This window comes from Marinobacter xestospongiae (assembly GCF_023156385.1).
Taxonomy (GTDB): Bacteria; Pseudomonadota; Gammaproteobacteria; order Pseudomonadales; family Oleiphilaceae; genus Marinobacter; species Marinobacter xestospongiae.
The window spans coordinates 173,015-229,571 of record NZ_JAKZAK010000005.1; the positions used below are offsets into that span (position 1 = coordinate 173,015).

General features: G+C 59.8%; 53 protein-coding genes (1 of these 53 only partly in view). 25 read left to right on the forward strand and 28 right to left on the reverse strand.

Going from position 1 to position 56,557, the window contains the following annotated elements:
* Positions 1 to 38, forward strand: the final stretch of a protein-coding gene (gorA, locus tag MLD24_RS05190; RefSeq protein WP_248164829.1) for a glutathione-disulfide reductase. Its footprint begins 1,327 nt before the window's first position; the window shows 38 of its 1,365 coding nt (coding positions 1,328–1,365); its start codon lies off the left edge, out of view; its stop codon occupies positions 36 to 38.
* Between the two features lie 7 nt (positions 39 to 45).
* Here gorA and MLD24_RS05195 read toward each other — a convergent pair whose 3' ends face one another.
* The 3 genes from MLD24_RS05195 to MLD24_RS05205 form a co-directional block, all read right to left on the reverse strand.
* Positions 46 to 1,995, reverse strand: coding sequence for an ATP-binding protein (locus MLD24_RS05195; RefSeq protein WP_248164832.1), 1,950 nt, complete (start codon positions 1,993 to 1,995; stop codon positions 46 to 48).
* Positions 1,992 to 2,945, reverse strand: a complete 954-nt coding sequence (locus MLD24_RS05200; protein ID WP_248164835.1) for an ABC transporter substrate-binding protein — start codon at positions 2,943 to 2,945, stop codon at positions 1,992 to 1,994. The genes MLD24_RS05195 and MLD24_RS05200 overlap by 4 nt, the downstream gene beginning before the upstream one ends.
* A gap of 95 nt (positions 2,946 to 3,040) precedes the next feature.
* A complete protein-coding gene (locus MLD24_RS05205) occupies positions 3,041 to 5,149 on the reverse strand; it encodes a TonB-dependent receptor plug domain-containing protein (protein ID WP_248164837.1) in 2,109 nt (702 codons plus the stop codon).
* 262 nt (positions 5,150 to 5,411) lie between these two features.
* Here MLD24_RS05205 and MLD24_RS05210 point away from each other — a divergent pair, with 262 nt between their 5' ends.
* Positions 5,412 to 6,116 carry a J domain-containing protein gene (locus MLD24_RS05210; protein ID WP_248164840.1) on the forward strand — a complete coding sequence of 235 codons (705 nt, stop codon included), beginning with the start codon at positions 5,412 to 5,414 and terminating at the stop codon, positions 6,114 to 6,116.
* A gap of 18 nt (positions 6,117 to 6,134) precedes the next feature.
* On the opposite strand, the gene MLD24_RS05215 is transcribed toward MLD24_RS05210, so the two are convergent.
* From MLD24_RS05215 to MLD24_RS05225, 3 genes are all read right to left on the reverse strand, one after another.
* Positions 6,135 to 7,157 (reverse strand): bile acid:sodium symporter family protein, encoded by a 1,023-nt coding sequence (locus MLD24_RS05215; RefSeq protein WP_248164842.1) that lies wholly within the window; start codon positions 7,155 to 7,157, stop codon positions 6,135 to 6,137.
* Entirely contained in the window at positions 7,154 to 7,849 is a 696-nt protein-coding gene (locus tag MLD24_RS05220; protein ID WP_248164845.1) for a FadR/GntR family transcriptional regulator, read from the reverse strand. The genes MLD24_RS05215 and MLD24_RS05220 overlap by 4 nt, the downstream gene beginning before the upstream one ends.
* 100 nt (positions 7,850 to 7,949) lie before the next feature.
* Entirely contained in the window at positions 7,950 to 8,864 is a 915-nt protein-coding gene (locus tag MLD24_RS05225) for a pirin family protein (protein ID WP_248164848.1), read from the reverse strand.
* A gap of 176 nt (positions 8,865 to 9,040) precedes the next feature.
* On the opposite strand from MLD24_RS05225, the gene MLD24_RS05230 reads away from it, so the two are divergent.
* Complete coding sequence (locus MLD24_RS05230; protein ID WP_248164849.1) at positions 9,041 to 9,946, forward strand: pyridoxal-phosphate dependent enzyme; 906 nt, start codon at positions 9,041 to 9,043, stop codon at positions 9,944 to 9,946.
* Between the two features lie 84 nt (positions 9,947 to 10,030).
* Here MLD24_RS05230 and MLD24_RS05235 read toward each other — a convergent pair whose 3' ends face one another.
* From MLD24_RS05235 to MLD24_RS05245, 3 genes are all read right to left on the reverse strand, one after another.
* Positions 10,031 to 11,086, reverse strand: coding sequence for an NAD(P)-dependent alcohol dehydrogenase (locus MLD24_RS05235; protein ID WP_248164852.1), 1,056 nt, complete (start codon positions 11,084 to 11,086; stop codon positions 10,031 to 10,033).
* A 166-nt stretch (positions 11,087 to 11,252) separates the two neighbouring features.
* Complete coding sequence (locus tag MLD24_RS05240; RefSeq protein ID WP_227175747.1) at positions 11,253 to 12,221, reverse strand: beta-ketoacyl-ACP synthase III; 969 nt, start codon at positions 12,219 to 12,221, stop codon at positions 11,253 to 11,255.
* Between the two features lie 141 nt (positions 12,222 to 12,362).
* Entirely contained in the window at positions 12,363 to 12,839 is a 477-nt protein-coding gene (locus tag MLD24_RS05245) for a CZB domain-containing protein (RefSeq protein ID WP_248164855.1), read from the reverse strand.
* Between the two features lie 370 nt (positions 12,840 to 13,209).
* Here MLD24_RS05245 and trpS point away from each other — a divergent pair, with 370 nt between their 5' ends.
* Together trpS and MLD24_RS05255 are read left to right on the forward strand one after the other, a co-directional pair.
* Positions 13,210 to 14,250 carry a tryptophan--tRNA ligase gene (gene trpS / locus MLD24_RS05250; RefSeq protein WP_248164858.1) on the forward strand — a complete coding sequence of 347 codons (1,041 nt, stop codon included), beginning with the start codon at positions 13,210 to 13,212 and terminating at the stop codon, positions 14,248 to 14,250.
* A 144-nt stretch (positions 14,251 to 14,394) separates the two neighbouring features.
* The gene (locus tag MLD24_RS05255) at positions 14,395 to 15,090 is read left to right on the forward strand and encodes a crotonase/enoyl-CoA hydratase family protein (protein WP_248164861.1); all 696 of its coding nucleotides are present in this window, start codon (positions 14,395 to 14,397) and stop codon (positions 15,088 to 15,090) included.
* Between the two features lie 41 nt (positions 15,091 to 15,131).
* Here MLD24_RS05255 and MLD24_RS05260 read toward each other — a convergent pair whose 3' ends face one another.
* From MLD24_RS05260 to MLD24_RS05270, 3 genes are read right to left on the reverse strand one after another with little or no spacing between them, the layout of a single operon-like run.
* Positions 15,132 to 15,368, reverse strand: a complete 237-nt coding sequence (locus MLD24_RS05260; RefSeq protein ID WP_248164864.1) for a cytoplasmic protein — start codon at positions 15,366 to 15,368, stop codon at positions 15,132 to 15,134.
* 10 nt (positions 15,369 to 15,378) lie between these two features.
* Entirely contained in the window at positions 15,379 to 16,122 is a 744-nt protein-coding gene (locus tag MLD24_RS05265; RefSeq protein WP_248164866.1) for a glutamine amidotransferase, read from the reverse strand.
* Positions 16,122 to 16,994, reverse strand: coding sequence for a YggS family pyridoxal phosphate-dependent enzyme (locus MLD24_RS05270; RefSeq protein WP_248164869.1), 873 nt, complete (start codon positions 16,992 to 16,994; stop codon positions 16,122 to 16,124). The genes MLD24_RS05265 and MLD24_RS05270 overlap by 1 nt, the downstream gene beginning before the upstream one ends.
* Before the next feature lie 182 nt (positions 16,995 to 17,176).
* Between MLD24_RS05270 and pdxR the strand changes: the two genes are divergently transcribed.
* Positions 17,177 to 18,625 carry a MocR-like pyridoxine biosynthesis transcription factor PdxR gene (gene pdxR / locus MLD24_RS05275; RefSeq protein WP_248164872.1) on the forward strand — a complete coding sequence of 483 codons (1,449 nt, stop codon included), beginning with the start codon at positions 17,177 to 17,179 and terminating at the stop codon, positions 18,623 to 18,625.
* Positions 18,626 to 18,646: 21 nt separating this feature from the next.
* Here the strand turns inward: pdxR and MLD24_RS05280 are convergent, their stop codons facing one another.
* Positions 18,647 to 20,416, reverse strand: coding sequence for a monovalent cation:proton antiporter-2 (CPA2) family protein (locus MLD24_RS05280; protein WP_248164884.1), 1,770 nt, complete (start codon positions 20,414 to 20,416; stop codon positions 18,647 to 18,649).
* A 213-nt stretch (positions 20,417 to 20,629) separates the two neighbouring features.
* Here MLD24_RS05280 and MLD24_RS05285 point away from each other — a divergent pair, with 213 nt between their 5' ends.
* Both MLD24_RS05285 and MLD24_RS05290 read left to right on the forward strand, forming a co-directional pair.
* Positions 20,630 to 20,905, forward strand: a complete 276-nt coding sequence (locus MLD24_RS05285; RefSeq protein WP_248164887.1) for a hypothetical protein — start codon at positions 20,630 to 20,632, stop codon at positions 20,903 to 20,905.
* A gap of 99 nt (positions 20,906 to 21,004) precedes the next feature.
* Entirely contained in the window at positions 21,005 to 21,472 is a 468-nt protein-coding gene (locus tag MLD24_RS05290) for an SMI1/KNR4 family protein (RefSeq protein WP_248164889.1), read from the forward strand.
* A gap of 604 nt (positions 21,473 to 22,076) precedes the next feature.
* Here MLD24_RS05290 and MLD24_RS05295 read toward each other — a convergent pair.
* The gene (locus tag MLD24_RS05295; protein ID WP_248164892.1) at positions 22,077 to 23,057 is read right to left on the reverse strand and encodes a carbon-nitrogen hydrolase family protein; all 981 of its coding nucleotides are present in this window, start codon (positions 23,055 to 23,057) and stop codon (positions 22,077 to 22,079) included.
* A gap of 610 nt (positions 23,058 to 23,667) precedes the next feature.
* Between MLD24_RS05295 and MLD24_RS05300 the strand changes: the two genes are divergently transcribed.
* Positions 23,668 to 24,672, forward strand: a complete 1,005-nt coding sequence (locus MLD24_RS05300; protein WP_248164895.1) for a hypothetical protein — start codon at positions 23,668 to 23,670, stop codon at positions 24,670 to 24,672.
* A gap of 130 nt (positions 24,673 to 24,802) precedes the next feature.
* On the opposite strand, the gene MLD24_RS05305 is transcribed toward MLD24_RS05300, so the two are convergent.
* Both MLD24_RS05305 and MLD24_RS05310 read right to left on the reverse strand, forming a co-directional pair.
* On the reverse strand, positions 24,803 to 25,330 hold the full coding sequence (locus MLD24_RS05305) for a hypothetical protein (RefSeq protein ID WP_248164897.1): 528 nt from the start codon (positions 25,328 to 25,330) through the stop codon (positions 24,803 to 24,805).
* Positions 25,327 to 25,833 (reverse strand): GNAT family N-acetyltransferase, encoded by a 507-nt coding sequence (locus tag MLD24_RS05310; protein WP_227175763.1) that lies wholly within the window; start codon positions 25,831 to 25,833, stop codon positions 25,327 to 25,329. The genes MLD24_RS05305 and MLD24_RS05310 overlap by 4 nt, the downstream gene beginning before the upstream one ends.
* 194 nt (positions 25,834 to 26,027) lie before the next feature.
* On the opposite strand from MLD24_RS05310, the gene MLD24_RS05315 reads away from it, so the two are divergent.
* The 5 genes from MLD24_RS05315 to MLD24_RS05335 all read left to right on the forward strand — a co-directional run bounded on the left by MLD24_RS05315 (position 26,028) and on the right by MLD24_RS05335 (position 31,350).
* On the forward strand, positions 26,028 to 27,425 hold the full coding sequence (locus tag MLD24_RS05315; protein ID WP_248164901.1) for a sodium/proline symporter: 1,398 nt from the start codon (positions 26,028 to 26,030) through the stop codon (positions 27,423 to 27,425).
* Positions 27,426 to 27,431: 6 nt separating this feature from the next.
* Entirely contained in the window at positions 27,432 to 27,890 is a 459-nt protein-coding gene (locus MLD24_RS05320) for a universal stress protein (RefSeq protein WP_227175765.1), read from the forward strand.
* 89 nt (positions 27,891 to 27,979) lie between these two features.
* Positions 27,980 to 30,169: an OsmC domain/YcaO domain-containing protein gene (locus tag MLD24_RS05325; protein ID WP_248164904.1), complete on the forward strand. Its 2,190-nt coding sequence runs from the start codon at positions 27,980 to 27,982 to the stop codon at positions 30,167 to 30,169.
* Between the two features lie 118 nt (positions 30,170 to 30,287).
* Positions 30,288 to 30,701, forward strand: a complete 414-nt coding sequence (locus MLD24_RS05330) for a hypothetical protein (protein WP_227175767.1) — start codon at positions 30,288 to 30,290, stop codon at positions 30,699 to 30,701.
* A 31-nt stretch (positions 30,702 to 30,732) separates the two neighbouring features.
* A complete protein-coding gene (locus MLD24_RS05335) occupies positions 30,733 to 31,350 on the forward strand; it encodes a class I SAM-dependent methyltransferase (protein WP_248164907.1) in 618 nt (205 codons plus the stop codon).
* Here MLD24_RS05335 and MLD24_RS05340 read toward each other — a convergent pair.
* Both MLD24_RS05340 and MLD24_RS05345 read right to left on the reverse strand, forming a co-directional pair.
* A complete protein-coding gene (locus MLD24_RS05340) occupies positions 31,296 to 32,117 on the reverse strand; it encodes an alpha/beta fold hydrolase (protein ID WP_227175769.1) in 822 nt (273 codons plus the stop codon). The genes MLD24_RS05335 and MLD24_RS05340 overlap by 55 nt on opposite strands.
* A gap of 97 nt (positions 32,118 to 32,214) precedes the next feature.
* Complete coding sequence (locus MLD24_RS05345; RefSeq protein ID WP_227175775.1) at positions 32,215 to 32,388, reverse strand: hypothetical protein; 174 nt, start codon at positions 32,386 to 32,388, stop codon at positions 32,215 to 32,217.
* A gap of 275 nt (positions 32,389 to 32,663) precedes the next feature.
* On the opposite strand from MLD24_RS05345, the gene MLD24_RS05350 reads away from it, so the two are divergent.
* The 4 genes from MLD24_RS05350 to MLD24_RS05365 all read left to right on the forward strand — a co-directional run bounded on the left by MLD24_RS05350 (position 32,664) and on the right by MLD24_RS05365 (position 37,414).
* A complete protein-coding gene (locus MLD24_RS05350; protein ID WP_248164909.1) occupies positions 32,664 to 33,674 on the forward strand; it encodes a lipid A deacylase LpxR family protein in 1,011 nt (336 codons plus the stop codon).
* Positions 33,675 to 33,833: 159 nt separating this feature from the next.
* On the forward strand, positions 33,834 to 34,157 hold the full coding sequence (trxA, locus tag MLD24_RS05355; protein WP_248164912.1) for a thioredoxin: 324 nt from the start codon (positions 33,834 to 33,836) through the stop codon (positions 34,155 to 34,157).
* Positions 34,158 to 34,244: 87 nt separating this feature from the next.
* Complete coding sequence (locus tag MLD24_RS05360; RefSeq protein WP_248164914.1) at positions 34,245 to 35,180, forward strand: LysR family transcriptional regulator; 936 nt, start codon at positions 34,245 to 34,247, stop codon at positions 35,178 to 35,180.
* 113 nt (positions 35,181 to 35,293) lie between these two features.
* Entirely contained in the window at positions 35,294 to 37,414 is a 2,121-nt protein-coding gene (locus MLD24_RS05365; protein ID WP_248164916.1) for a TonB-dependent receptor, read from the forward strand.
* Positions 37,415 to 37,483: 69 nt separating this feature from the next.
* Here MLD24_RS05365 and MLD24_RS05370 read toward each other — a convergent pair whose 3' ends face one another.
* Positions 37,484 to 38,866: an L-serine ammonia-lyase gene (locus MLD24_RS05370; RefSeq protein WP_248164930.1), complete on the reverse strand. Its 1,383-nt coding sequence runs from the start codon at positions 38,864 to 38,866 to the stop codon at positions 37,484 to 37,486.
* 260 nt (positions 38,867 to 39,126) lie between these two features.
* Between MLD24_RS05370 and MLD24_RS05375 the strand changes: the two genes are divergently transcribed.
* Complete coding sequence (locus tag MLD24_RS05375) at positions 39,127 to 41,082, forward strand: methyl-accepting chemotaxis protein (RefSeq protein ID WP_248164933.1); 1,956 nt, start codon at positions 39,127 to 39,129, stop codon at positions 41,080 to 41,082.
* On the opposite strand, the gene MLD24_RS05380 is transcribed toward MLD24_RS05375, so the two are convergent.
* From MLD24_RS05380 to MLD24_RS05390, 3 genes are all read right to left on the reverse strand, one after another.
* Positions 41,066 to 42,262, reverse strand: a complete 1,197-nt coding sequence (locus MLD24_RS05380) for a benzoate/H(+) symporter BenE family transporter (protein ID WP_248164935.1) — start codon at positions 42,260 to 42,262, stop codon at positions 41,066 to 41,068. The two genes, MLD24_RS05375 and MLD24_RS05380, sit on opposite strands and share 17 nt — an antisense overlap.
* A 64-nt stretch (positions 42,263 to 42,326) precedes the next feature.
* Entirely contained in the window at positions 42,327 to 42,524 is a 198-nt protein-coding gene (locus tag MLD24_RS05385) for a tautomerase family protein (protein ID WP_227175783.1), read from the reverse strand.
* Positions 42,525 to 42,536: 12 nt separating this feature from the next.
* Complete coding sequence (locus MLD24_RS05390) at positions 42,537 to 43,145, reverse strand: glutathione S-transferase family protein (protein ID WP_227175784.1); 609 nt, start codon at positions 43,143 to 43,145, stop codon at positions 42,537 to 42,539.
* Positions 43,146 to 43,354: 209 nt separating this feature from the next.
* Between MLD24_RS05390 and MLD24_RS05395 the strand changes: the two genes are divergently transcribed.
* On the forward strand, positions 43,355 to 43,708 hold the full coding sequence (locus MLD24_RS05395; RefSeq protein ID WP_227175785.1) for a winged helix-turn-helix transcriptional regulator: 354 nt from the start codon (positions 43,355 to 43,357) through the stop codon (positions 43,706 to 43,708).
* Between the two features lie 63 nt (positions 43,709 to 43,771).
* On the opposite strand, the gene MLD24_RS05400 is transcribed toward MLD24_RS05395, so the two are convergent.
* Both MLD24_RS05400 and MLD24_RS05405 read right to left on the reverse strand, forming a co-directional pair.
* Positions 43,772 to 45,103 (reverse strand): sensor histidine kinase, encoded by a 1,332-nt coding sequence (locus MLD24_RS05400; protein ID WP_248164937.1) that lies wholly within the window; start codon positions 45,101 to 45,103, stop codon positions 43,772 to 43,774.
* The gene (locus MLD24_RS05405) at positions 45,090 to 45,755 is read right to left on the reverse strand and encodes a response regulator transcription factor (RefSeq protein WP_248164938.1); all 666 of its coding nucleotides are present in this window, start codon (positions 45,753 to 45,755) and stop codon (positions 45,090 to 45,092) included. Before MLD24_RS05405 ends, MLD24_RS05400 begins: the two co-directional genes overlap by 14 nt.
* Positions 45,756 to 45,916: 161 nt before the next feature.
* Here MLD24_RS05405 and MLD24_RS05410 point away from each other — a divergent pair, with 161 nt between their 5' ends.
* The 3 genes from MLD24_RS05410 to MLD24_RS05420 are packed head-to-tail and all read left to right on the forward strand — an operon-like array spanning position 45,917 to position 48,915.
* The gene (locus MLD24_RS05410; RefSeq protein WP_248164940.1) at positions 45,917 to 46,444 is read left to right on the forward strand and encodes a cupredoxin domain-containing protein; all 528 of its coding nucleotides are present in this window, start codon (positions 45,917 to 45,919) and stop codon (positions 46,442 to 46,444) included.
* A 3-nt stretch (positions 46,445 to 46,447) separates the two neighbouring features.
* Entirely contained in the window at positions 46,448 to 48,178 is a 1,731-nt protein-coding gene (locus tag MLD24_RS05415; protein ID WP_248164942.1) for a copper resistance system multicopper oxidase, read from the forward strand.
* Positions 48,175 to 48,915 carry a copper resistance protein B gene (locus tag MLD24_RS05420; protein ID WP_248164944.1) on the forward strand — a complete coding sequence of 247 codons (741 nt, stop codon included), beginning with the start codon at positions 48,175 to 48,177 and terminating at the stop codon, positions 48,913 to 48,915. The genes MLD24_RS05415 and MLD24_RS05420 overlap by 4 nt, the downstream gene beginning before the upstream one ends.
* Before the next feature lie 53 nt (positions 48,916 to 48,968).
* On the opposite strand, the gene MLD24_RS05425 is transcribed toward MLD24_RS05420, so the two are convergent.
* The gene (locus tag MLD24_RS05425; RefSeq protein WP_248164946.1) at positions 48,969 to 49,736 is read right to left on the reverse strand and encodes an SDR family oxidoreductase; all 768 of its coding nucleotides are present in this window, start codon (positions 49,734 to 49,736) and stop codon (positions 48,969 to 48,971) included.
* A gap of 133 nt (positions 49,737 to 49,869) precedes the next feature.
* On the opposite strand from MLD24_RS05425, the gene MLD24_RS05430 reads away from it, so the two are divergent.
* A complete protein-coding gene (locus MLD24_RS05430; RefSeq protein WP_248164948.1) occupies positions 49,870 to 50,781 on the forward strand; it encodes a LysR family transcriptional regulator in 912 nt (303 codons plus the stop codon).
* A gap of 114 nt (positions 50,782 to 50,895) precedes the next feature.
* Entirely contained in the window at positions 50,896 to 52,041 is a 1,146-nt protein-coding gene (locus MLD24_RS05435; protein WP_248164950.1) for an alcohol dehydrogenase catalytic domain-containing protein, read from the forward strand.
* Positions 52,042 to 52,113: 72 nt separating this feature from the next.
* Here MLD24_RS05435 and MLD24_RS05440 read toward each other — a convergent pair whose 3' ends face one another.
* The 3 genes from MLD24_RS05440 to MLD24_RS05450 form a co-directional block, all read right to left on the reverse strand.
* The gene (locus tag MLD24_RS05440) at positions 52,114 to 53,481 is read right to left on the reverse strand and encodes a hypothetical protein (protein ID WP_227175794.1); all 1,368 of its coding nucleotides are present in this window, start codon (positions 53,479 to 53,481) and stop codon (positions 52,114 to 52,116) included.
* 82 nt (positions 53,482 to 53,563) lie between these two features.
* Positions 53,564 to 54,718, reverse strand: coding sequence for an iron-containing alcohol dehydrogenase (locus tag MLD24_RS05445; protein ID WP_248165030.1), 1,155 nt, complete (start codon positions 54,716 to 54,718; stop codon positions 53,564 to 53,566).
* 59 nt (positions 54,719 to 54,777) lie between these two features.
* The gene (locus MLD24_RS05450; protein ID WP_425562295.1) at positions 54,778 to 56,220 is read right to left on the reverse strand and encodes an NAD-dependent succinate-semialdehyde dehydrogenase; all 1,443 of its coding nucleotides are present in this window, start codon (positions 56,218 to 56,220) and stop codon (positions 54,778 to 54,780) included.
* Between the last annotated feature and the right edge of the window lie 337 nt (positions 56,221 to 56,557).

The following is a 56,557-nucleotide window of genomic DNA, read 5'->3' on the forward strand; positions in this document are numbered from 1 at the left end:
AAGAGTTCGTCACCATGCGCGAGCCAGTCGCTTCCTAGCAAATCCCTAGAACCGAATCCACCGGCTCAGTACTGTCCGCAGTTTGTCCTTGCGAACTGGTTTGGACAGGTAATCGTTCATTCCGGCCTCGCGGCAGGCGCTCTCGGTTCCTGGCAGGGCGTCTGCGGTCAGCGCAATGATTGGAATGGCGAGCTGACCGCTGTCCCTCTCCCAGTCACGAATGGTGCGGGTGGCTTCAAAGCCATCCATCACCGGCATGTGGCAATCCATCAGGATCACTTCGTAGTCGAACTGGGAGGAGCGTACCCGGTCCAGAGCATCCTTGCCGTTGCTGACGGCGTCAGTCTCAAAGCCCAGACGGGTCAACAGCGCCGTGGCAACCCGCTGGTTGACCGGGTTGTCTTCCACCACCAGGGCACGGGTACTGCGATTGGGTGAGCCAGGGTCCGCGGGCTTGGGTTCTGGCCGCCTGTCCTGATCGTCGGTGATCTCTTCGCGGAGTTCAAACGGCACCTCGAAGGAAAATGACGAGCCGGTGCCCAGGTCAGTTTCTACCTTGACGTGCCCACCCATCAGTTCCACCAGCTTCTGCACCAGGGCCAGACCGATGCCGGTACCGCCGTGTGTGCGGCTGTGGGAATTGTCCAGCTGCTCAAAGGTCTTGAAGATCTCTTTCATGCGGTCGGTGGGGATGCCGGAACCGGAATCCCGAACGGTGCATTGCAGCACCATGCACTGTTCCTCGAGATAGTGCCATTCCGCAATGACGGTAATGGAGCCCTGGTCGGTGAACTTGATGGCGTTGTCCAGCAAGCCGGCCAGTACCTGCCGAAGGCGGGGGGCGTCACCCTTGACCTGGGACCGCCCGGGCCAGTTACCGGTCAGTTGCAGGGACAGCTGCAGGCCTTGCTGCTCCGAGGCGTGGCGGTAGGTGGCCACGCAGTTTTCGATCACCTGGCGGAGGTCAAAATCGTGATAGTCCAGGGCCAGTTTGCCCCGGTCCATTCGCGAGATGTCGAGGATGTCACTGATGATGGTCAGCAGGTCTTCGGTGGCATGGCGAGCGGTGCCAAGATAGTCCTGTTGCCGTGGGTTGAGTTCGTCCTCGGCAATCAGTTCAATCATCCCCAGTACGCCATTGAGTGGCGTCCGCAGCTCGTGGCTCATGGTGGCCAGGAACTCGGACTTGGCCCGGTTGGCGCTTTCGGCCCGTTCCCGTGCCGTTTCCGAGACTTCCAGGGTCTGGTCCCGGGAAGCCTTGAGTGATGCCATATGGCGGGCCAGGGCGTTGAGGTTCTGCTCCAGTTCCAGCACATCGCTGGTCTGGTTGGCGCGATCCACCGGGGCTTCCCGGTAGTCTCCGGTCATCAGTGTGTTGATGCGTTCGGCCATCAGGTGAATCGGGTGTACCAGGCTGTGCAGGGTGCGTCTGACCAGCAACAGCGTAAAGGCGAGCAGTGACAGGCCGACAATCACCGAGGACCACACGATGTCCTTCTGGCGGGCGACCAGAGCCTGCTCGGAGACGCCGACCTCCACGGTGCCCAGGCGGATCACTCCGGAGGTGAAGCCGTAGACGGGTTCAAACCAGTCGGCGTCGTCGTCTTCCTCCATGTCGAGGGGGCGCTGGAGAATGTCGGCGGTGAACACGTCGCTGGTGGCGTCGACCCCCTCCGCCGGCGAGTCACCAACCTCGCCGACCACCCGGTCGGTTACGTCGGTCACCCGAATCCATTTGACGTGGCTGCGTTTGAACGTCTGGGTGAGGATCTGCTCCAGCAGCTGGGTGTTGCCGGACACCACCGCGTACTCTACTGCCGGCGCCAGATTGTCCGCGAGGATTTGGCTGCTGTTGTAAAGCTCCTTGCGGGCATCATCCAGCCGTGCCGACGTGAAAAACACCAACAGTACCAGGAACATCACCAGGGCCGGCATGACGCCAAGCACCATCAGCCGGTGGGTCAGGGATTTTGGGGTGCCTTTGCGGAAATTCATGGATTGTCGCTCCCTGCGTCGTTCTGCAACAGAGCGTTGATTCCCTGCGCCAGTTCATCGGTGTCCGGTACCGGTATGTTCAAAGAGCGGGCCACTTGGCGGTTGACGTCGATCTCGAACCGTTCGGGGTGCCCCGGTGGTGCCAGGGAACCGTCGTCCAGAAACTGCCGCACCCGCTCTGCGGCGATCGCGGTGACGGTCTCCAGTGAGGTGTAGCTGGACGCCAGAACCCCGGCACGGACAAAGGCCCGTCCTGGGCCGATGACGATCCGGTTGCGACGGTACGCCGTCAACAGGATGTGTTTGATGGTGCGGGCGTTATAGATTGCCGAGTCTGGCACCGCCAGCAGAAAATCACCGAACGACAGCGCACGGGCGAGAGTGGCGATCAGGGCGTCTTCGCCCTGCACCGGGAACACCCGGGCTTCCAGCTCGAAACGCGCCAGTTCTTCCAGCAACGGATCGTAGCGTGCCTCTTCGCCGGCCTGAACCAGCAGGGCCACCTGGTTGCCCTGGGGCAGGATCAGCTTGCCTAGCAGTGCCTGGCGGATCAGGGGCGGGTTGTGATAGATCGCCGACAGGGTGGTGCGTTCACGCCCCAGATAAGCCGCGACTTGGTTCTCATCCACCATCAGGGCCAGAGTGGCAGGCCGTGGCGACTGTTGCTGGACCTGGGACAGGGCATTGCTGCCCAGAGCAACCACCAGCAGATCGGGGTGGGACAGGCTGAACGCTTCGGTGTAGGTGCGCACCTTGACCCGGCTGCCCAACTGGTTCTGCAGCAGGTCCATGAACCGGAGGTTGAAGGCGGTGTTGTCGGAACCTGCGACCAGAACCGTACGGAAGAACTGCGCTGACGGCTCTGGCGCCTGGGCCCGTGCGGCTGACGACAACCCCAGCACGCTGGCCACCAGCAGAAGACAGAACAGCGTAACCAGCCTGCCTGTCACGGCAGAAAACCATCCCGGTATTTGGTTGTTGCTATTACTCATCACCTACCCTGGTAAACTGCCTGCCCCAATCCGGCTGCCGGCATGAATACAACCTAGAATCGCACTCCGGCTTCCACAAACACCTGATGATCGTTACTCAGAATGTTGTTTCGGCTCAGTGGGGGAATGCCGTGCAGATAGTGCTGAAAAATCACGGCTACATCGTAGTTGATTCTAGGGGTATATACGTTTTTTACCAGACGCAGATCGACGCGCTGGAAGTCGCCCCGGCGTAACTGGTCCGCCATGTAGAACGCCAGCGCCGAGGAGATGTCGAAACCATAACGCTGGACCCAGACAAAACTGCCGGAGTGTTCGGCAGTCAGTCGGCTTTCCAGATCAATGAAACGCTGGGCATCACTGGCGACAACCGGCCCGCCGGTGTACTCACCGTCTTGATCCATGTAGGCGTACGTCAGGCGGAACTGGGTGTCCGGGTACTCCAGCGAGGCTTCCAGCTCAACCCCCTGCTGATCCAGCGCCACGTTGTTGGCGAGGTTCCAGTCATCCACGCTGATGTCGCCGCTGATGATGTCCCGAAGGTGGTCGTAGAAGTACTTGATCTCGGTGGACAGCAGCCCGCCGCCAGCACGGAACTGGCCAAAGTAGCTGATCTCCCGGGAAATAATTCGCTCTTCCCGTAAGGTGCCGGAAGCCTGCAGCTGAGGGCCAACCCGGGTCCCCTCGAGGGCCGAGGCAGCATCGGGGGTGACGTGGCTGACCCGGTAGCCCCAGTCGGCATCCTGTTCGAACGCATCGGGTGAACGCACCGCCTTGGAGAAGACGAACCGCAGGGTCTGGTCGTCTGCCAGCTGGAAGTTGGCGGCAATCCGGGGGGAGAACACGTCATCTTCCAGGGTGGTGGAATCTTCCCAGTTGCCCCCGACGTTGAAGGTCAGCCAGTTGACCGGGGTGTATTCAATGTTGGCGAACACCCGCGACTGGTAGTTGGCACCTTCGCCGTTGAAGTAGGTATCGGAGTCGAAACTGTCCTTGCGGTAGCCCAGGCCGGAGACCATGCGCAGGTCCGGCGACAGCATCAGGGTATCCTGCAGTTCGAACTCCTGGCGCGATTCAAAGATGTCCTGATTGACGTCTGCGCAGAAACCGGCGCCAGGGGGACAGGCGCGCCAGCGCTGCCGGCGGTTGTAGTCCTGGTAGCTGGCCTGGATATGAAGGAAATGACGATCCGACTGAATATAGTTCCAGCGCGCCTGCAGGTAATAGTCGCGGACATCGATGTCCGGGTGCTGTTGGGCGCCGAATTCATCGCCGATGCGGCGGATGTCTTCCTCATCCTCGCCGTCGGTGGCTCCGGCACGCAGCTCCAGAGAGTGGCGGGCGCTCAACGAGGCGTGGGCGTCGTAGTTGAAGAAGTCCAGATTGTAGCCATCATGGAACGGCACGACCCGCAGGCTGTCATTGTCGATCTGGCTATCGTAGCCATCCTCTTCCGCTCGCTGATAGGACAGGCGCCAATTGTAGCGGTCGCTGCTATGGCCTACCGAGCCGAAGACCTTGCGGTGGCCGCGACTGCCGTAGCTGGTGCGGATATTGACGCCCTGGGTGTCTTCCGGAGAGCGGGTAATGATGTTGATGGTGCCCAGGAAGGCGTTGATGCCGTACGCGGCGGCATTGGGGCCGCGGCTGATCTCGATCCGTTCAATGTTCTCCAATGCCACCGGCATGGTGTTCCAGTCGACCCCGGCCAGGTTGGGCTGGTAGGCGGTCCGGCCATCGATCTGTACCTGCAGGCGGCGCTGATCGTAAGCGACGGTCCCGTGGTAACTGGCAACCGGGCTGTTGCTGCCGACATGGCCCATGGTCATGCCGGGCACCAGCCGGAATACTTCCACCAGATTGAGGATGCCCAGATCGCGAATCAGCTCTCCCTGAATGATGGTGGTGGTGCCCGGAACCCGTGACTTGGGCTGGCGCAGTTTGGTGGTGGTAAGCACCTGGGGCACGGGTTCTTCCAGCAGAAAACCATAGTCGGGCTGGAAGGTATCGGAGACGTCCAGTGCGGCGACTATTCGTTCCGGTGGCAGGGCGCTGTCCTGGGCTCTCTCGTCCACCGCATGGGCGGGGTAGGGGAGGGCGGTGATGACCAGGCCAGCGATCAGGCATGGTTGTTTTCGGGCGGTGCTTGTAAGGGATATCATAGGCGTTCTTTTTTTAACCGCAGTTTTACAGGGCATCTGAGGGACAGTCTGAACCGGGCAGCGAATGTCCGACGGATGAATCGGGAGCTTACTGGGTGTTATTCTGTGACGCTGTTATAACTGGTTGATGAACAATGCCTGGAACCGGCACGTCATGCTCTGATCGTTTCGGTTATAAAGGTTACGTGATTGTTAGGTGCGATGATAAGCCACCGTACCTTGGCTTGTCTTCCTTTGCTCATATTTTCAGGAGTGGTCGTTGATGAATTGTTGGGACGTGCTTGGTATTGAACCGACCCGGGACCCCGGCCAGATTCAGGCAGCCTATAGCCAGCAGGCCAAGTTTGCCTCCCGTCAGGATATGGAGAGTCTGGAGCAGGCCCGTCGCGACGCCCTGGCTCAGGCCGGTGTGGCGCCAGACACGATGCAGGCATCGGAACAATCTGACCAGTCCGCACCGGGTGCGGCGACAGACAATACGCGGCCGGTCCCGGAAACAACGCCATCCGGAATGAGCGAGGGACTGTCGGCGTCTGATCACCAGGTGGTTCGGGAAGTGGTTATCCAGATCAAGGCGCTGCTCAACGACAGTGGCCGTAGCCAGGATGCGGCTATCTGGAAAGCGGTATTGGCGGAACCTCCAGCCGATCGCCAGGCCCTGCGGGATGAGATCGCCCGTCAACTGGAATCGCAACTGCGGCCCATGGCTGGTCAGGGCGGGCTGGCATTGCCGGTGGCGGAATTCCTTGGTCACTGGTTCGGGTGGTCGGAACTTGAGGAGCTGCGGAACCCGGCGGAGCCGGAACCCGGAATGGCGGACAGCCCGGTGTACGCCCGGCCGGAGGACGCCGAGGCCGGCGAGTCCCCCGGGGGGCAGCCCACCACCAGTTTCTGGCCGGCGGTGATTGGCTGGGTCGTGGGGCTGGTGGTGCTGACCAGCCTGTTCAGTCAACTGACCGGCTCCTGAATCGGCTCGACTGAACACTCAGACACGGGAGCCGTCGACGGGACGGCTGTCTGGACAGGGTGACTCCGCTGCCTGAGCCGCCTCGATCCGGCGTCGGTAACGTTCGGCCAGAATAGCGCCGACAATGACCTGGATCTGGTTGTAACACATGATCGGCAGCACGATCATGCCAAAACCGGGATGGCCGGAGAACAGCACCTTGGCCATTGGCAGTCCCGACGCGAGGCTCTTTTTGGACCCGCAGAACACCACCGCCGCTTCGTCTTCCAGGCTCAGTCCGCACAGCTTTACCACTCGTCTTGCCACCACGATCAGCAGCCCAAGCAGACCCAGGCAGAAACCGATGGTGAGCAGGATGGCGGTCAGCGGAAGTTGTTGCCAGAGTCCGCTGACCACAGAATGGGAGAACGCCGAGTAGACGATCAGCCAGATCACGCACTGATCATAGCGAGCCGTCAGGTGCTCATGGCGGGCCAGCAGGCCGCCCAGCCAGGGGCGCAGGGCATGACCGATGGCGAACGGCGCCAGCAGTTGCAGCACAATGTCCTGCAGCGCCTGCCAGACCGAAAATCCGCCGGCACTGGTGGTGCTAACCAACACGATCAGCAGGAACGGTGTCAGCATCATGCCGAAGACGTTGGAGGCCGCGGCGCTGCATATGGCGGCCGGGACATTGCCACGAGCCATGGCGGTGTAGGCAATGGACGACGACACCGCTGACGGCAGCACCCCCAGGTACAGGAAGCCCAGGCCCAGGTCCGCCGGAATCCAGGTGGGGGCCAGAGCATTGATGGGCAGCACCGCCAGCGGAAAGAACACGAACGTCAGGCTGGTGATCAGCAGGTGCAGTCGCCAGTGACTGGCACCGGCAATAACCTGCTCCCTAGACAGCGCGGCGCCGTGCAGGAAGAACAGCAACGCCACCGCGAGGGTGCCTGTGGTGGCCAGTACGCTGGCGGCGTCGCCGCGAACCGGTACCACCGTGGCCAGCACAATGGCGCCCAGCAACAGCAGGGTGAAGCGGTCAATGGGCAGTTTCATGGCATGTTCTCCCCGTTGGTGCTGGCCAGGGCATCCAGGCTGGGCTGCAGCAGGGCTCTGGCCCGTGCTGCGGCTTGTTCAGGGTCCTGACGTCGAACCGCTGCGAGTAGCAGTTCGTGGGCTTCCTGGGAGGGTTCGGGCAGGGTCTTGTCCAGTTCGGTCTCTTGGATTGTGTGGCTGATGGCGTGGGCAAAGTAGCCGTACAGTTCTGTCAGGGCGGAGTTATGGGATGCCTCGGCAAGCGCATGATGAAACCGCTCGTCGTGATGGATTCGCGCGTCCAGGTTGTCGCCGGCGGCGGCCCGCTGATCCAAGGTTTCGGAAAGCAGTTTCAGTTCGTCGCCGGTACGGCGCAGGGCGGCCAGACGGGCAGCCTCGGTTTCCAGCATCAGACGAACTTCCAGTTGGTCCCTGAGCTGAGCGCGGTCTATGCGTCGGAGGGTTTCTCCGGCATCGCGATTCGCCCGCACGTAGGTGCCGTCGCCCTGGCGGGTTTCCAGCATGCCTACATGAACCAGAACCCGCACCGCCTCCCGCACAGTGTTGCGGCTGATGCCCAGGGACTCGGACAGTTCCGATTCCACCGGCAGCCGGTCTCCGACCTGCCACTCACCCTGTTCAATGGCGCCACGCAGGGTTTCAATGGCGTGGTCCACCAGGGACCCGCGCCGGATTCTGGTGAGGTTGGTCATGATTGGTCATCCTTTAATCGGGTGATCCAATCATCCTATGAATTTTCGGTGGTCGCAACCCTGCGCCGACTGCGGTCGTCCAGCGTGGGTTACGAGGGTCTCAATCTGGCAGGGGAATACTCTCCTTGTCATCGCCAGGGACTTTGGGGAAGCGCCCCTCGCGCCAGTCTTCGCGGGCCTGTTGAATGCGTTCAGGGCGGCTGGAGACAAAGTTCCAGTCGATGTAGCGCCGCTCAAAGCGCTCCCCGCCAATGATGGCGATGCGGGTGTCCGTTGTTGCTTCAACTTCCAGTCCGGCCCGGCTATCAAAACAGGCCATGGCAAACTCGGGGATCACGGTTTCCCGTGCTTTCAGGCCGCCTCGGGCGACGTACACTGCGCGTTCCTCGGCATCTGGCAACGCCAGCACCTGGCCCTTGAGCAGGTGAGCTTCAACGTAGAGTGTTTCGGCGAAGGTCTTGACTGGCGAAGTGGCGCCATAGGCGGTTCCCATCATCACTCGCACCGGAACCCCATTGACCGTCAGCGCGGGTACTTCGTCGTCGGTGTAGTGATAGAAAGCCGGTGCCATTTCCTCCAGATGCTCGGGCAGTGCCAGCCACAGTTGCAGGCCATGGAGACGATGTGCGGACGCGGTGATCTGCGGACGCTCCCGCTCGGAATGGACAATCCCGTGGCCGGCGACCATCAGGTTGATATCGCCCGGGCGGATGGCCTGCAGGCTGCCCAGGGAATCCCGGTGCAGGATCTCGCCAGAGAACAGGTAGGTCACGGTGGCAATGCCGATGTGAGGGTGAGGGCGGACATTGAGGCCTTCGCCCGCCGGAAAGCTGGCCGGCCCCATGTGGTCAAAGAATACCCAGGGCCCAACCATCTTGCGTTTGGCGCTGGGGAGTACCCGTCGTACCGAAAAGCCTCCAAGGTCCCGTTCGCGGGGCTCGATCATCAGTTCCACCGCGTCACAGGCCTCAACAAAATCGCATTCGTGCTCGCACTGACTGCTCAGGTTGCTCATGGATTGTCCTCGACTGGATGGTTGTCCCGCTGCTACAACAATCGATCAACCGCAGGAAATGGCTTGTATCAAGAGCTTGAGGGTATGATTGGCAGTTTCCTAAAAGCTTAGTCCATTCTGAAAAGAACAAAGAATCTGCGTGCCCGTCCGGCGCCCCAGGGAAAGGAGTAAAAAACATGTACACCGATCCAGCTCACCCGATTGCATTACGTACCCCGTTGGTTCCCAGTTTCCCCATGTCCTCGCCGCAGGGGCCCCGAATCTGGCTGAAGCTCGAAGCATTGCAGCCGTCGGGCTCGTTCAAGCTGCGGGGAATGGCACGCAAGGCGGTTCGGACCAAGGCCCAGGGCGCGACCCTGTTTGTCAGTTCCTCCGGCGGCAATGCCGGCCTGGCGGTGGCCTTTGCCGGCCAGCAGCTCGGGGTGGCGGTCTCGGTGTTCGTGCCTGAGACGACGCCGGCGGCAACGGTGGCGCGGTTGCGTGGCTACGGTGCCGACGTCACGGTAACGGGGCAGTTCTGGCATGACGCTCACGCCAAGGCCCAGGTTGCCGCCGATCAACCGGGGGCGGTAATGTTTCACCCGTTCGATGACCCGGAGATCTGGCCCGGCTACGGCGATATCCTTGCAGAGACTCTGGCCGACGGTGTTACTCCGGATCTGGTGATCTGCAGCGTGGGCGGCGGTGGGCTGATGTCCGGACTGCTGGAAGGGCTGGAGCGGACCGGATTGCAGGATGTGCCGCTGCTGGCGGTGGAGACCGTCGGTGCTGATGCCCTGCACCAGTCAAGATTGGCGGGTGAACAGGTCACCCTGCCCAGTATTACCTCGCGGGCCAAGTCACTGGCTGCACCGCGAGTGTGTGATCGGGCCTATCAAGCCCTGTCGGAACGCCCGGTGTTTACTGCCACGGTGACGGATGAACAGGCGGAAAACGCCTGCCAGCGCTTTCTCGATGAGCATCGACTGAAAGTCGAGATGGCCTGCGGTGCGGCCCTGGCGGCGGTTTACGATCAGGCCCATGAGCAGATTGCTGCCAGCAACGACATTCTGGTGGTGGTGTGCGGTGGCGTGAATGATTGATGATCGTTGAGGGCGTCGCGGTAACTGATGTGGTAGTCGAACAGGGGCCCGTGACGGCGCCCCTGTTGTCTCAGACGGCTCTATTCAAGCGTCGTTGAGTGACTTCATGTCGATCACAAAACGGTACTTCACGTCGCCTCGTTTCATCCGCTCATAGGCTTCGTGGATGTTCGCCATGTCCAGCATCTCAATATCGCAGCGGATGTCGTGCTCGGCACAGAAATCCAGCACTTCCTGGGTTTCCGGCATGCCACCGATCAGCGATCCGGCCAGGACCCGGCGTTTGCCCACCAAGTGGGCGGCGTGGATGGCGTGGTCGATCGGTTCCAGCAAGCCCACGATGATGTGAGTGCCGTCGAACTTGAGGCACTGCAGGTAGGGGTTGAAGTCGTGTTGCACGGGGATGGTGTCGAGCATGAAATCGAACTGCTCCCGGGCGGCTTTCATCTGCTCCGGATCGGTGGAGATGATGACATGATCAGCGCCCTGTTTCCGGGCTTCCTCCACCTTGCCGGCGGAGCGTGTAAACAGGGTCACTTCAGCGCCCAGGGCCTTGGCAAATTTGACCCCCATGTGGCCCAGACCGCCCATGCCGATAACACCCACCCGATCGCCAGCTTTGACGCCGTAATGCCGCAAGGGGGAATAGGTGGTGATACCGGCGCAGAGAATCGGTGCGGCGTTCGCCGGGTCCAGGGTATCGGGGATTCTCACCACGAAGCGCTCACTGGCCACTACCCGGTTCGAATAGCCACCGAAGGTGACGGTGCCGTCGTGACGGTCGATGCCGTTGTAGGTGCCGGTGGAACCCTCAAGGCAATACTGTTCCAGGCCTGATTCGCAGGCCTCGCATTGGCGGCAGGAATCCACCAGGCAACCAACTCCCACGATGTCGCCGGGTTGATACTGTCGGACGTCCGCGCCGACGGCGGTGACCCGGCCAACAATCTCATGGCCCGGAACGACCGGGTAGCGGGTGATGCCCCAGTCGTTCTCAACGAAGTGGATGTCGCTGTGGCAGACACCGCAATAGTCGATCTCAATGGCGACGTCGTCAGGGCGCAGTTCGCGGCGCTCGAAATCGATGGGAGACAGCCCGGAGGTGGGGCTATGGGCGGCGTAACCTCGTGCTTGTGCCATGGAAAGACTTCCTCGTATCAGAAACGATGAATGGTGGACTCGGCACACAGTGTGCGACGAATTGGCCGTTGGAACCATTCATTTTACGAACCATCGGGATCAATGGTGCAGTCCGGAAGCACGCTGACGTTTGGTTCGGGGAAGTCTGTTCCGGGTGCAGTCTCTGCTACAGCCGTAGCAGCGCTGCTCCCCAGGTAAAGCCACCGCCGAAGGCTTCCAGCAGCACCACGTCGTTGCGCTGGATTCGGCCATCGCGCACAGCGGCATCCAGGGCCAGGGGGATGGATGCCGCAGAGGTATTGCCATGCTGGTCAACCGTGACAACGACCCGGTCCATCGTCATGTTGAGCTTGCGGGCGGTGGCGGAGATGATGCGGAGGTTGGCCTGGTGCGGGACCAGCCAGTCGATCTCCGATTTGTCCATGTTGTTGGCTGCCAGGGTCTCATCGACAATCTGGCCGAGGGTGTTGACGGCGATCTTGAAGACCTCGTTGCCCTTCATTTCCACGTAGCCATGACCGGCCTTGAACTGGTCTGTGCCATCGGCAATGCCACAGGGAACGTGCAGCAGTTCTTCGTACTGGCCATCGGCGTGCAGGTGGGTGGAGAGAATGCCGGTCTCTTCACTGGCTTCCAGCACCACGGCACCGGCACCATCGCCAAACAGCACGCAGGTGCCCCGGTCTTCCCAGTTGATGATCCGCGAGAACACCTCGGAGCCGACCACCAGTGCACGTTTGCTGGTACCGGTGGCGACGAACTTCTCGGCGGTGGCCAGGGCATAGACGAAACCGCTGCATACCGCCTGGATGTCAAAGGCGGGACAGCCGTGAATGTCCAGCCGACGCTGGAGGATGCAGGCACTGCTGGGGAAAATCTTGTCTGGCGTTGAGGTGGCGAACACGATCAGATCAATATCGTCTGGTGTCAGACCGGCTGCCTCAATGGCGCGCCGGGCGGCGTGTTCCGCCAGGTCCACCGTGGTCTGGCCGGGCAGGGCAATGTGGCGCTGTTCGATGCCGGTGCGCTCGCGAATCCACTGGTCGGTGGTGTCGACGGTGCGTTCCAGGTCCTTGTTGGTTACCACATTGTCCGGCAGGTAGGACCCCGTGCCGGTAATACGTGCGTAGGTCATGCAAGCGTGATCCGGGATGGCAATGAATGGGTGTTGCGGGACGCATTGCGTGGTGCTGGTTAGCGTCCCTATGTATTTCCCCATCCTATACCGGCGGCTTGCTGGACCGTTATTAGCTCTTTGTTGTAAGCGGGCGGCTCCTTAGGCCTCGGCGGTGTAGAACAGGCGCTCGATTTCGGCATCCGACAGCGCCAGCACATCCGACTCGAGCTGCTCCAGATGCTTGAGGATCACCTGGGAGACTGCCTCGAGATCGGCAAAGCGGGCGCGGGCCTTTTCGGTGCGGGCGTTCTTCTGGGTTGAGCTGCGCCCCAGCAGGCGGCCAAAGAAGCCCGGGCTGGCCCGGTTGTCATCGTCAAACAGCAGTTTGAAGATCTCCATATACATGTCGTGGAGGTTCAGGTGAGGCTGCTCAATGTTGCGGTAGCTCTCAAGCCCTGTTAACGCGGCGCCGGCGCCGTAGTACCAGCGACCGAACCGGCAGTCGGTGCCAACGACGGGTACGTGATCTTTCAGCACCTCCATGCCGGAGATCAGGGCACTGGCGTATCGTACCCAGCGGATGTGGCCCTGGCGGGCAGCCCTCAGCTCCTGGACGATGACGGTTTTCTGGTTCATGGAGTGATCCTTTTGTTGTAAAGCGGCAAGCCGGTTCAAACGGCTCCGGCAATCTATCGACGGACTGTGTCAGCCTCAAGACAGCGGAACAGGAAGCCACAAAAAAGTAATAATCAGTTACGTTTAGTCGCTGTTGTTGGATCGTTGTTGAGATTAGCTGAGGGGAGGCTGGGAGCGTTGTCTTTCAGGCAAAAGGTGGTACTATCTGCCGCCATGAATACACGGACCCCATTCGTTTCTTCCCAGTTTTCGTGGTGGCGCGGCTCTCTCCCAGGGCGGTGCTGAATCCTTGTGTTCGAACCGCCGGCAGGCGGTCCTCTGAATCTGATCAGCGATTGCCTCCGGCGAAACCCAGTTTCAGGAGGCAACCATGCAGGAAAATCCCACCCCGGCTGACAGCAGCCAGCGCCAGACCGTTCTTACCGGCGATCGTCCCACCGGCCAGCTTCACCTCGGCCACTTCATCGGGTCTCTGCGTCAGCGGGTCCGGCTTCAGGACGAGTGCAACCAGACCATCCTGGTGGCCAACCTTCAGGGTCTGACCGATAACGCCAATGATCCCGGCAAGATCGCCTCCAACATCCTGGAAGTGGTTGCGGATTACCTGGCGGTGGGCATCGACCCGGCCAAGACCACCATCTGCCTGCAGTCCGAACTGCCGGCGTTGGCGGAGCTGACCATGTACTACTCCAATCTGGTGACCATCAGCCGGCTTGAGCGCAATCCCACGGTGAAGAGTGAGATCCAGAGCCGGGCCTTCGGCCGGTCCATTCCGGCGGGTTTCCTGACCTATCCCATCAGCCAGGCGGCCGACATCACCGCGTTCGACGCCACCCTGGTGCCCGTGGGGGATGACCAGCTGCCGATGATCGAGCAGACCAACGAAGTGGTGCGCAAGGTCAACAGTGTGGCCGGCAAAGATGTGCTGGTGGAATGCAAACCGCTGCTGAGCAACGTGTCCCGCCTGCCGAGCGTGGATGGCAAGGGCAAGATGTCCAAGTCCGCCGGCAACACCATCATGCTGGATTCCACCGACAAGGAGATCAGCAAGGCGGTGAAAGCCATGTACACCGATCCCAACCACCTCACCATCGACTCGCCAGGGCAGGTTGAGGGCAACGTGGTCTTTACCTATCTGGACGCGTTTCACCCAGACCCGGCCTACATAGCCGAACTCAAGGCGCACTATCAGCGTGGTGGTCTCGGCGATGGCCATACCAAGAAGATCCTGGAGGAGTGTCTGCAGGAGCTGATTCGTCCGATTCGTGAACAACGCCAGATCTACGCAGCTGACAAGGCCCAGTTGCTGGCCATTCTCAAAGAGGGCACCGAGCGGGCCCGGGAGGTCACGGGGCGGACGCTGGATCGGGTTAAAGCAGGCTTCGGTCTGGACCTGTTTCAGCGCGGATAAAACCGGTCCTGATGCGGCAAGATCCCGGAAAATCGGTGATTTTGCCGTTATCTGACGGTAGACTGTGGCCTCCGCCGGCCCCGCCCGGCGACCCATTTCACAGGCCGTAGGCCGATAAAAGGCATGACAAGGGGAGAGAACCCGGTGACACAACTCGTTGACTACCAGCTGGCGGACGGCATCGCCACCATCACCATCACCAACGGCAAGGCGAACGCCCTCAGCCACGAGGTGTTTGAGGCACTGAACCAGGCGCTGGATCAGGCGGAGCAGGACAAGGCCGTGGTGATCCTGGCCGGTCAGGCTGGCATTTTCTCCGGCGGTTATGACCTCAAGGAAATGCAGAAGGGCCCCAAGGAGGCCGCCGCCCTGGTGAACGTTGGGTCCACGTTCACTCGCCGTCTGTCAGCGTTCCCGCTGCCAGTGATCGCGGCCTGCGGTGGCCATGCCATCGCCAAGGGTGCCTTTATCCTGTTGTCGGTGGACTATCGGCTGGGTGTGGAAGGCCCGTTCAAGCTGGGTCTGAACGAAGTGGCCATTGGCATGACCATGCACCACGCCGGCATTGAGATTGCCCGCCATCGCCTGACTCCGGCGCATTTCCACCGTTCGGTGATGAATGCGGAGATTTTCGATCCACAAGGCGCTGTACAAGCCGGCTTCCTGGACCGGGTGGTTCCGGCGGATCAGCTGATGGAGCAAGCTCAGGCAACCGCTGCCCAGTTCCGCCAACTGAACCTCAAGGCCCATGGCCAGACCAAACTCAAGGCCCGCGCTGGCTACCTGGAAACTCTGGACAACGCCATTGCCCAGGACAACAAACATCTTGGCCTGATGTAAGCCCGCAACGCGTCGGGCGCTAGGCTAGTTGCCCGATTTCCCTACAGCGAGTCGATGGCGCAGAACACCGGCTCGCTGCTGATGACCCTGACCCCCTTCGGTCCGGTGCTCAGCAGCCGCTGTTCGTCCTGGGCCTGCTCCAGTTGCCAGCGCATGCTGCCGGCCTGCTCCAGGCATTGAACAATATGCCTGACCGCCTCCCGGGCGGCCGGGGTATCGGTCTGAAAGTGTCCTAGAAAGACCTCGTTGTGCCAGATCGCCAGGCGATAATGGTGCATGTTCTCCCTCCTAGACGGCAGTGGTGGTTCTGGGTAATGGCGTGTGGCGGACCGTCGCTGGCTCCAGCTGGTCAAGCCAGTCCCCGATAACCTGGCGACCTGCCGCTGGCAGCGCATGAACTGCCTTGTGCGCCTGGCGGCGCAGGCTGCACGGATCGATTCCGGCACTGGCCAGCTCGGCACAATGGCCCACCAGCCAGCGTTCCATCAGCCCGACATCTGCCTCCAGATGGAATTGCAGCCCTAACACCTGCCGTCCAATCGCGAAGGCCTGGTTGATGGCCGTGCGAGTGTGGGCCAGCCGGGTACCGCCGGGTGGAATGTCGAACTGGTCGCCGTGCCAGTGCAGTACCGGCAGGCCCTCCAGTGCTGCCAGTGGGGAGCGTCGGCCCTGCCGGGTAAGGGTCAGGGTGGCGAACCCAATCTCTTTCTCTGGCATGGCGTACACGCTGCTTCCCAGCGCCCGGGCAATAAGCTGCGCGCCCAGGCAGATACCGAGGAGGGGCTTGCCCAGCGCCAGGCGCCGGCGGATCAGTGCCAGCTCGTCACACAGAAATGGGTACTGGTGATCGTCCATGGCGCCGACCGGCCCGCCCAGCACGACCAGCAGGTCTGCCGCAGCGGGATCAACCTGTGTCAGATCGTCGGTGGTGGCGTCCAGATACTCGACGCGGTAACCATAATCCGCAAACAGCGGTTCCAGGACACCGAGATCCTCAAACGCCAGGTGTTGTAATGCGAGCAGTGATTTCATCAATGGCATTCCTTTTTAACGGCTGGAGTGGGGGAGAGCGTTGGCCGCTTGGCGGATGTCGCGATGGCTTGGGCAGAGTCTGAGCTCGGCCAGTAATAGGCGTCGGGCAGGGGGCGGGCACCAAAGATCGCCTGGCCAACCCGAACCACAGTGGCACCTTCTTCAATGGCCAGCTCAAAGTCACCGGACATCCCCATGGACAGCTCATCCAGAGCCACATTGGCGGGGGCGTCCTGTCGGAGCTGATCCCGCAGTTGCCTCAATCGGGCGAAGCAGGGGCGTACCCGGGCAGGGTCATCACTGAAGATGGCCAGCGTCATCAGCCCCCGCACCCTGAGGGCGCTGTAGCTGGAGAGGGCTCGGATGAAGGCAGCGGTGTCCTGTGGCGGCAGGCCGTACTTGCTGTCTTCGCCAGAGCTATTGACCTGGACGAACACATCGAGTCCGCGACCTTCCAGTTGCAGACGCCGATCCAGCACTTCGGCCAGTCGCAGACTGTCGAGCGCCTGGAACTCGGTTGCAAAGCGGGCGACGTGCTTGGCCTTGTTGGTCTGCAGGTGGCCAATAACGGACCATTGCAGATCCGGCAGGTCTGACAGGATTTGCGTCTTTCCCAGGGCTTCCTGCACCTTGTTTTCACCAAGCAGGCGACAGCCCGCCTGGTGCGCCAACCGAATCCGGGCCACATCCACCGTTTTGCTCACCGGCAACAGGCGAACGCTGCCAGGGTCGCGACCACTGCGTGCACAGGCGCTGGCCATGCGCTGGCGGACCTGGTCCAGGTTGTAGCGCATTTGCGCCAGGGTTTTTGCCTTGGGGTATGGCTCGGTGTCAGGAGCTGGCTGGCTTCTTTGGGTACATCGTACGGTCATGGCGGCGTGTTTCCTGCTTGATCTGGGATCTGAGGCGGTTTGACTTTTAAACTGCAAACTCTTAACCGCCGACAGAGTACCTCTGTATCTGGACCATAATTAACATCCAGTTTTAATATCCTTCATGGTCCAGATAGCGAATCAGAGTCATAATTGAGGCTCTCTCCACAGGACATCCGCTCATGCTCCGACCCTGGAACGCCCAGCTTTGGCTGGAACACACGCCGGGACGCTCTCTCCACGCACGGTTGGTGAACCAGATTGTTCGCGATATTCAGGCCCGACGGTTGCTGCCAGGCAGCTCCATGCCGGGTAGTCGGGCGCTGGCCAGTCAGTTGGGGGTAAACCGGAAAACCGTGCAGCTGGTGTACGAAGAGCTGGAAGCCCAGGGCTGGCTGTATTCCCAGCCAAGACGGGGGACCTTCGTGGCGGCGGTGCTGCCGGAGCATGGGCTGTCGGAGCAGGATCAGGCCCTGGTGCTCGATAACAGTAGAAAGGGCCGTCCTGCCCGGGGTCTGGCCACCCGGGCATCACATGGGGCGCAGCACACAGGGGTGGTGCACAGGCACACCAACGATGGCACCCCCGACGTGCGGCTGCTGCCGTTTGAGCCGCTGTCCAGGGCTTACCGACGAGCGCTGCTGAGAGCTATCCGCCTGGACTACCTGGACTACGGCGACCCGAGAGGGACGCCGGAGCTGCGGCAGGCCATCCTGGGCATGCTGGCGATGGATCGCTTTATGCCAGTGGTGCCAGAGGAAATCTGCGTGGTGCGGGGTAGCCAGATGGGCATCTTTTTCAGTGCCCGGGCGCTGGACCCCGCCAAGGGCGTGATTGTGGTCGAGGCGTTGTGCTACCCACCGGCCCGGGCGGCGTTTGCATCGACAGGCTTTGAGGTCGTGGCCTGTCCGATCGATGAACACGGGCTGGATACCACGGCACTGGAGCGTCTGCTGTCCCGTTACCCGGTCGCGGCTGTGTTTACCACGCCCCACCACCAGTATCCCACTACGGTCACCCTGTCGATGGAGCGGCGACTTGCTCTGCTGCAGTTGTCCCGTCAGCACCGGTTTGCGGTGATTGAAGACGACTATGACCACGAGTTCCACTACGAAAGCCGTCCGATTCCTCCCCTTGCGAGCCTGCCGGGATCGGAGAACGTGATCCACATTGGTTCCCTGTCCAAGGTGTTTGCGCCCGGCCTGCGGCTGGGTTATCTGGTGGCGGATTCGGCGTTTGTCGACCGGGTGGCGGAGGAGATCCTGCTGGTGGACCGGCAGGGAAATGCGGTAACGGAGCTGGCACTGGCGGATCTGATGGAGGGCGGCGAGGTCCGCAAGCACATCCGTAAGGCGCGGCGGCAGTATCGGCAGCGTCGGGATTGCGCTGCGGAGGGCCTGACGCGGCAGTTTGGGGGGCAGATTGCGTTTGCTCTACCGGCAGGCGGTATGGCCCTATGGGTGAACGTCGGGTCGTTGGTTACCTCAACGGCGATACCGAGACTGCAGGCGGCCGGCTTTCATGCCGCTGCCGGGGCTGACGGTATGGTGCATATTCGCTTTGGATTTGGTGCTCTTTCTGAGGCCGAAATCTCCCAGGCTATCGCGGCATTGGCTCGGGAGATTACCTGAATGACGAACCTGAAGGCTCCCTCAATCTGGCTTTCCTTGGTCTCCAGACAACAGCGACACCAGTGCGGCCCGGCCGCGGCTATTGGTTTCGATAAGCTTCTCCCGATCATGCCGGTGCTCCACCTGTTCTTCCAGCAGGGCTTCGTCGAATGCCCGGAAATTACGTGTAAGCTCAAGCGCGGTTGACTCTGGAATTCCTAGTTGGGTCAGTGTCATAACGGCTCCTTTTAATGCTGAGTCAAAGGTCTCACGAATCACCAGAGTGACGCCTTTGGCCCTCAGTTCGTAGGCATGGTAACGGTCCCGGGCGCGTGCAATGATCTGCACATCCGGAAAATGCTGTTGCACAAGCTCCACCACCCGCAATGAGTCCTCGGCCTGGTCAATCGCCAATACCAGAACTTGAGCGTGTTCGAGACCGGCGGTTCGCAACAGGTCCAGGCGTGTCACATCCCCAAAAAACACATCGTTGCCGTAGCGCCGAAGCAGGTTGATCTCATCCGGGTTGGAGTCCAGCGCCGTGAAGGGAATCTGACGACCCACCAGAATCCGCGCGGTAATCTGGCCAAAGCGACCGAGACCGGCGATAACCACCTTGGGGTGCTGATCTTCCGAGGGCGCCTCGCCTTCGACCGCGGTGACGCCCGGCCTCGCGGACGGAAACAGCTTCTTGGCCAGCTTCAGCAACAGCGGCGTGGTGGCCATGGACAACGCTACCACCAGATTCAGTTGGCCAATCACCGGTGCCGCCAGCAGCCCCAGGGCACCCGCCTGGGTGAGCAGGACAAACGCAAACTCGCCGCCCTGGCTAAGCAGAATGCCAAAGCGGACAGTGCCGGCCCAGGGCACCTTGCGGAGTCGGCTGATCAGGACCAGTACCAGGCTCTTGGCGGCGAGGAGGGCGATCAGGTACAGCGCGATGGTACCGGGTGCCGCTATCAGCAGACGAAGATCCATCGTCATGCCGATGGCCAGGAAGAACAGCCCCAGAAGGAGGCCCTTGAAGGGCTGGATGTCCGTCTCAAGCTGCTCCCGATAAGGCGAGTTGGCGAGCAGAACGCCGGCAACGAAGGCTCCCAGTCCCATGGACAGCCCCAGGTATCCCATCAGCCCTGCGGAGCCCAGCACCAGCAGCAGGGCGCTGGCCGTCATTACATCGCGATTGCGAAGCCGAGCCAGCCATCCCAGCCATGGATTGAGCAGAAAACGGCCTGCAAAAGCCATCGCAATCAGGGCGGCAATACCGGCCAACAATTGGGGACTGTTTTCGGCGTCCTGGTTGCCTGCCAGTACCGGCAGCAGGAGGATGATCGGAATTACCGCCAGGTCCTGAAACAGTAGAATCGAGAATGCAGCGCGACCCTGGGGCGTACCCAGTTGATTGGTTTCAACCAGCATCTGCACTACGAAGGCCGTGGACGACAGTGCCAGGATGGCTCCTATAGCCAAGCCCTCGCGCTCGCTGAAGCCCATCAGCCAGAACGCGAGCGCCAACACTGCCGCACTGAGGAACACCTGGGAGGCCCCAAGGCCAAGCAGTCGACGCCGCTGGGCCCAGAGATGTGCCGGCTCAAGCTCCAGACCCACCAGAAACAGCATAAGGACGACCCCAAGCTCCGCGAAGTGCAACACCGACTCCGCTCCGCTGATCCAGCCAAATCCCAGTGGCCCCACCAGGATGCCGGCTGCGAGGTAGCCCAGTACGCTGCCCAGACCAAGGCGTTGAAACAGGGGCAACAACACCAGGGAGGCGGCGAGCAGAATCAGGGCTTGGGCAAAGATCGTCTCCATCAACGTCTCCAGTAAAGGTGGTTTTCAGATATGGGCGGGCAAAGGTGGCTGAAAAAAGCTTAGTGGTTCCAAGGAGTTTTGACGATTGGAGGATGTGCATACCCGGTGTCCCGTGAGGCAACAAGCAGGTACGCTTAAGCTCTTCTACAAAACCGGCTGATTTGGCCGGAGGCCAACCGGATGGCACGGCCTCAGAATACAGGGAGTGTTGCAGTGATCGAACTAGTCCTTATCGCATTGGCGGCTTTGATGTACAGCGAGCTGGCCGCGATCCGACGAAGACAGCGCTGGATACTGAAGAAAATTGACCGCCTGCTCGATACCAGCGGTGTGGATCAGGATGAACTGCTTTCCCCGGAACTGCGGACAGCGATGGCGTCGGGGCGCCGATTAAAAGCGATCAAACGGTATCGGGAAGAAACCGGTGCATCGCTAACGGAAGCCAAGGTGTTTATTGATCGGTATGGCAAGTTTCGGGAGTGGGAGTGATCGCTCGTTGCGGGTGCAATGATACAGAGACCGCAACGGCCGCCATGGTCCACGATGTCGAAATAGGCACTGGGTTTTTTGGTCGGTTTTAGGAGGGGCATGATGGTTTATATTGAATATGCTGAGCAATCTCGAGTCCATGATTATGCTGAAGAAGCAAAGAGATTTGAAGAAATTACGGGATTTAGGATGCCTAAAGAATATCTGGATTTTCTAAAAGAGAATGGTTCTGGGTTATTCCCTGAACCTGGTTATTATGATGATTTGATGGAGATTGGTAAGTTTTATGACTTTTGCATTGATGATGCGAATGGCAATGGAATATTGAATGTCAACAAATCTCTTCAAGCTGATGGTAGGTTGACGAGTAATGTGTTGGCTTTTGCCGAAACTTCTGACTGCCATAATCATTTTTGCCTGGTTCTTGATGGTGTTTGGAGAGGATGTGTCGTATTGTTAGGCGATGATAGTATTCTGTTGTGGGGCGATTACCAGGTTTCAGATCTTGATGAAAAGGAAGATGTTTTGGATCGAAGTTTTTCCGAATTTATAAGCAAGCTGGAATGATTCTGTTTGTCGGGCTTGATGGAGGTGGGTTTTGAGTGTTCGGATATTAAAATAGTCGGAGAAAGTGACAAAGTTGCGTCAGCGGAAGGATATCTTGATTTTGAAGGTTCTGGAAGACCTTCTGTCGGACAATTTTAGCATTGTTGCGAAGCGTTTAAAGCCTAGCAGCTAAGTTGGCTGTTATACCTGTTTGGTTGGAGGGGATGTTCTGAATTATCTGGCTATCTTTGGGATTTTTGTTTCTGGATTGGGAGGTCTTATAGTAACGGTTAAAGCCTTCAAAACCAGTGTGGCTTGGGGGTTAGGGTGTCTTTTGGTGCCGCCGGTCATATTTCCCTACATGCTTGTTCATCCCAAAGAAAGTGTAAAGCCATTTCTTTTAATTGCCTTTGGTATGGCGTTGATTGTGTTATCTGGATCGAGCTCTTGAGGCCATGCCGGGAATCAGGTATAGAAGCCTTGTTCGTAAATAAATTTTTAGCAAACCAATGATTCTGGCCAAGCTCTGGAGATAGATGTAAAGCCGACGTTGTTATCCAGAGACTACTGAAAATCGATTGATTGTAATTTGAAATGTGAGCCACGCTTGGCATTTTTGCGGTTTTTAGCTGAGATCTTTAACGTTCTTCTGGTACCAGCGTCTGCCAAAGAAGCCGTCCAGGTGCCACGATAATGTGGGGAGTAAGCCCCGCGGCCGAAGCCAGAACCGTTGCGGTACAGGCAATTGGCTGCCGACATAGCCCGGAGTAATCCTGGCTGTGATGATACCCTCGCCCTCATCCTTGCTCCGGTGCGCCAGCAGTTGTCCGTGCCCGTCGACAATGGCGGTGTGGCCTTCCAGGATGCCGTGGTAGGTGAGCCAGGGTATTCCCGGAAAACGTGATTGGATTCGGTTGCAGTGAGAGGCGTGGATCACTGGGGCGCCAATCAACTGGGCGGTCAACTGCACACTGGCAAGCAGGTTCTCCGCGTTTTTGGCTTCCATCCTGCGGGTCAGCCACGTCGGCCAATCATTGGGCAGGCTCCACCAGTGTGATCCGCCGATCAGCACATCCACCTTGCCTTGCAGGCGACGAGCTGTCTGGCTGCGCATGAATTCCCAGCAAACAGCGGTTCCCACCCGGACATCACCAATGCGTCCGAGTTCGCCGCTGTCATCTGAATCCCCGGCTTCATAGAACGCGTTCTCCCACATGGTGGGCAAATCTTTGTCATGTTTGCCCAGTCGTTCGCCGTTGCTGAAACACACGTAACGATTGCGGACACCGCCTCGGGCCACTCGGCACATAAAGGAACCGCCAATCACCACGGCATGGCGTGTGGAGAACTCCCGCAGGAACCTGGCCGACGGACCGTCTTCGCTTTCGATTGCGGCCACCAACCCTGGATCAAAGCACACGCCGGTATTGAAGAACTCCGGCAGGGCAATCCACTGGGCACCCTGTTTGACCGCCTGTTCTGCCAGGCGCTGGCAGGCTTCTAGGTTGTGTTGCGTATCACCTACGCGGGTATCCAACTGAATGGCGGCAGCGGTGATTGTTGGTGGCGTCGAATTTGCCTTGTTTTTTACTGTCATCATGGTCATTGCGAACCGCCTTCGTAGACGGGCCCCTGCCATAGAGCAAACTCGAATGTCACCCGGTTCGGCGTCAATGTTACGAATGCGGGGGTTTCCAATGCTTCGAGTTCGTTAATCAGAGGCTCCGTAAAATTCTGAGAATATCCAAGACTAACGCAAATAAGTGTCAGGTTACCTTACAGATAAAAAAATTCTGTGACTCTCTGTTCATTAATTTCCATTTAAAACATGGCGTTATGATCTTGGGTCCAGAAATTGCTTGTAGGATATAGGGTGCGTTTATCGAACCTCTTGGTCATATAACTTAGATAAATGCCGGTTTCACAATTACGGAAGATGACTTATGCATGGAGCGTCGCTGGCACCTGCCATGAAATTTTCCTATCCGGTACCAGGATTTTTACCTGATCTAGATATTAATCTGTTGTGTGCTGGGTGAATAATATTAAATCATTATTTAATTGTAGTGATTTAGATTTGGTTTTCATTTTTAACTGCTGCATTTTGTTTTATTGGTGAGGCCGGCTTTCTGTTTTTAATGCTGAATATTTTTAATTGGAAAAAATTATGAAATTGCCGTCTATGCGGTGATATATCATATCAACGAAGGGGCGAAATGAAGATGACACTTTTGTTCAGAATGTTGTTGTGTGTTTTGGTGATCTCGCTGACTGCCTGTGGTGGTGGGGGTGGCAGTAATAGTGATACCGATGGCGGCAGTGGGGGAGACGACGGCACCGGTGCCAGCGATGGCGGCGATCAGGGTGATGGCGGTTCAACGCCTGTACAGGGAAGTACCATGATCACCCTGGGCGGAACGGACACCAGTTCACTGGGGAGCACCGCTGAAGTCAGTTTCTATGCATTCCGAGAGAATCTCGCCGGTTCCAATCTCTTTCTTTCTGCCACCAGCAGCGGGAGCGCTATGAACTTCGTGCGGCTTGGCTTGGGAGAACTGTCGGCGTCGGACGTGGACCCGAATGCGTTTGCAGCAGATCAGGCGAATGCCGTGGTGTTTAATATCACAGACATTGGGGTTTCTATACGCATAAATATAAACAGTGTGGCCTATCTGTATAGTGCTACCTGTCTTTCAGGATGTACCGGCGTTGACTTTGATACAGCATCTCGGACGTTAGAGTTGGATAATGTCGTACTCGCTCCCACCATAGGCGGGGATTCGAACAGCCAGGCAACCAGCGATCTAACGTTGGACGGAACGATTGTTTGGACCGAGGCTGTCGAAGATCCTACAGCACCAGCCTTTGATTCCGATCTTGGCGGGGCCCCTGATCGTACTTCCGATTTGACTCTGGCTGATATTACTGGTGTTTGGGATAGCGGTGCGGGAAATGATGAGGTCTATACGGTATTCAAAGGTGATGGCACGTATGTATCCTATGACTATATGGGTGATGCGGTCGATATGGGTTCGAATTGCTATGAAATAGAAAGCGACACCCTTACCGATCTGGGTAACGGTCAGTTCCGTCTTGGTGATAGCAGGTTTGGTACCTTCTACTTTTCCGGAGATGCACTCGCTTTCGAGGCGCCTGAAGGGACCTATTTCCTGGAAAGAACGACGCTACTCGAATCGGACTTCTCGCCGCTCTGCAATTAACTGAACGCGACTACTAACAGGACTACAGGGTAACGAGTGAGAGCCTGCCATTCTCCAGCAACCAATTGTTTGGGGGATGGCCGCTTGGTGTCATCCAATCCGGTGAACGCTGTGGACCATCTCGCCTGGGTTAGGGATGGATATCGACTTCGGCACCTTCCAGCAACGGAAAATACGTCTCGCGATCGGACAGTTTAAGCAGGACCGTCAGGGTGACAGTGCTGACCGAATCGGGCAGATCTTCAACGTCTGCATTCACCGTGAAATCGAACCGCTCCGGGGCCTGATGGGCGAGCGTGTCCTGGAGGTGTTGAAAATTGCTGACGGCGTCGTCTGCCAGCTTAAAGGTGTATTCCGTTTGGCCTGGCGTTGGGGAGAACAGCGACTCCCGCGACGGGATTACTGTTTCGGAGAGCAGGTCCAGAGGGAACTGGTATGTAGTAGCGCCTTTGTTTGTATCGATCTTCAGCGCCAGGTCGGTACGATCAACCATCAGTTTCGCCGGTTCTTCAAGCTGGATTCTGGCGCTGATTTCTGTCGGCGCCAACGCCAGGAAGTCCTGTTGATCGAACGTGCCCAGTTTTGCCAGTGTGCCCATGGGGACGCTGCTGCAACTGCTGATGAGAATGGAGAGAACCGTCAGGAGTACTTTCTTCAACGAGGATTTCCTTCGTGCAGCCGTTTGCCCAAAATGCTGACACTGTACTCTTTGTCGTCCATCTCGGCGACGTCTGGCAGGCATCCCCATTCGGTGAAGCCGCAGGACAGCAACAGTTTGAGGCTCGGAAGGTTGTGGGAGAATACATAACCCACCAGGGTCGACAAGCCAAGCTCGGGAGCCAGCGCCAAAGCTGCCTGCACCATTTTTGTGCCAAGCTGTTTGCCCTGACTTTCCGGCGCCAGGTAGATGCTCAGTTCGGCCGTGTGGCGATAGGCCGGCCTGCCATAGAAGTCCTCAAAGCTGATCCAACCCACGATCTGATTGTCTTCCTCATGAACCAGCAGTGGTCGACGGGCGGGGCGATGTGCCTGAAACCATTCCAGTCGCGACGCCACCGTCACTGGCTCGGTATCGGCAGTGGATCGCCGGGAGGCAATGGATGCATTGTAGATTTCGACGATCCTCGGTAGATCCGACTCGTGTGCATGCCTCAGTTCCATTGGGATGTGCTCCTTCTGCACCGGATTGAACGAATGCTGTTGCTGGTTTGCCCGGATCACCATGCAGGAACAGTACCGTTATTTCAGCCCTGAACTCAGGGCTAAATACACGTCAGGCTTATTGATCTGTAGCAGGGGAAGGCCGGGTGTCATGCGCTAGACTGCACAAACAGTCTCTCTGGCAACCGGTTCCCATGAGCGCAACGGCCTACAGTTTCAGTGTGGTATTGGTGGTGTTCCTGATCATTGGCGTGTCATCGATCCGCAAGAAACACCACGACGTCAATGACTATCTGACCGCTGGCTACAGCACCGCGCCCTGGCTGATTGGCCTGTCCTCCGTGGCCACCAATAACTCCGGTTACATGTTCATTGGCCTGGTGGGCTACACCTGGGTTGCCGGTGTCTCGGCGTTCTGGGTCGCGTTGGGCTGGCTGGTGGGGGATTGGTTGGCGTGGCGCGGATTCCATCAGCGTTTGCGACGCTATTCGGAAGATCACCCGGTCAACACCATTCCGGCGCTGACAGCGCTGAACCCGGCCACCGCGTCGAGCCCCCTTCGGGTGGTGTCGGCAGTGATCACCCTGCTGTTCCTGGCGGTCTATGCCGCGGCGCAACTCAAAGCTGGCAGTAAGGCGTTGCACGTGATGTTCAACTGGCCGGAGTGGTTGGGGGCTATGCTGGGGGCGTTGGTGGTGGTGCTGTACTCCTTTGCGGGCGGCATCCGGGCTTCCATCTGGACAGACGTGGCCCAGTCTTTCGTCATGCTGTTTGGGATGGTGGCGCTGTTTGTGGCTGGCCTTCTCGCCGTTGGTTGGCCCTGGCAGTTGGAGGCTGCGTTGACGGCGGTTGATCCGGCACTGACGCGCTGGACGCCAGATGGCCTTCTGTTTGGCTTGGTGCCGTTTGTGCTGGGCTGGGTGGCGGCGGGCCTGGGCGCGATTGGCCAGCCCCATATTCTGGTGCGCACCATCGCGTTGCGCAGTCCGGAGGATGTGCCGGCGGCCCGCCGGGTTTACTTTGCCTGGTATCTGCCGTTTGCAGTGTTGACCGTGACGGTGGGGCTGTACGCCAGGGTACTGCTGGACGGGTCCCTGATTGATCCGGAAATGACTCTGCCGTTAATGGCCCAGCAGTTTCTGCCAGAGGTGCTCACGGGCATGGTGCTGGCCGCCATCTTCGCAGCCACCCTGTCCACCGCCGATTCGATGCTGTTGTCGTGCTCTGCAGCGATCAGCCAGGACCTGATACCCCGCTTCGGGCAGTCCTACGTCCGCACCAAACTCGGTACCCTGGCGGTGACCCTGGTAGTGCTGGCCATCGCGCTGGCCGCACCGGCCAATGTCTTTACCCTGGTGGTCTTCGCCTGGTCATCTCTGGGGGGGACGCTGGGTCCGGTTATTCTGCTGCGGATTGTTCATGCGCCGCTGAATCGGCCGACTGCCATGGCGATGATGGCGGCCAGCATGGTCACCCTGATTACCTGGCAGGCGCTGGGGTATTCCGAGTCCATATACGAGCTGCTGCCGGCATTGCTGGTGGCGTTTCTGGTCTACGGGCTGATGTTCCCGTTCCAACGGAAGGAGGCCTGAGCGAGTATGCCGCTGGAAACTGATGGCAAACTGACGGTGATGTACGCCTGCGATCCCTATCGCGACGTGAACACGCTCGATCCCGGAGGCCGCTTCCTCAGTCCGGACAACGCCCGTCTGGTGGTGGTGATGGTGTGCGAGGTGCCGGAGGAGAACCTTTCCTGGTTCCGCAAACGCCTGATGCCACCCCATCAGCTGGTGCGCCAGGTGGCGGCGCAGGAAGGCGAATTGCAGGAGCGGATGTTTCAGGTGGTGTCGCACCTGGAGGCCCAGGGCTACGAGGTGGATTCCAGAGTCCGGCGGGGCCAGGGGATTGGTGAGGTGCTGGTGGCGGTCGCAGAGGAACTGAACGTTGATCTGATTGTTGCTGAACGGCGCCGCCAGAGCGCCTGGCAGCGCATGCTCGTTGGCAGCGTCACCGACTACCTGAACCGGCACGCCCGGCAGTCACTCTTGATCCTGTAATTGGCCAAGACGACGGCCGCCAAAAACTGGATAATGGCGACGGGCCATGCCCATGGCGCGCCACATTTTCCAACCCTGGTACCCTCGGAATGCAGATCAACGTCAACTTTCTGGACAACCTCAGACTTGAAGCCAAGTTTGACGACTTCACCGTTATCACCGACCAGCCCATCCGCTACAAGGGCGACGGCTCGGCACCCAGCCCCTTTGACTACTTCCTGGCGTCCTCAGCGCTGTGTGCGGCGTACTTCGTGCGGGTGTACTGTCTGGCTCGCAACATTCCGACCGACAACATCCGGCTGTCCCAGAACAACATCGTCGATCCGGAGAATCGCTACAACCAGATCTTCAAGATCCAGGTAGAGCTGCCGGAGGACATTTCCGACAAAGATCGCCAGGGCATCCTGCGCTCCATTGATCGCTGTACCGTAAAGAAAGTGGTGCAGACCGGTCCGGCCTTTGAGATTGAGACCGTCGAAAACCTCGATGAAGACGCCCAGGCGCTGCTGATGGCGGCGCCCAAGGCGGGTGAGGGCACCTACATCGAAGGCAAGGACCTGCCGCTGGAAGAGACCATCGCCAACATGACCGGCATCCTCGCGGAGCTGGGCATGAAGATCGAGATTGCCTCCTGGCGCAACATTGTCCCTCACGTCTGGTCGCTGCACATCCGTGATGCGGCCTCGCCCATGTGCTTTACCAACGGCAAGGGAGCCACGAAGGAAAGCGCCCTGTGTTCGGCCCTGGGTGAGTTCATTGAGCGCCTGAACTGCAATTTCTTCTACAACGACCAGTTCTTCGGCGAAGAGATCGCCAACAGCGCGTTCGTGCACTACCCGAACGAACAGTGGTTCCAGCCCGGGCCGGATGACGCTCTGCCGGAGGAGATCCTTGATGACCATTGCCGGGCCATCTACGATCCTGACGGTGATCTGGCTGGCTCTCATCTGATTGATACCAACTCCGGTCGCCGTGACCGCGGCATCTGTTCGTTGCCGTTTGTGCGCCAGTCTGATGGTGAGACCGTGTTCTTTCCCTCCAACCTGATCGAGAACCTGTTCCTCAGCAACGGCATGAGTGCTGGTAATACGCTGTTTGAAGCCCAGGTTCAGTGCCTGTCGGAGATCTTCGAGCGGGCGGTGAAGAAGCAGATCATCGAGGATGAAATCACCCTGCCAGACGTGCCGCAGGAGGTCCTGGCCAAGTATCCCGACATTCTCGTAGGTATTGAGGCACTGGAGAAGCAGGGCTTCCCGGTGTTGGTGAAGGATGCGTCGCTGGGCGGCCAGTTCCCGGTGATGTGCGTCACCCTGATGAATCCTCGCACCGGTGGTGTGTTTGCCTCTTTTGGTGCGCACCCGAGCTTCGAGGTGGCGCTTGAGCGCAGCCTGACCGAACTGCTGCAGGGTCGCAGTTTTGAAGGTCTGAACGACGTTCCGCCACCAACCTTCAACAGTCTGGCGGTGTCTGAGCCCAACAACTACGTTGAGCACTTTATCGATTCTACCGGCGTGGTGTCGTGGCGCTTCTTCAGTGCCCGGCCTGACTACGAATTCAGTGAATGGGATTTTTCCGGTTCCAATGATAAAGAGGCCGCCACCCTGTTTGGCATCCTCGAGTCGCTGGAAAAGGAAGTCTATGTGGCGGTCTATCAGGACCTCGGAGCGCCGGTTTGCCGGATTCTGGTGCCGGGTTACTCCGAGGTTTACCCGGTGGAAGACCTGATCATGGACAACACCAACATGGCGCTGGATTACCGGGAGGATATCCTCAACCTCCACTCCCTCAGTGATGATCAACTGGCCGATCTGGCCGAGCGTCTGGAAGGCAGCCAGTTGGACAACTACATGACGATCATCACCCTGATCGGCGTGGAGTTTGATGAGAACACGGTCTGGGGACAGCTGACCATCCTGGAGCTGAAGCTGCTGATTTGTCTGGCCCTGCAATGGCACGAAGAAGCGCTGGAGTTTGTCGAGACCTTCCTGCAGTTCAATGACAACACCGTGGAACGGGGACTGTTCTATCGAGCGATACAGGCAGTGCTGGAGATTACCCTGGATGAGGAGCTGGAGCTCGACGACTACCGCTACAACCTGGGACGGATGTTCGGTGAGGACACCATGGCGGCGGTGGTCGGTTCTGTGGACGGCAGTGTCCGCTTCCATGGCCTGACCCCGACAAACATGCAGCTCGAAGGTCTGGACAAGCACCTGAGACTGATTGAAAGCTACAAGAAGCTGCACGCGGCCCGCGCCGCAAGGGCCGGCTTGGAGTAACTTCCGGCCGGCAGGACTCAGTCGCTTTGGTTCAGCCGACAGGGTGCGGTCGACAAGTGTGGATCGAAAAGGTTGGGCACATTAAGGGTTCAGTGCGATCTCTAGGGAAGGAAAAGGCGTGAAAGCAGTCATACAACAGGAGCCAACAGGCTGCGGTATCGCCGCCAGCGCCGCGCTGGCCGGCGTTACCTATGACGAGGCGAGGGCGGTGGCCAGCAGCCTGGGTATCCGGGCGGCGGATCAGACCCTGTGGTCGGAGACACATCATGTTCGTTGTCTTCTGGATGCAATGGGTATTGCTGTGAGCCCCGTTGAACAGCCGTTCGAATCCTGGGATGCACTGCCCGATCGGGCGCTGTTGTCCATCAAGTGGCGCCGGGAAGCCGGACGTCCGTTCTGGCACTGGGTGGTGTTCGTCAGAGATGAACAGGGCGCCCGAGTGCTTGATTCCAAGAAGGCCTTGGTGAACAACACCCGCCGGGATTTTGGGCGGATGCGCCCGAAATGGTCTATTGCTGTACTCGATCAGTAGGGCTTTCCCGAAACCCCAGAGGTAGGGGCTGATGAAGGAATCCAAAGCGTTCTGGGACAAGGCGGCCGCCCGCTACGCCCGTAGCCCGGTCAAGGATGAGGCCAGCTATCAGAAGAAACTGGCCATCACCCGGGAGTACCTGAAGCCAGACTGGTCGGTGCTGGAGTTCGGTTGCGGCACGGGAAGTACCGCGCTGGCCCACGCACCCTTTGTGCGTGAGATTGTGGCCACCGATATCTCGGACGCGATGATTGAGATCGCAACCGCAAAGGCCACAGAGGCCGGCATCACCAACGTTCATTTTCAGCAGGGCACGCTCAATCATCCAGACCTGACGCCGAACCGTTTCGATGCCGTACTCGGGCTCAACATCCTGCATCTGCTGGAAGACTTGCCCGGCGTGCTGGCAACGATCCACCGGTTACTCAAATCCGGCGGTGTCTTTGTGTCGAGCACGGCCCTGGTCAGCGAGATCAATCTGGTGTGGCGTCTGGCCATCCCAGTGATGCAGCGTGTGGGGCTGGCGCCTTACGTCAATCGACTGGGCCGCCAGGATCTGCTGCAGGCGCTGGCAACCGCGGGGTTCGAGGTTGACTACGATTGGCAGCCGGGTAAGGAATCGGTGTTTATTGTCGCCAGGAAGGTCTGAATCACATCCAGTACCGCGTCTGGGGCGCTGCGGTGGGGAAAGTGGCCGCAGGCCGGAATGACCCGGGCCTTTGCCTGGGGTGTGTGAGCTTCAAAGCGCTCGGGGTGAAGTGTGGAGCCATACTCATCCGCGTCTCCGTGCAGCGCCAGGGTGGGGCACTGGACCTGTTGCATGGCTGGCGCCAGGTCCCACTGTCGAAACGCGTCCGAGCACCAGGTGTCAACCCAGGCCCGTAGCACCCAGTGAGCCTTGCTGCCGTGGTATTTCCCCAGCCGCTCCATCTGTTCGGCAGCTTCAAAGGCCGCTTCTGAGGCCCGGATACCCTCCCGGGTTCGATCTTCCACACAGGTCAGTGCGGAGATAGCCACCAGCGCCTTGCAGCGCAACGGATACCGGGCGGCGCAGGTGGTGGCCATGGCGCCACCGACGCTGTGGCCCAGGGCAATAAACGCCTCAAGCCCCAGTGTTTCGCTCAGGCATGCAAACGCCGCGTCGGCCTCTCGGTCGATGAAATCCAGTGGCAACACGCCAGGGTGCGGGTCGGATCGGCCAAACCCCAGGCGATCGTAGGCAATCACGGTACGGCCGCTGATGGTGGCCAGTCGATCGGGAAAGTCCCGCCAGAGTTCGACGCAACCAAGGGAGTCGTGGAACAGTACGATCGGAGCGGCGGATGCCTGCGAGCTCCCATCGGGACGCCACTGCTTGTAGTACAACTGGCCGGTATCGCCAAGGTCCAGCCAGTGTTCAGAAATGTTCAGTGCCATCACTGCGGCTCCGAGCCGGTGGGGGATTGTCCATCGTACCTACAAACTGATGGCCTGCAACAGTGAGGCGTGCGTCCCTGCATGCCCTTCGGGGGAATCACGCTTTGTCAGTTCTCACTTCACCCCGGTGGACCACCTGGCCGCTGTAAGGGCTCGGCTGGGGGGCTTCGGTACGAGCCTCGTCTGATTTGCGGTCGGCCAGGCTGGCGTTGGCTTGCAGTGAGGCGATGGACATCAGGGTCATGAGGCTGATCAGGGCAATCTTGCGCATAACGGTTTCTCCAGTCTTTCGGGGGATGAGAGGCTCCCGGTGTGAGTGCCCCTCGAGTTGCAGCCAGTATCCCCATGCTGACGTCGGAGGAATAATTGCCTGTCCGTATGTCTCGTATCATCTCCGGTGATGAGTTGTGGCTCGAGACTCATCATTTTTCATGATGTATTGAATTCTTTCTTTCAATTGGTTCCAGCTATCACCGCTGTTTGAGAATGGTCCCAGCTTTTCGGCGTCCGGCTATCAGGGCGTTGGCTTTCTGGGAGGAACATACGATGAGGTGGATTGCTGTCGCGGGTTTTGTGATGACGGCATGGGGGACGTCCGCGCTGGCAGCGCCGCCTGCGACGCTTGCCATTTCCACGGACAACGATCTGTTCTCTCCCACAAGCACCGATAGGGATTTCACTGCGGGACTGGCGGTGACCTACTCCAGCCGCAGTGCGCCCGCGTGGGGAAGCATGGCATCGGCGGCTCTGACCGGGCTGGATGGGTTGCTGGCCACCGATCTGGCGGTCAAACCTTTGGCCTATTCCCTGGAGTTGGGCGCTTATGGCTTCACCCCGGAGAAAATCGAGGCCGCCAACATACAGTTTGATGACCGGCCCTACAGCAGCCTGGTTTACGCCTCAATCAGCCACAGTTACCAGCGCCCCGAAAGCCGCGATGGCTGGACCACCTCGCTGACTCTGGGAGCGCTGGGGCTGAATCTGTTCGAAGCTGGCCAGAATGCCATACATCCTATTGTTGGCAGTGATACCGCCGAAGGCTGGGATCACCAGGTTGCGGACGGCGGCGAGCCAACCCTGCGTTATTCGGCGGCCTATCATCACTACCTGGGCTATGCCCCGGACAGCCAGTTCAAACTCACCGGCTATGGCTCGGTTGGCTATCTTACCGAAGCCGGTATTGCGCTGGTGTTTCGTGAGGGGCTGATTTCCTCTCCGGATAATCGTTTCAACCCGGAGTTGAGCACCTATGGCGAGCGTGGCCCGGCCCTGGCAGCCGGTCCTGCCTCAGAGAGCTATTTCTGGGGTGGCCTGGCGCTCAAGGCCCGGGCCTATAACGCCTTTCTCCAGGGGCAGTTCCGCGACAGTGCCCACACTCTGGCTACGGCTGATCTCCATACTGTGCTGGCAGAGGCATGGGCGGGGTACACCTATTCCCTGACGGATGAGCTCAAGCTGAGCTATGTGCTGCGGGTCCAGAGTTCGGAGATCAAGCGGGGGCAGGGGGACCGAACCCTGGCCTGGGGAGGCCTGGTGCTGAGTCGGTCCTTGCGGTAGCGGAACCAGCGGACGGGTCCCCGCCTTATTCATCACTACAGGAAATGTACGCCATATCGCCAGGCAATTGGTTCTGACACGACGCAGTGGAGACAATCAGCCTGGGATACAACCACTCACACCCGACAATTCCCCGAAAAACACAAAGGAGAACCAATCATGACTGCAATCAACGCCGTAACCGATGCCAGCTTTGACCAACAGGTGCTGGCCAGTGACAAACCGGTACTGGTGGACTTCTGGGCGCCCTGGTGTGGCCCCTGCAAGACCATCGCCCCGATGCTGGAAGAGCTGGTGGATGAGTTTGCCGATCAGCTGACCATCGTTAAAGTGAATGTGGACGAGAACCCGGACATTGCAGGGCGCATGGGGATTCGCAGTATTCCCACCCTGTCCCTGTTTGAGGAGGGGGCGGTCATTGCCCAGCAGACCGGCGCCGGCTCGCTGGGGCAGCTTCGGACGTTCATCAGGGGTAACATCTGATCCGCAGTGGCCACAGGAGACCGTGGCCTCAGTGTATGATGTGACCATCATCGCCACCGATCTCCAGACGATACGGGTAATTCGACTTTGAAGAACCAGGAACTGCAGCTGCTGTATATTTTTGACGCCATCATGACCGAGCGCTCCGTCACCCGTGCCGCCGAGCGGCTGTCGATGACTCAACCTGCGGTGTCCAATGCGATCTCGCGGATGCGTCAGATCTGGAATGATCCTCTGTTTGTGCGCAAGGGCCGCAACATCGAGCCCACCTCTCACGCGCTCAGTTTGTGGGACCAGGTCAGTCGGCCGATGTACGACCTTTCCAACGCGGTCAGCGCGACCCAGTTCGACCCGGCTACGGCCAAGCGCAAGTTCCGAATTGCGGTGACGGATGTGTCGGTGGAGTTGATCTGGCGTCAGCTGGTTCGGCGTCTGGAGGAAGAGGCACCCGGAGTGGATCTGCACGCTGTGCCCTATACCCCGGAGCGCTCTCATGATCTGTTGCGGGAAGCCCACGTGGACCTGGCCGTGGGCCTGTTGACCCAGCATGATCACAGCCTGCGCAGCACCTGGTTGTTTGACGGAGGCTTTCGTCTGGCCATGCGGGCCAATCACCCGTTGGCAGGGCGGCCAATCACGTTGCAGGAGTTTCTGGATGCCCGGCACCTGCTGGTGACGATGTCTGGCGAAGCCCACGGCTTTGTCGACAACTACCTCGATCAGAAAGGCCTGAGCCGCCGGATTGCGGCAACCGTCAATCACTTCTCCATCGTGCCCCAGCTGTTGCGGGAGTCGGACCTGATCGTCGCTATTCCGGAACTGATCAGTCAGGATTGCGGCTTCGTCCATGGCCTGTGGATGGGAGAGTTGCCTTTCAATGTCGATCCTTCCAGCCTGTACCTGATCTGGCACGCCCGCCATGATCGGGACCCCGGAGTCACCTGGATGCGGGAACTGGTCGGAAACCTGTTGCGGGAACGCTGGGCGGAAGTTATGGCCACGGAGCCTTGCAGCCACATCTGATAGAGCGGTCACCATCTCCCAATAAATAATAGTGAGTCGCATTTGCAAACATGTATGCGACTCTTTAGCATGCGGGCGGTTTCCCATGCACTCTTCGAACGACGAGAAGCCGTATGAACCGCTCGCAAACCGTTTCCCTGCTGTTGGCCTCCGGGCTCACGGCCATTATGCCTGCCACCGCGCTGGCCGATGCAAATGGCCAGAACGCGACCAATGCCCTGGACGCGCTGGTCATCTCCGCCTCTCGCAACCAGGCGAGGGCAGATCAGACACCCCAGAAAACCACCGTCATTACCCGCCAGCAGTTGCAGCAGCAACTGGCCATCACCAACGATCCGGGCCAGGTGCTGAGCAACCTGATTCCATCGTACTCGCCGGGTCGCCAGAAGCTGTCCAATGCCGGAGAGACGTTCCGGGGGCGTTCCGCCCTGTTTCTGGTAGACGGGGTACCCCAGAGCAATCCCCTGCGGGACAGCGCACGGGACAGTTACACCATTGACCTGAGCATGGTCGAGCGGATTGAGGTGATCCACGGTGCCAGCGCTGAGCACGGTTTGGGAGCGACCGGTGGCATCATCAACTTTGTCACCCGCAAGCCGGAGGGTGGGCGGGTCAATCAGTCGCTCTCCGCCGGTGTAACGACCGACGACGGTGTGGATTCTGATGGCCAGGGCTACAAGCTGAACTATCGGGTCAGTGGCCAGCGTGGGGACTGGGAATACCTGGCCGGAGCAACCCTGCAGGAGCGGGGCGTGTTCTATGATGGCCGGGATGAGATTGTCGGTATTGCCTATCCGGGCGAGGTGCAGAACTCCAGCAGCTACGACCTGCTCGCCAAGGTCGGCTACTGGCTGGATGACGATCAGAACATTGAGTTTTTCGTCAACCGCTTTGAGCTGGAAGGCAATGGCGACTATGTGCCGGTCCAGGGTGATCGCGCCAATGGTGTGCCCACCACTGCCCGGCGAGGCAATCCGGATGGTGATGCCGGTTACAATGAGGTGATGACTGCGCGGCTGTCCTACACCCATGATGACTGGCTCGGCAATCGGGTGGATTCCCAGCTCTACAGCCAGACCTTCCGTGCCCAGTTCGGCACCACACCATTCTTTCCGTACCTCGATAGCAATGACCAGCCGCAGCTGGACCAGACCCGGAACGAATCCGATAAGCTCGGCGGCAAGTTCACCCTGACCCGGGACGGCCTGCTGGAAGACCGCCTGACCCTGACGACTGGCCTGGACCTGCTGCAGGACGAAACCCGCCAGATGCTGGTAGAAACCGGCCGAACCTATGTGCCCAAATCCCGGTTTCGCAACCTGGCGCTGTTCCTGCAGGGCGACCTTGAGGTCACCCGGGGCCTGACCCTGCATGCAGGCGCCCGGCATGAGCGTGCCAAACTCAAGGTCGACACCTACAGCACCATCGATCGCAGTAACGTTACCCAGGACAAGGTCACAGTGGACGGTGGCAACCCGGATTTCGACGAGACCCTGCTCAATGCCGGGGTGGTCTACCAGATCAACGACTGGGCTCAGGTGTACGGTAACTATTCCGAAGGGTTTGGCATGCCGGATGTTGGCCGGGTACTGCGCGGCATCAGCGAGCCTGGTCAGGACGTGGACTCCCTGCTGCAATTGCAGCCCATCGTCACCGACAATCGGGAGGTCGGCACCCGCTTCAACTGGGATCGTTATCGCCTCGAGATCAGCTACTACGAATCGGATTCCGACTACGGTGAACGCCTGACCGAAGTGGACGGTGTCTGGGTCGGAAACCGGGAAAAGACCGAGATCAAGGGAGCGGAAGTCACCGCTGAGGCCGACCTCAATGATGCTCACGCCCTGGCGCTTTCCTACACCTACGCCTCCGGCAAATCGGATACCGATGGCGACGGCTCGGTGGACACCAAACTCACCGGCATCAACATCGCCCCGGAAACGGTCAAACTGCGCTGGTCCGCCCAATGGAGCCAGGTGCTCTCAAGCCAGTTGCAGCTGAGCCACTACCGCGATCGCAACGTTGATGGCGATAGCCTGGATTTCGATGGCTACAGCCTGGTGGACGGCGCGGTGACCTACCGTAGCGGCCTCGGCCGCCTGTCGCTGGGTATCGAGAACCTGCTCGATGAGGACTACATCACCTACTACTCCCAGGCCGCCCGCGCCAGTGACGACTATTACTTTACCGGCCGGGGGCGGACCCTCACCCTGGGCTACCAGCTCGACTTCTGAGCGGGTTCTGGCCTGTTCGCGGTGGTGGGTTACCGACAATCCTTTGAATCCAATGGTGGCCGGCGGTCATCAGCACTCGGTGACGTTGACCGCCAGGCCGCCGTGGGCGGTTTCCTTGTACTTGTCGAGCATGTCCGCGCCGGTGTCACGCATGGTTCGGATGACCTTGTCGAGGGAGACCACGTGGTCGCCATTGCCCCGCAGGGCCAGCAGGGCGGCGTTGATGGCCTGGACCGCACCCACGGCGTTGCGTTCGATGCAGGGGATTTGCACCAGGCCGCCCACCGGATCACAGGTCAGCCCCAGGTGATGCTCCATACCGATCTCCGCGGCGTTCTCGACCTGTCGCGGGCTGCCGCCGGTAACGGCGGCAAGTCCGGCGGCGGCCATGGCGCAGGCCGAGCCGATTTCCCCCTGGCAACCCACTTCCGCGCCGGAGATGGACGCGTTCTCCTTGAACAGGATTGCAATGGCGGCAGCGGTGAGCAGGAAGCGGACCACACCGTCCTCATCGGCCCCCGGACACCAGTGCCAATAGTAATGCAGCACCGCCGGTACGATGCCGGCGGCGCCATTGGTGGGGGCGGTGACCATGCGTCCACCACCGGCATTTTCTTCGTTGACGGCGAGCGCATAGAGATTGACCCAGTCCAGGGCACTCAGGGACGGTGCAATCAAAGCCTGCTGCTCCAGGGAAGTGAGCTTGGTGTGAAGAGCGGCGGCCCGTCGCTGGATACCCAGTCCGCCGGGCAGGCAGCCCTGCGCGCGAATGCCGTTGTGGACGCAATCCTGCATCACCTGCCAGATCGCCAGAATGCCGTTGCGAATGTCGTCCGGGGCGCGCCAGGTCTGCTCGTTGGCCAGCATGACTTCAGCCATGGACAGCCCGTGGCGCTGGCAGTGTGCCAGCAGCTCTGTCGCGGTGGTGAAGGGGAAAGGCAAGTCGCTGCGGTCGTCCACCAGCCGGTCGTCGCCGGCGGCCTCTTCCTCCACCACAAAGCCACCGCCGATGGAGTAGAGCGTGCGCTGTTCCAGCGCCTGGTGATCGTTGTCGTAGGCGGTGAAGCGCAGTCCGTTGGCGTGAAAGGGCAGGGTCGTTTCCGGACGGAAGTGGAGGTCTCGCGCAACATCGAATTCGATGGCGACTTCACCATTCAGCTTCAGTTGCCGGTGATGATCGATCTCTCCGGCCCGCGCCGGAACCCGGGCCGGATCGACCGAGTCGGGCAGATGCCCCTCCAGCCCCATCAGCACCGCCGGCCCGGTTCCGTGACCTGGCCCGGTGGCGCCCAGGGAGCCGTAGAGGTCGATGGTGATGCGGCGCACGCTCGACAGTTGCGCGCTTTGCGCCAGTATCTGAACAAAGCGGTGGGCCGCAGCCATTGGCCCCACAGTGTGGGAGCTGGATGGGCCGATGCCGATTTTCAGCATGTCGAACAGGCTGATTGCCATGGCGGTGCCCCGGTTGGGTTGGTTGGGTGATGGCCATTTTGATGCAGCAGACAGGGCATAGCATAGCGCCCGCGGGCCCGATTTTCGTGCCCCGAGGCGACGCCAACCTGGTGATATGCGACAGAAACGAGACGGATCGGACAGGATTTATGCGCCATCGGGGGGCATGCTCGCCCGGCACCGTCTAAGCTACTTGAAAACGGATGTTCCATAACCTACGGATGGCAAAATTTATTGCACATCGATGGAATACTGAATCCATGACAATCCGAACCCGCTTCCTTGCTGTATTGCTGGCCGGTGTAACATTGCCCACCGTTGTGATTGCCGTGCTGGCGCTCTACCAGTTCCGGGCCAACATCCTCGCCAACTACCAGGCCACCAGTCTGGCTGAGATGAGACAGATCGAGCGGGGGTTCGCCTTCTACCTCGACGGTCTCTCCTCCAGTGCCGAATTCTTTGCCAATACCGACGCCATCCGCCAACTGGATGACACCGTTACCCGCTTCGTTGACTCGGTGGGCAACGATGCGGCGCCCGCCAATGTCAGTGCCGTCGAGCAACGGGCGTTCCGCTTGATGGATGACTTCGGACAGTCCCGGGAAGATCTGGCCTACGTGTTCGTGGGGTTGAGCAATGGCAGCTACATCCAATGGCCCGCCGGCGGGGTGCCAGACAACTACGATCCACGGGTACGGCCCTGGTACCAGACTGGTCAGTCCGGAAATGGTCAGCCGGTGCGGGTGCCGGCCTACGCCGATGCCAACACCGGCGCGCCATTGCTGGACTATGTGGTGGAATTTGAGACAGAGAGCGGCCTGACCGGCGTGATGGGGATCGACGTGACCCTGAAGCGGCTGACTGATCTGATCGGCAATGTCCGCCTGGGGGAATCCGGCTATCTGGTGCTGATCGAAGACACCGGTACCGTGCTGGCCGATCCCCGCAACCCGGATAACAACTTCAAGCCCGTGAACAGTATCGACACCCTTTACAGCGAGCTGGATACGTCCTCCGGGTTGAAGAAAGTGGAGTGGCAGGGAGAGCACTGGTTCGTCAATCAGTTCACCTCGCCAACCAGCGGCTGGACGTTTGTGGGGGTGGTGCCATCCCGCGAGGTGCTGGGCAAGGTATCGCAGACCCAGCAGTTTATTCTCTGGATCAGCATCGCCCTGGTGGTGCTGTTCGCCGGCCTGGGCTACTGGATCAGCGCGGTGATCTCACGGCCAATCCTGGCAGTGACCGATGGTCTCAATGAGGCGGCCAGTGGCGAAGGGGATCTGACCAAGCGTCTGCGCCAGGACCGAGAGGACGAGACAGGCCAGATGGCGCGGGCGTTCAATGGCTTCTCGACGGTCATTCATGACTTGATTGTGGCAATAAAGGGGCGGGCCAGGGCAGTGGCGGATGAAGCAAAAACTGCCACAGAAGTTTCCCGGCATATTGAGTCCATCGCCTCGGCCCAGTCTGAGTCCCTTGAGCAGATCTCCACCGCCAGTAATGAGATGGTGGCCACCGCCAACGAGGTGGCGCAGAACTGTAACGACACCGCCGAGTCGGCGGACCGTTGCCTCGCCGAGGTGGGCAATGGCACCGAGCAGATCACCCAGACCCAGAACAGTGTGCACCAGCTCGCTGCCACCCTCACGGAAGCCAACAACGCCATGGGGGAGCTGGCGGAGGAGAATAAGAACATCACCACCATCCTGGACACCATTCGCACCATTGCCGAACAGACCAACCTGCTGGCGCTGAATGCCGCCATTGAGTCTGCCCGTGCCGGTGAGCACGGCCGCGGCTTCGCGGTGGTGGCGGATGAGGTCCGCGAGCTGTCTCAGAAAACGGCCCAGTCCACCCAGGAGATTGACACCCTGCTGTCAGCCCTGAACGAACGCACCGTCACTGTATCCAGCAAACTGGCGGGCAGCGCGGAGCATTCCGACGCCACGGTGCGTACCGCCCAGGAAGCTGCCGACACCTTCCTGACCATTCAGGAACAGGTCAGCCGCATCCGCGACATGGCGACGCAGATTGCCGCCGCTACGGAAGAGCAGCATTCGGTGGCAGAGGACATCAGCAAGAACGTGACTGGGGCCTACAACGAGGCCTCCCGCGCCCGCGATGTGGCCGTGAGTGCCAACAAGACGGCGTCGTCGCTGAGTGATCTCTCTGATGAACTGGCGGATCTGGTCCGGCAGTTCAAGACCGCGGAGTAGCTGACAGCGTGTGCTGTTGCGGGCGGGCATTGAGAACCAGCAGAGTCAGGCCTCCGGCTACCATGCCCCAGAACGCAGCGCCCACGCCAAACAGCGTCAGGTCCGATGCGGTCACCAGAAAGGTGATCACCGCCGCGTCCCGGTGGGATACCCGCTCGAGAGCTGTTGCCAGGCTACCGGCAAAGGTACTGACCAGGGCCAGACCGGCAATGGCGAGTATCAGGGCCGTCGGCAGAGCAGCAAACAGGGCCCCGACAGTGGCGCCGAAGATGCCGGTCAGCAGGTAGAAAATCCCGGCCGACACCCCGGCAACATAGCGTTTCCGGGGATCCTCGTGCGCTTCTGGTCCGGAACAGATCGCTGCGGTAATAGTGGCCAGGTTGAGCGCAAAGCATCCAAACGGGGCCAGCACGGTGGTTGTGGCGCCGGTCCAGCCCACCAGGCTCGATACCGGAGGGCGGTAGCCCGCGGTTTTCAGCACCGCCAGGCCTGGGGCATTCTGTGATGCCATGGTCACCGCAAACAGTGGCAGCGCAATCCCGAAAAACGCTTCGAGGCTGAACGTGGGTGCCACGAACACCGGTGTGGCCAGCGCCAGGGTCAGGTCATCGGTCGCTATTGTGCCTTTGGCAGAGGCGATCGCCAGGCCAATCAGCAGCGGAGCCAGGGCGGCGTAGCGCGGCAGCAGCCGGCGGGTGATCAGGTAGGCCAGGAACATCCCGAACACCAGGGTGAAGGATGACTCCATGGCGACAAAGGCATCCAACCCGAACTGCAGCAGGATGCCCGCCAGCATGCCGGCGGCGATCGCCATGGGGATTCGGTCCATCAGGCGTTCGAACCAGCCCATAAATCCTGCCAGGGTCATCAGCAGGCCAGAGATCATGAAGGCGCCGATGGCTTCGTTCATGGTGGTGCCGGACGCACTGCTGAGCAACATGGCGGCACCGGAGGTGGACCAGGCGGTGGCAATGGGCATCCGGTAGCGGAGCGACAGGGCGATTCCGGTGACCGCCATGCCGATGCCCAGCGCGAGCATCCACGAGGCGACCTGTTCCGGTGTGGCTCCCAACCCCCGGGCCGCCTGGAACACAATGGCGGCCGAACTGGTGAAACCCACCAGAACCGTAATAAAGCCGGCATTGATGGCCGATAAAGACACGTCCCTGACCTGTCGCATACGGGTTCCTCTTCGTTGCAGGTTGAATAGCGAGCCAGCCGGGCGGCTGGCTCAGTCGTTGGGTTTACTCCGGTTGCCGCCGGGAAACCGGCAGCCCTGCGACGCCCCAGTTGTCAGTGGCAACTTCATCAATCACCACAAACGTTTTTTCCGGAGCCTTGTTCAGTACGTCTTGCAAGAGCTGGGTGGTACCGGCAATCAGTCGGGCTTTCTGCTCGGAGGTGACACCGGTGTCTGTGACACGAATATGGACAAAAGGCATGGGCTTGGCTCCTTATGGGTTGGATGTCGCATTTTCCCGCCGCACGGCTTCTGCGAACGACGGCAGGCTGGTGACGCCTGCAATCATCCGTTCAGCCCGTGGCCCGAGGGGAATGGTGACCGGAAAGTTTGGCCCCCAACTGGCGTACACCGTAAGCAGCAGATCGACGATGTTGGGTTCGTTACCGCCCATGTAGGGGGTATCGGCAAGCCGGTCTTCAACGATCTGCCACAGGTTGGTCAGGGCGGTGGCTGCGCCGTCGAACGCTGTGGCTTTCTGATCCGGCTCGGTGACTGTGGCGTCAATGAAGAACAGGCGACCATAGGCCGGATGCACGGTGGCGTTGGCAAACATCAGATCCTGCAGGAACTGGTAGCGCTGCTTGTGGTCGCCGGGCAGCATCTGGCTCTGATGTTTCTCCAGCAGATACTGGATGATCACGGCGCCTTCGCGGAGCGTCAGGTCGCCATCCACCAGAACCGGCACCTGACCGGTCGGGTTGATGTCGCTGTAACGGTCGACGGTGGTCCGGTCGATGAGCTTGACCGGCTGGTCCAGCTCGATCAGCAGGGTGAGGATGGCCCGTGAGCAGGCGCCTGGCAGGTAGTAAAGAGTATACATGGGGTGACTCCCTGGTTTGGTCTGTGGGTGTGCCAGGGATAATAGAGGTACCGAGTTACCAAAGTATACTAGATATACCGATGTAACATCATTCTGTGGTTACCCCCTGGTAACCTGTTACGTTATAGTTACCCAAAGTAACTCTTGCATCATGCAGGCTGGTGAGCCCCGGCAAACTGGCAATCTGCGGACCTTTGAGGACATTCCCGATGCTACCAAGACGAAAAAACCAGGTTGAAGAACCGCCGGAACAGTGTCCGCTTGGCGAATGCCTGAGTGTGATTGGCGGAACCTGGACACCGAACATCATCTGGTACCTGAGCGAGCATCCCAGGCGTTTCAGTGAATTGAAGGACGACATACCCGGCATATCCGCCAAGATGCTGACGTCGCGACTGCGCAAGCTGGAGGCTGACGGCGTGGTTGAGCGGCGGGTGGAACCGACTTCACCGCCCAGCGTGGAATACCGGCTTACCGATCTCGGTCAGGAACTGAAGCCCGCGATTGATGCGATTGTGAGCGTTGGGCACCGATTGAAGGAACGCCGGGCAGAGGGCGACTGACCCGTCTGGTCATTGCGTTGACCGAACGGTCCTTTGAGTGACCTGAGTGCCTGGCAGGGTGGCCTAAGGTGTGCCCGGAAGTTGAATGGCGGCCATCAGGCCGCCGCCAGGTGCAAGTGAGAAGGTGACCTCGCCGGCGTAGCGGGCGACGATGTCGTTGACGATGGCCAGCCCCAGGCCGTGGCCTGGGGTTTGCTCATCCAGCCGTAGGCCTCGGGTTCCCAGGCTGTCCAGGGCGCCAACGCTGACGCCCGGACCATCATCGGCGACGGTGATCAGCAACGATCCGTGGTGGCGAGCCAACGTCAGCTCAACCCCGGTCTGAGCCCATTTGCCGCCGTTGTCGAGCAAGTTACCAATGAGTTCGTTGAGATCCTGTTCTTCGATTTGCCAGCGATCGTCGTCGCCAAGGGTAGTGGAGAGCTCGAAGCGTTTGTCGGGGTATAGCCGGCCCATCATCCAAAGAAGATCCCGAGACTGTTTGACCGGCAGGGCGCTCTTGCCAACCTGGGGACCGGCAAACCGGCTACGGCGCATTTCACTTTCCAGTTGCCGGTCCAGCTCACCAAGTTTGCAAGCCATCTCCCGGCGAAGGTCGGTATCGAGTGGTCGATCGGTGTCTTCCAGCAGTTGCCGCACAGCGGCTATGGGTGTTTTCAGGCTGTGAGACAGATTGGCGAGGGCTTCCCGGGATCGGGTCAATCGCTGGTCGAGAGAATCCAGTAACTGATTGAGCTGCAGCACCAGTGGTCGGAACTCCTGGGGCGCCGAGCCATCGATCCGCGAGCGTTGTCCTGCCTGGAGCAGCTTCAGTTCAGCTTGAAGCTGGCTGACGGGTCGCATGGACAGGGTAATGCCCAGCCAGATGATGATCGCCAGCAACAGAATCAGCGCAATGGACACAATGGCAGTCCAGGTATGTAACGCTGACTGGCTGTCTTTGAGGGCCGCCATGTCCTCCGCAACGAGAACTGTAATGGCTGCGCCATTGAGCTGGAACGTGCGCCGGAAGGCCAGCAGGTCGACCGGTTCACCATCGGGGCTGAGCCGAATGGCGCCCTGCTGGCGTGACTGCAGTAGCGGCGTGAGTACCGACTGCCAGGAGGTGGGCGAGATCAGGGTTTTTGTCGGCGTCTGTATCGCGAACGCGTGGTGGAAGACCTCCTCGAAATAGTCGCCGGTCCGCAGGGCGCCTATGGCACCGTTGACATTGCGGATCTGGTGCTCGAGAAAGGTCACCTCGTCCTGTAGCCGGTTCTCAACAAACTCCCGGGACATCCGGTCCAGTAACAGGCCGTGTATCACCCAGGCCAACGCCATAAGCCCGATGCCCGCAGGCAGCAGCACGGCCAGCAGGGCGCCGCGTATCGAGCGCGGACGTTTAATTCTGGTCATCGAACACATACCCCTGACCGCGGCGGGTGACTATGGCGCCGGCGCCTACCAGCTTTCTCAGGCGCCGGATGTAGGCCTCAATGATGTTCTCGCTGGGACTGTCGCTGAGGTTGTACAACTGCTCCATTAGCTGCTCTTTGGAAAAGACCCGGCCGGGGCGACTCATCAGGCATCGCAGCAGCCGATACTCGGTACCGGTCAGGCTGTGATTGCTGCCGTCCTGCAAGGTCAGGCTCTGTCGATTCTCATCCAGCTCCAGTCCACCGACCTTCACCACTGAGAGACCGCGCCCCTCGCTTCGTCGCACGATGGCGTTAAGACGGGCGATCAGTTCCTCGGTCTGGAATGGTTTGGCGAGGTAGTCATCCGCGCCCGCCTTCAGACCATTCACTTTGTCCTGCCAGTCGCCCCGGGCGGTGAGGATCAACACCGGAAAGCCGTCGCCGGCCCGCCGCCAGGCCCGCAGCACGTCCAAACCGTTGCCGTCAGGCAAGCCCAGATCCAGAACCGCGACCCGATAGTCCTCCTGTTTGCCCAGTACCAGTGCTTCACGGGCGGTGTGGCTGACATCGACGCTGAACCCTGCACCCTCGAGCTGGCCGGTAAGCCCGTTGGCCAGCAGGGAATCGTCTTCCACAAGCAGCAGTCGCATAAAGGCTCCCATTAGTTCGTTAGCGCAACCAGCCCGACAGTATGGCTGCGGAAGCTGAATCCAGCCTGAACGCAAGCGCAGGGTTGTTTTCAGCAAGAGTTCAGTTTGGTGCGCGATGGTATCGGGGTTTTAACGCAAATGTCCTTCCAGGAGAAGACGGAATGAGAGCAATCACGCTGTTTGCCGCCACGCTGGCCATGTCAATTTCAACCGCCGCCCAGGCGGGCGGTAGCCACGGAGGTGGCCATGGGGCGGCTACGGGACAGCCTGGCCAGGCAGATGCCGTCAGCCGCACGATCAATGTGGTCATGCATGACAACTATTACGAACCGGAGTCAGTCAGCGTCAGTCCCGGCGAGACGGTGAAGTTTGTGGTCGAAAACCGGGGAAGGTTGGTGCACGAGTTCAACCTTGGCACCCCAGCCATGCATGAGGCCCATCAGAAAAAAGTGCAGATGATGGTGGCGCATGGCGTGATTCAGGGAGGCTCCATCAACCACGAAAGGATGAATATGGATATGGGGAACGGCCATTCCATGAAGCACGATGACCCCAACAGTGTTCTGCTTGAGCCCGGTGAGAGTGCCGAGGTGATCTGGACGTTTCCGGATGACGTCAGTCTTGAGTTCGCCTGCAATGTGCCTGGGCACTACCAGGCCGGGATGTACGGTGAGGTGACGTCGGAGTAAGCCATGATCAGATTCTCATTGCTGGCAGGGCTGTTTGCCCTGATTGTGCCGCCGCTGGCCTTGGCCGGCGAGTACGACCTGACGGTCGACCGGGTCAAAATCGACACCGGTGAGTTTGTGAAAGAGGGTATCGGCTACAACGGCGCCTCGCCTGGGCCGGTACTGCGATTCAGGGAAGGTGAGGAAGTCACCATCAACGTCACCAATAACCTGGATGAGATGACGTCGATCCATTGGCATGGACTGATCCTGCCTTTTACCCAGGACGGGGTTCCGGGGATCAGTTTTCCGGGTATTCCAGCCGGTAAAACCTTTACCTATCGGTTTCCCGTTGTTCAGAGCGGTACTTACTGGTTCCACAGTCACTCCGGCTTTCAGGAGCCGGATGGGGCCTTTGGTGCGATTGTCATCGAGCCTGAGGCCAGGGAGCCGTTTCGCTATGACCGTGAGTACGTGGTGCAGCTGACCGATAAGCATCCCCACTCCGGGGATCGCATCATGCGCAACCTGAAAACCTCGGCGGATTACTACAATCGCCAGCAGCAGACCGTTGGCGAGTTCTTCTCGGACATCTCTGAACAGGGGTTTATGACGACTCTGCGGGATCGCCTCGCCTGGGGTGATATGCGAATGATGAAAGCCGATGTCGAGGACGTTCAGGGCTTTGTTGGAATGATCAACGGCAAGGGGCCGGAGCAGAACTGGACCGGGCTGTTCGAGCCCGGTGAACGTGTGCGCCTTAGGTTCATTAACTCCTCAGCCATGACCTACTTCGATGTACGCATTCCAGGGTTGGATATGACAGTGGTGCAGGCTGATGGCAACAACGTTCAGCCGGTGACGGTGGAGGAATTCCGCATTGGGGTTGCCGAGACCTACGACGTTATCGTGCGTCCCCGGGACGCCCAGGCCTACACCATCTTTGCCGAATCCATGGGCCGATCGGGCTACGCCAGAGCCACCCTTGCGCCGGAATCCGGCATGCAGGCGCCAGTGCCGGCCTTGCGTGAGCCAGCCCGCTTGACCATGGCCGACATGGGCGGTTCGCACGTTATGAGCCATGGTGATGGCGCCAATATGGCCGACATAGACCATTCGGGCATGGAAGGAATGGACCATGGCAACATGGCGGCCATGGGTCACGGTGAGATGAATCATGGCGAGATGAATCACGGTGACATGGCGATGATGAATGGCAACGCCCGTGATCCTTTCTACGCACCAGGCAGCGGCCTGACACCAACGGCAGCCAGCGGTGGTAAGTTCCTGTCTTATGCTGACCTGCGGGCGCAACAGCCTCTCTACGAAGATCGTGAGCCAACCCGGGAAGTCGAGTTACGACTGACCGGCAACATGGAGCGCTACAGCTGGAGCATCAACGGTGTCAAATACGAAGATGCAGACCCCATTCGTCTGCGGTATGGCGAACGCGTCCGCTTCAAGTTTGTGAACGAGACCATGATGACTCACCCCATGCATCTCCATGGTATGTGGTCAATCCTGGACGTGGGCGCTGATCAGTGGAATCCCGTCAAGCACACCATCAATGTTCAACCGGGCACCACCGTGTATATGGAGACAGAAGTAGACGCCGCTGGCCAATGGGCCTTCCATTGCCACCTGTCGTATCACGCCGCCGCCGGCATGTTCCGTAAGGTCATTGTTGAAGGTGGCCCCGAGTCCATGTCATCAGCGCTAGACAGCGTAAACGCTACGGCCGGAGGTGATTTATGAAACGGTTGGTACTGGTAACGCTTCTGGCGAGCAGTGTGCTGTCGCCAGTTGTCTCTGCGCAGCAACTGATGGAAGACACCACCGAACGGAAACAGGCGTTGCGGGTGTGGGGGGCTCAGTTCGAGGAGCTCGAATACCGATACAGCGACGATGATGAAGAGCTGGGCGTCTGGAAGGCGGACCTGTTTTACGGCACCGATGAGTTCAAGGCTCGCTGGCTGTCCAACGGGGAATACGCGATTGATGAGCAGGCCTACCATACCCTCGAGAACCAGTTAATTGGGCAGGTGCCGGTGTCGGAGTTTTTCGATGCCAGGGCGGGTATCCGATTTGATACCCCGGAGGGGCCAGATCGGACCTACGCTGTTGTTGGGCTATCCGGCTTGGCACCCCAGTGGTTTGAGATCGATGCCAGTCTATACGCCAGTCAGGACGGCGATGTATCGGCAGAGTTCGATGCGGAGTACGAACTGCTGATCACCAACCACTGGATTCTGGTCGCCTCCGTTGACGCTTCTATCGCCTTCAGTGAGGACCGGGAGATTGGTGTGGGCAAAGGCCTGGTGTCCACAGAGACCGGGCTGAAGCTGAGCTACGATCTGATTGATCGATCCTTCTCGCCCTACATTGGCGTGGTTCATGAACGCAAGTATGGCGATACCGCCGATCTTGCCAGGGACCAGAGCAGCGGCATAGAGGATTGGTTTGCGGTTGTTGGGGCCAGGCTTTCATTTTGATCCGTGGCAGTCCTGGGCCCGTCAGACCTACCGGGCCCAGGTTTTAAGAGACGTTATCGGGTTACAAAGCCTCCGTTGATAAAGAGGATCTGCCCGGTTATCCAGCGAGCCTGCTCCGACACCAGAAATTCGACGGCCGGAACCACGTCGTCAATAGTGCCAAGTCGATTCGCGACGCTGGCAGCGCTCAGGTAGGCCACGGTCTGATCAGACTCCTGATCATGAAAGAATGGCGTGTCGATCGGTCCGGGTGCAACGGCGTTGACGGTGATGCCCCGGTGGCCAATTTCTTTGGCCAGCGCCCGGGTAAAGTCCTCGAGGGGGGCTTTGGAGCCTGCATAGACGCCATAGCCGCCTGTGAAGGCGCCGACCAGCGAGGTGCTCATATTGATGATACGACCGTTGTCTGCCAGACATCGGGCAGCTTGCTGCATCACCAGGAATGCCCCTTTGGTATTGGTCCGAAAACACCGGTCAAAGTCCTCCGGGCTATAGTCCATAAATGGTTTCTTGATGATCATGCCGGCGTTGTTGATGACGATGTCGAGCCTGCCAAAGGTTTCAACTGTCTGCTCAAACACAGAGTTCACCTGCTCTGGCTCGGCCAGGTCGCCCTGAATGATCAGCGCCCGGGCACCGTTCTGTTTCACCAGTCGCGCGGTTTCGTTGGCGTCACTCGCTGAGTTGTCGCTGTGATAGTGCGCGGCAACATCGGCGCCCTGGGCGGAAAGAGCTTCCGCAAAAGCGCGTCCCATGTTTCTGGCGGCTCCGGTAATCAGCACGACTTTTCCCTGCAGGCCAGGGTGCTTTGACGATGTCATGATTGGTCTCCTGTATGCGTGAGTGCGCCCCATCAGGGGGATACCGGAGATGTTATTGATTGCGTTATTGTTGAGGTAGCTGGTTTTAAAGCAACGTATGGTTGCGTAATTTGCAATAAGCTGGGAGTGGCGTATGGCCCATGAGCAGGTGTTTCTCCGGGTTGTGGAGGCGGGTAGCCTGAAGGCAGCAGCGGAGCAGTTAAACACTGCGCCGTCGTCCGTCAGTCGTCGGATTGCAGCACTGGAACAGAGCCTTGGTGTCAAGCTTTTGCAACGTTCCACCCGGCGATCAGTGCCGACAGAAGCCGGCCAGCGCTATTATCAGGGATTGCGTTCATTGGTGGCTGAGAAGGAAGCCCTGGAGGCGCAGATTCGCCGGCAGACGGACACCCCCAGCGGCCTGCTACGAGTCGCTGCACCCCAGGAGTTCGGTGCGACTTTTGTGGTTCCGGTGATTACTGAGCTGCAGAACTGTTACCCGGAACTGGCCGTTGAGTTGATCCTGGGCAGTCGGTTCGAGGATCTGGCCTCCCAGGATATTGATGTCGCTATTCGCGTCGGGCAACTGCCGGATTCCGGGCTGATCTGTCGTCGGCTCGGTGATGTGCCCCGGGTGCTCGTAGCCGCCAGCACCTTTTTCAATGATCGGGCTCTGCCTGTGAGCCCGGATGATCTGAAAGCCCTGGACTTCATCTTCTACGGTCGAGAGTCCGCACGTCGGCCGATTGCACTCACCGGGCCTGAAGGTCGGGTGGATGTTATGGTAAACGGGCGCTTGTGCGTCAATCACCTGGCGACGATTCGGGATCTGGTCTCTGAGGGGCGGGGCGTACATCTCGGGCCGGTCTGGGCTTTTCGTGAAGGCCTCAGCAACGGCAGCTTGGTTGCCCTGTTGCCGGACTTCCAGCTTGAGGCGTTTCCCCTTCACGCCCTGTACAAACAGACGCCCTACGTGCCGGCCAAGATTCGCCAGTTCATTGATCGGATGGTGCTTGCCTGTACGCCTGAGGCATTGGGAGACAGCCGCGGCATGGAGCATGGGTGAGCTTCCCTTGGGCGAGTCCCGATCAGGTTTGCTATGGTCTTGAGATCAGGGAGTGTTGCTGATGAACTCCTTGGCCAAACCACCAAGAGAAGGGGCCTCAGGATGGGCAAGCAGATGATTCCGCAAACCATGACAGCGATGGTGCTGACCGGCCACGGCGATGTGGACAAGCTGGTGTACCAGGCCGATGTGCCAACACCGCGACCGGGCCCTGGTGAGGTGCTGGTGAAGGTGACGGCCACCGCCAAAAACAACACCGACCGCAAGGCCCGGGAGGGGTTGTACCCGACCAAGGACAGGGGGGAGGTTACGTCCTTTGCCATGGGTGGCGAGCCCACGTTGACGTTTCCCCGAATCCAGGGTGCGGACATCGTGGGCCGGGTGGCTGCCGTGGGTGAGGGCGTCGATGAGGCCCGCGTCGGTGAGCGGGGCTTGCTGGATTTCAATATCTACGCCGATGAGCGCCGGGACATCAACCTGACACCGGACTACTACGGTCACGGCGCCGATGGCGGTTTTGCCGAGTATGTGGTGGTGCCGGCGGATCAGTTCCATCACGTCCCCAATCCGGACCTGGATGACGCCGAGCTTGCCGCCATGGGCATGTGTTCCTACCAGACCGCGTATCACATGATGACCTCCGCCCGCATCAAGGCCGGCGAGCGGGTGCTGGTGACCGGCGCCAGCGGTGGTGTGGGCACCGCGCTGATCCAGCTGTGCCGGATTGTGGGCGCGATTCCCTATGCCCTGAGCCAACAGAGCAAGGCTGAAGCGCTCAAGGCCCTGGGGGCCGAGGCGGTACTGGACCGTTCCGACATGGGGCGGTTTGAGGAACGGGTGAAAGCGATGACCGGCGGTGCGCCCTTGGACGCGGTGATGGATCTGGCTGGCGGTGACATGACCGACCGGTTCATCGATGCGATGATCTTCGATATGAACGCCCGCAGCGACTATCCCCGCCTCAGCATCGCCGGGGCCAGCGCCGGCAACGTTTCTGAGATAATGTGGACGCGGATCTATCTTTACCAGGTGCAGATCTTCGGGGTGTCCCATGGTACCCGGGAAGAAGCGGAACAACTGGTGGCGTGGATTCGCAGCGGCCAGCTCAAACCCGTGCTGCATGCGGCCTTCCGTTTGTCGGAATTGCATGAGGCGGAGCGCTATTTCGTGAATCGCGGTAGCGACTACCTGGGCAAGATTGTGATCGTACCGGATTCAGAATGGGAGGCCCATGGCAAGGCCCATGGGCTGACAGCCTGACACTGTCGTGACCCAGGCAGTCTGCAGCTACGGAGCGCTGGCGGAGCTTGCGTCTGCCAGCGCACCAATGGTTTACGCTTCCTGATCCTTCACGAAGGTGTTGTCGGTCTCTCCCTTGAAGAAGTCCCGGCCATACACCAGCAGGCACAACACCACACCCACCGCGAACGCCCAGGTTGCGCCCCGGGTAGCCAACACCGCGGCGACAATACCGGCGATGCCCAGGTCACGCTGGGACCGGGCTTCCATAACCCCGATCCGTACCGATACATAGCCCTGGATCAGCAGAGTCAGCGCCAGGGCGATGCCGAGAATCGGCTGCACCAGGCTGACAATGGGCATGAACAGCAGGCCGGTGTTGGTGCCCCAGCGGAACGAGCCGGCGCCACCAATAATGGAGTACATGGCTTTCTTGCCCTGGGTAAAACGCTCCACGATCACCACGTGCATGGCGGCCCACAGCGGACCGCACATGGTTACGTCCGGGCCGAGAATCGACATGGCTGAGTTGCGGGCGCCAAAGGCCATGTGCGCACGATCAGGATCGTAGTCGATCTTTTCATCGGGACGCTCATGATCGGCCTCATCGAGGATGGCCTTGCTCTGCAGCACGTCGCCAAACAACACGATGTAGGCCGCCAGAACTGTGGGAATGGCGGTCAGGAACATTTCGATGGGCGGGAAACCCAGACCGAAGACGGTGTACTCCTGCCACAGGGTGACAAAGTCCGGGTTGGAGAAGCCCCACTTGATGTCCGGCCAGGAGGCTTCACCAAAGGTCGGAGCGATAATGATCGCCAGTGCGATGATCGGGAAGATGCCCAGTTTGCCGATCATGCCAAACAGCGCATTCTCCCGTTTCAGACGGGCGAAGTGGCGGGAGAAGATCACGTAGAAGGCGATCCCCACGGCCAGTGAGATGGTGATGGGGTAGGTATCAAAGCGGCCATCCACCTTGAACACAGTGATCACTGCGGCAACGCCAGCACCAATGATCACCCCGGACTTGATTGCCTGGGGTATGGCGCCAACCACCCGGTGAGCAAGTCCACTGGCGCCGATGCCAATGGCGAACAGACCGAGTAGCAGCTGGAATGACACTAGCGCATGTATTCGCTCCGGGCCCTCCGGGAAGGTGGCGCAATAGGCCATCAGCAACGGGATCGCGGGGGTGATCCAGCCGGGAACGACCGGATCGCCAACCAGGTGGTGCAGCAGGTAGAGGATGCCGTTCATGATCACCACCGCCAATGCCACCTCGAAGGGCATGCCCAGCAGTTCGGTCATCAGGGGGATGGCCGCCAGGTCGACAGCGCACATCAGCAGGCCCTGAAAGTAGTCCGGCCACTCAATACGGTAGTGAACAAACGGCAGCCGCACCTTGAATGGCCCAACGCCCCAATAGGGCGTTTCCTGCCCGTCTACGCGTGTATATTTCATTGTTGTAACTCTTTTATATTCAGTTAGATAATTTCAGTTTTTAATGCTTTGGATTAACTGATATTCGGCGTGTTCCCGTGAGTCAGTAGGCTTCCCGATAGAGCGCCAGGGCGTCGGCTTCGGTGACTTCCACCGGGTTGTTCATCAGCAGCCGCGTTTGCAGCATCGCGTCCCGTGCCAGGGTCGGTAAGCTGTCCTCAGGCACCGCCACATCCCGCAGCCGTTGCGGCGCGCCAGAGTCGTTCATCAGCTCCTGCATGTGGTCGACGAACCTGGTGGCGCGGGCGTTGACGTCCTCGTCTGACGGGCCGAACAGAACGTCCGCCAGTTCCGCATACAGCGGCGCAGCGGCCTTCATGTTGAAGCGCAGTACCGGCCCGAGCATCAGCGCGTTGGTCAGGCCGTGGGGCAGGTGGAAGTGGCCGCCCAGTGGGTAGGCCAGGGCATGAACTGCGGCTACCGGACTGTTGGAGAACGCCTGACCCGCCAGGTTGGACCCCAGCAACATGGCCTCCCTGGCCGAACGGTCGCCGCCATCCCGGCAGGCGGGTACCAGGTTATTGGCGAGCAGCTTCAGTGCTTCCCGCGCCAGGGCATCGGAGAGCGGGTTCTTGCGGTTAACCGAGGTGTACGCCTCAATGGCGTGGACCATGGCGTCGATCCCGGTGGCGGCGGTGGCGCTGGCCGGCAGTCCTACGGTCAGTTCGGCGTCCAGCAGCACGCGATCAGCGTAGAGTTGCCGGGACACCACGCCCATTTTGGTGGTTTCACCAGTCGTAAGAATGGTGATGTTGGTGACTTCCGAGCCGGTGCCGGAGGTGGTCGGAATCTGTACCAGCGGCGTGCGCGCACCGGTGACGTTGCCAATACCATACATGTCCGCCAGTGGCTGGTCGGAGGTCAGCATCACTGCCACCAGTTTGGCGATGTCCATGGACGAACCGCCGCCAAAGCCCAGCACCACATCGGCGCCTGCCGTCTTGCCGCGTTCGGCGCACTCCGTCACCACGGCTTCGGGCGGATCGGCGACCACGTCGTCGAACACGGTGACCTGGAAGCCCGCATCGGCCAGGGACGCCTTGGCAGGCTCCAGCAGACCGTTCTGGTGGAGAAATTTGTCGGTGACGATCAGCAGATTGCGCTGGCGGAACCAGTCACCCAGAATCTCTCCCAGCCGACCGGCGGCGCCCCATTCCATGTGCATGGCACCCGGTGTGTCGAACGTGAATGGCTTGATACCTTCTGGCATGTTTTTCTCCTGTTTATCCGATGGATTGAGTTGCTCTGTGGGGCGCTTCAGAACGCGCTGCAGATGTACTTGAGTTCAAGGTATTCATCGATGCCGTATCTGGAACCTTCACGGCCAAGCCCGGACTGCTTCATGCCGCCGAAAGGCGCGACTTCGTTGGAGATCAGGCCGGTGTTGTGGCCGACCATGCCGTACTCCAGGGCTTCTGCCACCCGCACGGAACGGCCGTGATCGCGGGTGTAGAAGTAGGCGGCGAGGCCGAAGATGGTGTCGTTGGCCATGGCGATGGCGTCTTCTTCGGTATCGAACACGAACAGCGGGGCCATCGGGCCAAAGGTCTCTTCCCTGGCGACTTTCATGGCGGGTGTCACGCCGGTCAGGATGGCGGGTGTCAGGAACAGCCCGCCCAGACGTTCGCCGCCATGGAGCAGGGTGGCGCCTTTCTCGACCGCATCGGCGATGTGTTCTTCCACCTTGCGGATGGCTTTCTCTTCGATCATCGGGCCAATGTCGACGCCGTCTTCGGTGCCGTTTCCGACGTTCAGGGCGCGCACCGCGGTGGCGAGCTTGTCGGCAAAGGCGTCATAGACCCCACGCTGCACCAGAATCCGGTTGGCGCACACGCAGGTCTGGCCGGCGTTACGGTATTTGGAGGCGATGGCGCCCTGGACCGCTTTATCCAGATCCGCATCGTCGAAGACGATGAATGGTGCGTTGCCGCCCAGTTCCAGCGACAGTTTCTTGATTGTCGGTGCGCATTGCGCCATCAACAGCCGGCCCACTTCGGTGGAGCCGGTGAATGACAGCTTGGCCACGTTTTCACTGTCGGTGAGTACCTGGCCGATCTTGCTGGCCGGCCCGGTGACGATCTGCAGGACCCCGGCCGGAACGCCTGCCCGCTGGGCCAGTTCGCCAAGGGCCAACGCGGTCAGTGGCGTAAGATCCGCCGGCCGTACAATCATCGAGCAGCCAGCTGCCAGAGCCGGTGCTGCCTTACGGGTAATCATCGCGGCCGGGAAGTTCCAGGGGGTGATGGCGGCGGTCACCCCGATGGGTTGGCGCAGCACGGTCAGGCGTTGATCGGCATGGGGCGCAGGGATGGTATCGCCGTAAAGGCGCTTGGCTTCCTCGGCAAACCACTCGATGAACGAGGCTGCGTAAGCAATCTCGCCACGGGCTTCAGCCAGTGGCTTGCCCTGTTCGGTGGTCATGATCAGCGCCAGATCGTCGACATGCTCCAGCATCAGTTCAAACCACTGACGCAGAATCGCGGAACGGTCCTTGGCTGTGCGTTTGGCCCACGCCGCCTGCGCAACCCGGGACGCATCGATAATGGCGGGGATTTCATCCGGCCCGAAGCTGGGAACCGTGCCAACAGTGTCGCCATTGGCCGGGTTGATGACGGCAAAGGTTTCCTGGGAGCGGGATTCCAGCCACTGCCCGTTCACCAGGCAGTGGCTCTTGAGTAGCGATGGGTCTTTCAATGGGATCATTGCAGGCTCCTGTTTTTGTATGACAGTTGGGGTGAATGACGATTCGTTGCAGCGATCTGGTACGGCGCTCAGACACGACAGTTAGGCACCGCCTGTGTTCATCGGACCACACAGGCGGGCAGCCTGGTCGCGGCAATGCTCAGCACCATGGGCTGCCCGGTGGTGTCTCCGACGATGACAGCGGTGTCAGATTGGCAATAACGGTAGGAAGATCGTTGGCAGTGCTTTCATCGGGAACGGCCTCGTTACGTTGTTGTAGGTGGCTGATAGCGCGCTCAAAGCTCGGTGCATTAGCGGTATAGCAACCGCAGTGCCAGTTCCCTGATATTTCCTA

Coding starts and splice junctions, on each gene's coding strand:
- MLD24_RS05195 (WP_248164832.1), bottom strand. CDS start 1,995: ATGAATTTCCGCAAAGGCACCCCAAAATCCCTGACCCACCGGCTGATG.
- MLD24_RS05205 (WP_248164837.1), bottom strand. CDS start 5,149: ATGATATCCCTTACAAGCACCGCCCGAAAACAACCATGCCTGATCGCT.
- MLD24_RS05210 (WP_248164840.1), top strand. CDS start 5,412: ATGAATTGTTGGGACGTGCTTGGTATTGAACCGACCCGGGACCCCGGC.
- MLD24_RS05215 (WP_248164842.1), bottom strand. CDS start 7,157: ATGAAACTGCCCATTGACCGCTTCACCCTGCTGTTGCTGGGCGCCATT.
- MLD24_RS05220 (WP_248164845.1), bottom strand. CDS start 7,849: ATGACCAACCTCACCAGAATCCGGCGCGGGTCCCTGGTGGACCACGCC.
- MLD24_RS05225 (WP_248164848.1), bottom strand. CDS start 8,864: ATGAGCAACCTGAGCAGTCAGTGCGAGCACGAATGCGATTTTGTTGAG.
- MLD24_RS05230 (WP_248164849.1), top strand. CDS start 9,041: ATGTACACCGATCCAGCTCACCCGATTGCATTACGTACCCCGTTGGTT.
- MLD24_RS05235 (WP_248164852.1), bottom strand. CDS start 11,086: ATGGCACAAGCACGAGGTTACGCCGCCCATAGCCCCACCTCCGGGCTG.
- MLD24_RS05240 (WP_227175747.1), bottom strand. CDS start 12,221: ATGACCTACGCACGTATTACCGGCACGGGGTCCTACCTGCCGGACAAT.
- MLD24_RS05245 (WP_248164855.1), bottom strand. CDS start 12,839: ATGAACCAGAAAACCGTCATCGTCCAGGAGCTGAGGGCTGCCCGCCAG.
- trpS (WP_248164858.1), top strand. CDS start 13,210: ATGCAGGAAAATCCCACCCCGGCTGACAGCAGCCAGCGCCAGACCGTT.
- MLD24_RS05260 (WP_248164864.1), bottom strand. CDS start 15,368: ATGCACCATTATCGCCTGGCGATCTGGCACAACGAGGTCTTTCTAGGA.
- MLD24_RS05265 (WP_248164866.1), bottom strand. CDS start 16,122: ATGAAATCACTGCTCGCATTACAACACCTGGCGTTTGAGGATCTCGGT.
- MLD24_RS05270 (WP_248164869.1), bottom strand. CDS start 16,994: ATGACCGTACGATGTACCCAAAGAAGCCAGCCAGCTCCTGACACCGAG.
- pdxR (WP_248164872.1), top strand. CDS start 17,177: ATGCTCCGACCCTGGAACGCCCAGCTTTGGCTGGAACACACGCCGGGA.
- MLD24_RS05280 (WP_248164884.1), bottom strand. CDS start 20,416: ATGGAGACGATCTTTGCCCAAGCCCTGATTCTGCTCGCCGCCTCCCTG.
- MLD24_RS05290 (WP_248164889.1), top strand. CDS start 21,005: ATGATGGTTTATATTGAATATGCTGAGCAATCTCGAGTCCATGATTAT.
- MLD24_RS05295 (WP_248164892.1), bottom strand. CDS start 23,057: ATGACCATGATGACAGTAAAAAACAAGGCAAATTCGACGCCACCAACA.
- MLD24_RS05300 (WP_248164895.1), top strand. CDS start 23,668: ATGAAGATGACACTTTTGTTCAGAATGTTGTTGTGTGTTTTGGTGATC.
- MLD24_RS05310 (WP_227175763.1), bottom strand. CDS start 25,833: ATGGAACTGAGGCATGCACACGAGTCGGATCTACCGAGGATCGTCGAA.
- MLD24_RS05315 (WP_248164901.1), top strand. CDS start 26,028: ATGAGCGCAACGGCCTACAGTTTCAGTGTGGTATTGGTGGTGTTCCTG.
- MLD24_RS05320 (WP_227175765.1), top strand. CDS start 27,432: ATGCCGCTGGAAACTGATGGCAAACTGACGGTGATGTACGCCTGCGAT.
- MLD24_RS05325 (WP_248164904.1), top strand. CDS start 27,980: ATGCAGATCAACGTCAACTTTCTGGACAACCTCAGACTTGAAGCCAAG.
- MLD24_RS05335 (WP_248164907.1), top strand. CDS start 30,733: ATGAAGGAATCCAAAGCGTTCTGGGACAAGGCGGCCGCCCGCTACGCC.
- MLD24_RS05340 (WP_227175769.1), bottom strand. CDS start 32,117: ATGGCACTGAACATTTCTGAACACTGGCTGGACCTTGGCGATACCGGC.
- MLD24_RS05345 (WP_227175775.1), bottom strand. CDS start 32,388: ATGCGCAAGATTGCCCTGATCAGCCTCATGACCCTGATGTCCATCGCC.
- MLD24_RS05350 (WP_248164909.1), top strand. CDS start 32,664: ATGAGGTGGATTGCTGTCGCGGGTTTTGTGATGACGGCATGGGGGACG.
- trxA (WP_248164912.1), top strand. CDS start 33,834: ATGACTGCAATCAACGCCGTAACCGATGCCAGCTTTGACCAACAGGTG.
- MLD24_RS05365 (WP_248164916.1), top strand. CDS start 35,294: ATGAACCGCTCGCAAACCGTTTCCCTGCTGTTGGCCTCCGGGCTCACG.
- MLD24_RS05370 (WP_248164930.1), bottom strand. CDS start 38,866: ATGGCAATCAGCCTGTTCGACATGCTGAAAATCGGCATCGGCCCATCC.
- MLD24_RS05375 (WP_248164933.1), top strand. CDS start 39,127: ATGACAATCCGAACCCGCTTCCTTGCTGTATTGCTGGCCGGTGTAACA.
- MLD24_RS05380 (WP_248164935.1), bottom strand. CDS start 42,262: ATGCGACAGGTCAGGGACGTGTCTTTATCGGCCATCAATGCCGGCTTT.
- MLD24_RS05385 (WP_227175783.1), bottom strand. CDS start 42,524: ATGCCTTTTGTCCATATTCGTGTCACAGACACCGGTGTCACCTCCGAG.
- MLD24_RS05390 (WP_227175784.1), bottom strand. CDS start 43,145: ATGTATACTCTTTACTACCTGCCAGGCGCCTGCTCACGGGCCATCCTC.
- MLD24_RS05395 (WP_227175785.1), top strand. CDS start 43,355: ATGCTACCAAGACGAAAAAACCAGGTTGAAGAACCGCCGGAACAGTGT.
- MLD24_RS05400 (WP_248164937.1), bottom strand. CDS start 45,103: ATGACCAGAATTAAACGTCCGCGCTCGATACGCGGCGCCCTGCTGGCC.
- MLD24_RS05405 (WP_248164938.1), bottom strand. CDS start 45,755: ATGCGACTGCTGCTTGTGGAAGACGATTCCCTGCTGGCCAACGGGCTT.
- MLD24_RS05410 (WP_248164940.1), top strand. CDS start 45,917: ATGAGAGCAATCACGCTGTTTGCCGCCACGCTGGCCATGTCAATTTCA.
- MLD24_RS05415 (WP_248164942.1), top strand. CDS start 46,448: ATGATCAGATTCTCATTGCTGGCAGGGCTGTTTGCCCTGATTGTGCCG.
- MLD24_RS05420 (WP_248164944.1), top strand. CDS start 48,175: ATGAAACGGTTGGTACTGGTAACGCTTCTGGCGAGCAGTGTGCTGTCG.
- MLD24_RS05425 (WP_248164946.1), bottom strand. CDS start 49,736: ATGACATCGTCAAAGCACCCTGGCCTGCAGGGAAAAGTCGTGCTGATT.
- MLD24_RS05430 (WP_248164948.1), top strand. CDS start 49,870: ATGGCCCATGAGCAGGTGTTTCTCCGGGTTGTGGAGGCGGGTAGCCTG.
- MLD24_RS05435 (WP_248164950.1), top strand. CDS start 50,896: ATGATTCCGCAAACCATGACAGCGATGGTGCTGACCGGCCACGGCGAT.
- MLD24_RS05440 (WP_227175794.1), bottom strand. CDS start 53,481: ATGAAATATACACGCGTAGACGGGCAGGAAACGCCCTATTGGGGCGTT.